This is a genomic window from Sporosarcina sp. P25, assembly GCF_002743235.1.
GTDB classification, from domain to species: Bacteria; Bacillota; Bacilli; order Bacillales_A; family Planococcaceae; genus Sporosarcina; species Sporosarcina ureae_B.
This window is the reverse complement of the sequence record NZ_PDYV01000004.1, coordinates 173,014-230,684: the sequence shown is the minus strand read 5'-3', so window position 1 is coordinate 230,684 and position 57,671 is coordinate 173,014. Positions and strand designations below refer to the sequence as shown.

Annotated in this window: 60 protein-coding genes and 1 other annotated feature (2 of these 61 only partly in view); of the genes, 3 read left to right on the top strand and 57 right to left on the bottom strand. The window is 40.2% G+C overall.

Translation table 11 applies throughout. From position 1 onward, the window contains the following. From minC to CSV70_RS05865, 21 genes are all read right to left on the bottom strand, one after another. Positions 1-400 carry the 5' portion of a septum site-determining protein MinC gene (minC, locus tag CSV70_RS05965; protein ID WP_085131026.1) on the bottom strand. Its footprint begins 272 nt before the window's first position, so 400 of the gene's 672 nt are visible here — the first part of the coding sequence; its start codon is at positions 398-400; the stop codon falls past the left edge of the window. A 19-nt stretch (positions 401-419) separates the two neighbouring features. Continuing rightward, positions 420-941: a rod shape-determining protein MreD gene (gene mreD / locus CSV70_RS05960; protein ID WP_085131027.1), complete on the bottom strand. Its 522-nt coding sequence runs from the start codon at positions 939-941 to the stop codon at positions 420-422. Continuing rightward, a complete protein-coding gene (gene mreC, locus CSV70_RS05955; RefSeq protein ID WP_085131028.1) occupies positions 938-1,831 on the bottom strand; it encodes a rod shape-determining protein MreC in 894 nt (297 codons plus the stop codon). The genes mreD and mreC overlap by 4 nt, the downstream gene beginning before the upstream one ends. Before the next feature lie 24 nt (positions 1,832-1,855). After that, positions 1,856-2,869: a rod shape-determining protein gene (locus tag CSV70_RS05950; RefSeq protein WP_085131029.1), complete on the bottom strand. Its 1,014-nt coding sequence runs from the start codon at positions 2,867-2,869 to the stop codon at positions 1,856-1,858. Positions 2,870-3,038: 169 nt separating this feature from the next. After that, entirely contained in the window at positions 3,039-3,737 is a 699-nt protein-coding gene (gene radC, locus CSV70_RS05945; RefSeq protein WP_085131030.1) for a RadC family protein, read from the bottom strand. Continuing rightward, positions 3,737-4,333: a Maf family protein gene (locus tag CSV70_RS05940; RefSeq protein WP_099628407.1), complete on the bottom strand. Its 597-nt coding sequence runs from the start codon at positions 4,331-4,333 to the stop codon at positions 3,737-3,739. The genes radC and CSV70_RS05940 overlap by 1 nt, the downstream gene beginning before the upstream one ends. A gap of 85 nt (positions 4,334-4,418) precedes the next feature. Continuing rightward, the gene (locus CSV70_RS05935; RefSeq protein WP_099626859.1) at positions 4,419-5,045 is read right to left on the bottom strand and encodes a hypothetical protein; all 627 of its coding nucleotides are present in this window, start codon (positions 5,043-5,045) and stop codon (positions 4,419-4,421) included. Positions 5,046-5,136: 91 nt separating this feature from the next. After that, positions 5,137-5,892: a prepilin peptidase gene (locus CSV70_RS05930; protein ID WP_099628406.1), complete on the bottom strand. Its 756-nt coding sequence runs from the start codon at positions 5,890-5,892 to the stop codon at positions 5,137-5,139. An 11-nt stretch (positions 5,893-5,903) separates the two neighbouring features. Then, positions 5,904-6,590: a pilus assembly protein PilO gene (locus CSV70_RS05925; RefSeq protein ID WP_099628405.1), complete on the bottom strand. Its 687-nt coding sequence runs from the start codon at positions 6,588-6,590 to the stop codon at positions 5,904-5,906. Next, positions 6,583-7,290 (bottom strand): PilN domain-containing protein, encoded by a 708-nt coding sequence (locus CSV70_RS05920; RefSeq protein WP_099628404.1) that lies wholly within the window; start codon positions 7,288-7,290, stop codon positions 6,583-6,585. Before CSV70_RS05920 ends, CSV70_RS05925 begins: the two co-directional genes overlap by 8 nt. A 1-nt stretch (position 7,291) precedes the next feature. Next, positions 7,292-8,284 carry a type IV pilus biogenesis protein PilM gene (gene pilM, locus CSV70_RS05915; RefSeq protein ID WP_099628403.1) on the bottom strand — a complete coding sequence of 331 codons (993 nt, stop codon included), beginning with the start codon at positions 8,282-8,284 and terminating at the stop codon, positions 7,292-7,294. A 188-nt stretch (positions 8,285-8,472) separates the two neighbouring features. Continuing rightward, positions 8,473-8,913: a prepilin-type N-terminal cleavage/methylation domain-containing protein gene (locus CSV70_RS05910; protein WP_233191759.1), complete on the bottom strand. Its 441-nt coding sequence runs from the start codon at positions 8,911-8,913 to the stop codon at positions 8,473-8,475. Positions 8,914-9,002: 89 nt separating this feature from the next. Next, positions 9,003-9,458 (bottom strand): type II secretion system protein, encoded by a 456-nt coding sequence (locus CSV70_RS05905; RefSeq protein ID WP_099628401.1) that lies wholly within the window; start codon positions 9,456-9,458, stop codon positions 9,003-9,005. A gap of 117 nt (positions 9,459-9,575) precedes the next feature. Beyond that, positions 9,576-10,787 carry a type II secretion system F family protein gene (locus CSV70_RS05900; protein WP_099628400.1) on the bottom strand — a complete coding sequence of 404 codons (1,212 nt, stop codon included), beginning with the start codon at positions 10,785-10,787 and terminating at the stop codon, positions 9,576-9,578. 2 nt (positions 10,788-10,789) lie between these two features. After that, a complete protein-coding gene (locus CSV70_RS05895; RefSeq protein ID WP_099628399.1) occupies positions 10,790-11,827 on the bottom strand; it encodes a type IV pilus twitching motility protein PilT in 1,038 nt (345 codons plus the stop codon). A gap of 11 nt (positions 11,828-11,838) precedes the next feature. Then, positions 11,839-13,506: a GspE/PulE family protein gene (locus tag CSV70_RS05890; protein ID WP_099628398.1), complete on the bottom strand. Its 1,668-nt coding sequence runs from the start codon at positions 13,504-13,506 to the stop codon at positions 11,839-11,841. Between the two features lie 15 nt (positions 13,507-13,521). Continuing rightward, the gene (locus CSV70_RS05885; RefSeq protein ID WP_099628397.1) at positions 13,522-14,973 is read right to left on the bottom strand and encodes a VanW family protein; all 1,452 of its coding nucleotides are present in this window, start codon (positions 14,971-14,973) and stop codon (positions 13,522-13,524) included. Between the two features lie 20 nt (positions 14,974-14,993). Further along, complete coding sequence (locus CSV70_RS05880) at positions 14,994-16,490, bottom strand: hypothetical protein (protein WP_099628396.1); 1,497 nt, start codon at positions 16,488-16,490, stop codon at positions 14,994-14,996. 17 nt (positions 16,491-16,507) lie between these two features. Continuing rightward, positions 16,508-16,987 carry a hypothetical protein gene (locus tag CSV70_RS05875; RefSeq protein WP_099628395.1) on the bottom strand — a complete coding sequence of 160 codons (480 nt, stop codon included), beginning with the start codon at positions 16,985-16,987 and terminating at the stop codon, positions 16,508-16,510. After that, entirely contained in the window at positions 16,984-17,424 is a 441-nt protein-coding gene (locus CSV70_RS05870; RefSeq protein ID WP_099628394.1) for a type IV pilus modification PilV family protein, read from the bottom strand. Before CSV70_RS05870 ends, CSV70_RS05875 begins: the two co-directional genes overlap by 4 nt. A gap of 98 nt (positions 17,425-17,522) precedes the next feature. Continuing rightward, positions 17,523-18,734: a bifunctional folylpolyglutamate synthase/dihydrofolate synthase gene (locus CSV70_RS05865; RefSeq protein ID WP_099628393.1), complete on the bottom strand. Its 1,212-nt coding sequence runs from the start codon at positions 18,732-18,734 to the stop codon at positions 17,523-17,525. A gap of 61 nt (positions 18,735-18,795) precedes the next feature. Here CSV70_RS05865 and CSV70_RS05860 point away from each other — a divergent pair, with 61 nt between their 5' ends. From CSV70_RS05860 to CSV70_RS05850, 3 genes are read left to right on the top strand one after another with little or no spacing between them, the layout of a single operon-like run. Further along, positions 18,796-19,662: an ATP-grasp domain-containing protein gene (locus tag CSV70_RS05860; protein ID WP_099628392.1), complete on the top strand. Its 867-nt coding sequence runs from the start codon at positions 18,796-18,798 to the stop codon at positions 19,660-19,662. Further along, positions 19,659-20,444, top strand: a complete 786-nt coding sequence (locus CSV70_RS05855; RefSeq protein WP_099626845.1) for an ATP-grasp domain-containing protein — start codon at positions 19,659-19,661, stop codon at positions 20,442-20,444. Before CSV70_RS05860 ends, CSV70_RS05855 begins: the two co-directional genes overlap by 4 nt. Beyond that, on the top strand, positions 20,444-21,358 hold the full coding sequence (locus CSV70_RS05850) for an MBL fold metallo-hydrolase (RefSeq protein ID WP_099628391.1): 915 nt from the start codon (positions 20,444-20,446) through the stop codon (positions 21,356-21,358). The genes CSV70_RS05855 and CSV70_RS05850 overlap by 1 nt, the downstream gene beginning before the upstream one ends. A gap of 79 nt (positions 21,359-21,437) precedes the next feature. Here CSV70_RS05850 and CSV70_RS16430 read toward each other — a convergent pair whose 3' ends face one another. The 36 genes from CSV70_RS16430 to dctP all read right to left on the bottom strand — a co-directional run. Then, positions 21,438-21,605 (bottom strand): hypothetical protein, encoded by a 168-nt coding sequence (locus CSV70_RS16430; protein ID WP_158232384.1) that lies wholly within the window; start codon positions 21,603-21,605, stop codon positions 21,438-21,440. 325 nt (positions 21,606-21,930) lie between these two features. Continuing rightward, the gene (locus tag CSV70_RS05845) at positions 21,931-22,527 is read right to left on the bottom strand and encodes a dienelactone hydrolase family protein (protein WP_099628390.1); all 597 of its coding nucleotides are present in this window, start codon (positions 22,525-22,527) and stop codon (positions 21,931-21,933) included. A gap of 150 nt (positions 22,528-22,677) precedes the next feature. Next, a complete protein-coding gene (locus tag CSV70_RS05840; RefSeq protein ID WP_099628389.1) occupies positions 22,678-22,989 on the bottom strand; it encodes a hypothetical protein in 312 nt (103 codons plus the stop codon). Between the two features lie 249 nt (positions 22,990-23,238). Next, the gene (locus tag CSV70_RS05835; protein ID WP_099628388.1) at positions 23,239-24,270 is read right to left on the bottom strand and encodes a S66 family peptidase; all 1,032 of its coding nucleotides are present in this window, start codon (positions 24,268-24,270) and stop codon (positions 23,239-23,241) included. Positions 24,271-24,328: 58 nt separating this feature from the next. After that, positions 24,329-24,925: a class I SAM-dependent DNA methyltransferase gene (locus CSV70_RS05830; protein WP_099628387.1), complete on the bottom strand. Its 597-nt coding sequence runs from the start codon at positions 24,923-24,925 to the stop codon at positions 24,329-24,331. A 74-nt stretch (positions 24,926-24,999) separates the two neighbouring features. After that, complete coding sequence (locus CSV70_RS05825; protein ID WP_099628386.1) at positions 25,000-25,350, bottom strand: hypothetical protein; 351 nt, start codon at positions 25,348-25,350, stop codon at positions 25,000-25,002. Between the two features lie 39 nt (positions 25,351-25,389). After that, on the bottom strand, positions 25,390-25,644 hold the full coding sequence (locus CSV70_RS05820; RefSeq protein WP_085131054.1) for a hypothetical protein: 255 nt from the start codon (positions 25,642-25,644) through the stop codon (positions 25,390-25,392). 21 nt (positions 25,645-25,665) lie between these two features. Further along, on the bottom strand, positions 25,666-26,151 hold the full coding sequence (locus tag CSV70_RS05815; protein WP_099628385.1) for a GNAT family N-acetyltransferase: 486 nt from the start codon (positions 26,149-26,151) through the stop codon (positions 25,666-25,668). Positions 26,152-26,374: 223 nt separating this feature from the next. Further along, entirely contained in the window at positions 26,375-29,020 is a 2,646-nt protein-coding gene (locus tag CSV70_RS05810) for a valine--tRNA ligase (protein ID WP_099628384.1), read from the bottom strand. 53 nt (positions 29,021-29,073) lie between these two features. Next, positions 29,074-29,293 (bottom strand) — a binding site (T-box leader). Between the two features lie 227 nt (positions 29,294-29,520). Then, positions 29,521-30,144: a hypothetical protein gene (locus CSV70_RS05800; RefSeq protein WP_099628383.1), complete on the bottom strand. Its 624-nt coding sequence runs from the start codon at positions 30,142-30,144 to the stop codon at positions 29,521-29,523. Between the two features lie 168 nt (positions 30,145-30,312). Next, entirely contained in the window at positions 30,313-31,608 is a 1,296-nt protein-coding gene (hemL, locus tag CSV70_RS05795; protein ID WP_085131059.1) for a glutamate-1-semialdehyde 2,1-aminomutase, read from the bottom strand. Position 31,609: 1 nt separating this feature from the next. Then, complete coding sequence (gene hemB / locus CSV70_RS05790; protein ID WP_085131060.1) at positions 31,610-32,590, bottom strand: porphobilinogen synthase; 981 nt, start codon at positions 32,588-32,590, stop codon at positions 31,610-31,612. Next, positions 32,587-33,351, bottom strand: coding sequence for a uroporphyrinogen-III synthase (locus tag CSV70_RS05785; protein ID WP_099628382.1), 765 nt, complete (start codon positions 33,349-33,351; stop codon positions 32,587-32,589). Before CSV70_RS05785 ends, hemB begins: the two co-directional genes overlap by 4 nt. Beyond that, entirely contained in the window at positions 33,344-34,273 is a 930-nt protein-coding gene (hemC, locus tag CSV70_RS05780) for a hydroxymethylbilane synthase (RefSeq protein WP_085131062.1), read from the bottom strand. The genes CSV70_RS05785 and hemC overlap by 8 nt, the downstream gene beginning before the upstream one ends. A 15-nt stretch (positions 34,274-34,288) precedes the next feature. Further along, a complete protein-coding gene (ccsA, locus tag CSV70_RS05775; RefSeq protein WP_099628381.1) occupies positions 34,289-35,119 on the bottom strand; it encodes a cytochrome c biogenesis protein CcsA in 831 nt (276 codons plus the stop codon). A gap of 221 nt (positions 35,120-35,340) precedes the next feature. Continuing rightward, entirely contained in the window at positions 35,341-36,717 is a 1,377-nt protein-coding gene (hemA, locus tag CSV70_RS05770; RefSeq protein WP_085131064.1) for a glutamyl-tRNA reductase, read from the bottom strand. A 129-nt stretch (positions 36,718-36,846) separates the two neighbouring features. Beyond that, positions 36,847-37,428 (bottom strand): ribosome biogenesis GTP-binding protein YihA/YsxC, encoded by a 582-nt coding sequence (gene yihA, locus CSV70_RS05765; protein ID WP_085131065.1) that lies wholly within the window; start codon positions 37,426-37,428, stop codon positions 36,847-36,849. Next, positions 37,425-39,746, bottom strand: a complete 2,322-nt coding sequence (gene lon, locus CSV70_RS05760; RefSeq protein WP_099628380.1) for an endopeptidase La — start codon at positions 39,744-39,746, stop codon at positions 37,425-37,427. The genes yihA and lon overlap by 4 nt, the downstream gene beginning before the upstream one ends. Positions 39,747-39,876: 130 nt before the next feature. Then, positions 39,877-41,145 (bottom strand): ATP-dependent protease ATP-binding subunit ClpX, encoded by a 1,269-nt coding sequence (clpX, locus tag CSV70_RS05755; protein WP_085131067.1) that lies wholly within the window; start codon positions 41,143-41,145, stop codon positions 39,877-39,879. A 210-nt stretch (positions 41,146-41,355) separates the two neighbouring features. Next, positions 41,356-42,642: a trigger factor gene (gene tig, locus CSV70_RS05750; RefSeq protein WP_099628379.1), complete on the bottom strand. Its 1,287-nt coding sequence runs from the start codon at positions 42,640-42,642 to the stop codon at positions 41,356-41,358. Between the two features lie 245 nt (positions 42,643-42,887). After that, positions 42,888-43,853, bottom strand: a complete 966-nt coding sequence (locus CSV70_RS05745) for a tetratricopeptide repeat protein (protein WP_085131069.1) — start codon at positions 43,851-43,853, stop codon at positions 42,888-42,890. Between the two features lie 148 nt (positions 43,854-44,001). After that, positions 44,002-44,838 (bottom strand): SDR family oxidoreductase, encoded by an 837-nt coding sequence (locus tag CSV70_RS05740; RefSeq protein ID WP_099626828.1) that lies wholly within the window; start codon positions 44,836-44,838, stop codon positions 44,002-44,004. 2 nt (positions 44,839-44,840) lie between these two features. Then, complete coding sequence (gene uxuA, locus CSV70_RS05735) at positions 44,841-45,911, bottom strand: mannonate dehydratase (RefSeq protein ID WP_099626827.1); 1,071 nt, start codon at positions 45,909-45,911, stop codon at positions 44,841-44,843. A gap of 2 nt (positions 45,912-45,913) precedes the next feature. Next, on the bottom strand, positions 45,914-46,543 hold the full coding sequence (locus CSV70_RS05730) for a bifunctional 2-keto-4-hydroxyglutarate aldolase/2-keto-3-deoxy-6-phosphogluconate aldolase (protein ID WP_099628378.1): 630 nt from the start codon (positions 46,541-46,543) through the stop codon (positions 45,914-45,916). Positions 46,544-46,555: 12 nt separating this feature from the next. Then, positions 46,556-47,575, bottom strand: a complete 1,020-nt coding sequence (locus tag CSV70_RS05725) for a zinc-binding alcohol dehydrogenase family protein (RefSeq protein WP_099626889.1) — start codon at positions 47,573-47,575, stop codon at positions 46,556-46,558. Positions 47,576-47,590: 15 nt separating this feature from the next. Continuing rightward, positions 47,591-48,865, bottom strand: a complete 1,275-nt coding sequence (locus CSV70_RS05720) for a TRAP transporter large permease (protein WP_099628377.1) — start codon at positions 48,863-48,865, stop codon at positions 47,591-47,593. Next, complete coding sequence (locus tag CSV70_RS05715; protein WP_099626824.1) at positions 48,862-49,344, bottom strand: TRAP transporter small permease; 483 nt, start codon at positions 49,342-49,344, stop codon at positions 48,862-48,864. Before CSV70_RS05715 ends, CSV70_RS05720 begins: the two co-directional genes overlap by 4 nt. A gap of 71 nt (positions 49,345-49,415) precedes the next feature. Then, positions 49,416-50,420, bottom strand: coding sequence for a TRAP transporter substrate-binding protein (locus tag CSV70_RS05710; RefSeq protein WP_099626823.1), 1,005 nt, complete (start codon positions 50,418-50,420; stop codon positions 49,416-49,418). A 78-nt stretch (positions 50,421-50,498) separates the two neighbouring features. Beyond that, entirely contained in the window at positions 50,499-51,455 is a 957-nt protein-coding gene (locus CSV70_RS05705; protein WP_099626822.1) for a sugar kinase, read from the bottom strand. 17 nt (positions 51,456-51,472) lie between these two features. Further along, entirely contained in the window at positions 51,473-52,474 is a 1,002-nt protein-coding gene (locus tag CSV70_RS05700; RefSeq protein WP_099626821.1) for a LacI family DNA-binding transcriptional regulator, read from the bottom strand. Positions 52,475-52,735: 261 nt separating this feature from the next. After that, positions 52,736-53,662, bottom strand: coding sequence for a diacylglycerol/lipid kinase family protein (locus CSV70_RS05695; RefSeq protein ID WP_158232290.1), 927 nt, complete (start codon positions 53,660-53,662; stop codon positions 52,736-52,738). 68 nt (positions 53,663-53,730) lie between these two features. Beyond that, complete coding sequence (locus CSV70_RS05690; protein WP_099626819.1) at positions 53,731-54,360, bottom strand: SIMPL domain-containing protein; 630 nt, start codon at positions 54,358-54,360, stop codon at positions 53,731-53,733. Positions 54,361-54,821: 461 nt separating this feature from the next. Continuing rightward, entirely contained in the window at positions 54,822-55,376 is a 555-nt protein-coding gene (locus CSV70_RS05685) for a helix-turn-helix domain-containing protein (RefSeq protein ID WP_085131072.1), read from the bottom strand. A gap of 123 nt (positions 55,377-55,499) precedes the next feature. Beyond that, on the bottom strand, positions 55,500-56,822 hold the full coding sequence (locus CSV70_RS05680; RefSeq protein ID WP_099660922.1) for a TRAP transporter large permease: 1,323 nt from the start codon (positions 56,820-56,822) through the stop codon (positions 55,500-55,502). Beyond that, a complete protein-coding gene (locus tag CSV70_RS05675; protein ID WP_099660921.1) occupies positions 56,806-57,315 on the bottom strand; it encodes a TRAP transporter small permease subunit in 510 nt (169 codons plus the stop codon). The genes CSV70_RS05680 and CSV70_RS05675 overlap by 17 nt, the downstream gene beginning before the upstream one ends. Before the next feature lie 11 nt (positions 57,316-57,326). Beyond that, positions 57,327-57,671 carry the 3' portion of a TRAP transporter substrate-binding protein DctP gene (dctP, locus tag CSV70_RS05670; RefSeq protein WP_158232383.1) on the bottom strand. Its footprint extends 741 nt past the window's final position, so 345 of the gene's 1,086 nt are visible here — the last part of the coding sequence; the start codon falls outside the window, past its right edge; it ends in the stop codon at positions 57,327-57,329.

Sequence of the window (57,671 nt, the reverse complement as noted above, 5' to 3'; positions counted from 1 at the left end):
CGCCTGCAATGACTTGCGCACTCTGATTCACATCACCGATAATGACCAAATCGCCATCAGCCTTTACGACCTGACCCGATCGAACGATTCCTATATAGGTTTCGGACTGCTTCTCGATCAACTTTCTCTCACACTCTTTTAACGAAATGACGTCACTATGTACCTTCGAAACTCGCAAATGAGGAGAAGTATGAATGACCGATTGAATCTTGTTCATGTCTTTCTCGTCACAATAACGATGCCCCAGATGCAACTGTACTTCAGACACACCTTCAAGTACGCTGCTCTGCACTTTTTCTTTCAACTCACTTAGCAATTCGGTAAATGCGCAATGGTCATCCAATCGTAAGACTAAGCCGTCTTTTGTTCCTTTTATCGTTATCAACTGTGATTTCGTCACCTACATCACCTCACAATACTTAAAAACCTGCTTGTTTTTGAAAAAATCTTTTCTCTGTAATCTGTTTGAATAGATAGCCGAACATCACGATAAATAATGAATTCGCAATCATTGTCGGAACGAGTCGACTCGTGAAGAATTCGCCAAAATCAATAGACGTTAACGCAATCACACTAGCAAAAAAGTACGACAACAATTCCAGTACCACAATCATTACTACTGATAATACCATAACCGTCACGGTATGACGCTCAATTTGTCGAATTATTAATGCCGCAACATAACAAATCAGCGGATACATGAATGTGTATAATCCAATAATATCAATATGATACATATCATACAACAGTCCGAGGACAAATCCGTAAATAATCGCTCGCTTGCTATTATAATACGTCGCAATAAAAATTAAATAGACAATTAAGAACCTAGGCACCATGACATATAGATCACCTTTTATTTCAATCGGTGAAAACAGACTGAAAATAGGTTCCAAGAAAAATAACAGAATAGCAATTAAAGGAATGATGAATCGGATCATGACTCATCGTCTCCTTTAGTATCTGCGGAGTTTCCCCCGTCAGTCCCATCGACAACCGTCATGGTACGCTTTGCAATCATCACATGATCTAGTCGTGAGAAAGTAGCTGCCGGTTTTATATAGGCCAGTTTCGTCAGACCATAATCATCCGTGGAAACTTCGGTTACTTCCCCTATTAAAATACCTTTAGGGAAGATTCCTCCGAGACCAGAAGATATTACTTGCATCCCTTTTTTTACATTGAAGCTCGAATCTAGCCGCTTCATGATCAACTGTCCCGCAGTCCGATCGTATCCTTCGATCAAACCGAACATTTCTTCTTCGCCAACTACCATAGCCGCCACACGGAAATCGCTGTTTTCAGTCGAAATCAATTCGACTGTGGACGTGAATGGAGTCGACAAAATGACTTTCCCGATCAGACCTTGCGCCGTCATGACCGCCATATTGACGTCTACTCCAGATGTCGTTCCTTTGTCGATGATGATCTTCTCTTCCCATTGATCGGGATTGCGTGAGATCACCGTGGATTGAATCGGCTCAAATGCGCGCAGATCTTCTTGCTTATCAATGATTCCCCGCAATTTCACATTATTTGCTTTGACATCCACTAACTCCGCTTGCATGGCGGCATACGTTTCCAGACGCTCTTTTAATCGTTTGTTTTCTTCGTATGTATTAAGCATCGTATCAATATTTTCAATCAGTCCCGTTACAAAGTGGGCTGGTTTCGTAACAAGCGACTGCCCGAAACCTACGACATCCTTCACTGCTTGTTCCGGTACATTTGCATGATCTCGGTCGCGAAGTGAAAATGCAATTAATGCCACAAGGACGATTACTCCTATTAATAAAATGATTAATCGTTTATTGGAAAAAAAACGCGGCATTGCCTACATCTCCTCCAATTTATATTATGATTGAATTCTCTTAATGAGCTCTAAATTATCCAACGCCTTGCCCGTTCCAATTACAACACAGTCAAGTGTGTTTTCTGCTACGAATGCAGGCATTTTTGTTTCTTCGGAAATTGCTTTATCGAGGTTACGAAGTAATGATCCGCCACCCGTTAAGACTATTCCACGCTCCATCACATCGGATGCCAATTCAGGTGGTGTCTGCTCAAGTGTCTTTCTCATACCTTCAATAATCAAATCCATCGGTTCACGCAATGCTTTCGTGATTTCCTGCGAATTAACTTCCATCGTTTTTGGCAACCCTGTCAATAAGTCGCGACCGTGGATGTCCATCTTTTCCGTCTTATCCAAATCAAACGCCGAACCAATTTGTATTTTGATATTTTCAGCAGTACGTTCACCGATCATCAATTTATATTCTTTACGGATATACGTTATGATAGCCGAATCCATGGAATCTCCACCTACACGGATCGAAGTACTCGTCACGATGCCGCCTAGAGAAATGATAGCCACTTCCGTCGTACCTCCACCTATATCGACGACCATACTGCCGGTTGGTTCCCACACTGGCAAATCCGCACCAATTGCAGCCGCAAAAGGTTCTTCGATCGTATACGCTGCTTTCGCTCCCGCTTGTTGCGCAGCATCAATCACCGCGCGTTGCTCAACGGATGTAATCCCATATGGCACACAAACCATGACAGTCGGCTTCGTCCAGGAAGTTCCTGTTGATTTTAACGCTTCTTTTAAATAATGACGAATCATGGCAGTTGTTGTTTCAAAATCTGCAATAACTCCTTCTCGCATCGGGCGAATAGCCACGACTGAACTCGGTGTCCGACCGATCATTGCATGGGCTTTACTGCCTACCTCTACGATTTCACCAGTCGTCGTATTTTTTGCTACGACGGAAGGTTCCCTTAGCACAATACCTTTATCCTTAATGAAAACTAGAGTATTGGCTGTCCCCAAGTCAATTCCTACGTTTCTTGATCTGAAACCAAACAAGTCAATTCTCCCTTTCTATAAAACCATCATCGGTATTCTTAAAAGCATACACCACATTATAACGGAAAGGTAACTTAATTTACAGTGTCACTACGCCGGTTTGCAAAAAACATCGAAAAAGAGACTGATTTCCCAGTCTCTCCACTTTCTTACGATAAATTTCATGCTTTTAGATATAGCCTTTGTCTTTTAAACTAATGAATTTCTGATCACCGATAATGATATGATCGAGCACATCCACGCCCATAATTTGACCTGCTTCCATCAGTCGTTTCGTTACTTCAATGTCTTCTCTTGAAGGTGTCGTGTCGCCACTCGGATGATTATGGGAAATAATCATCGATGCGGCCGACCGTTTAAACGCTTCACGGAACACTTCGCGCGGATGTACGATGGAAGAATTCAAACTACCAATGAAAATCGTCTGCTTATGTAACACTTCATTTTTTACATTCAAAAATAATACCACGAAATGTTCCTGGTTCAACGACGACATATCCGTCATTAAATAATTTGCGGCGTCTTCCGGTGAACGAATTTTATAACGTTCATGCGGGGCTGTCCGATACAAACGCTTGCCGAGTTCTGCTGCGGCTAATAACTGCACCGCCTTGGCTTCACCAATTCCTTTAATCTTCGTCATCTCATCCACTGTCAGCTCTTTCAAATCTTGCAAACGGTCAATCGTCGACAAGACACGGTTAGCAAGTACGAGAACAGACTCCGAGCGTGAGCCTGAGCGCAACAGAATGGCCATCAGCTCTTGATTGGATAAACTACTCGCCCCTTCCCGTATTAAACGCTCACGGGGTCTGTCAGCGATATGCACATCGCGGATCATCATTTGCGGGGCTAGATCAAGTGGCATTACGCATCACCTTCTAAAGTCAGCAACCCTTCTTGACGCATACGATTGACTAGTTCACTGATCGGCAACCCTACAATGTTTTGATAATCGCCTACCATATTTTCTACAAACAGCATCCCTTGTGTTTGAATGCCGTATGCACCTGCTTTATCTGAAGCATCGCCTGATTTCACATAAGCATGAACAAGCTCTTCATCCAGCTTCCTAAATTTCACTTGAGACAAACCAGCAAATTGTATCTTCTTCTCGTTAGCAAGAATTGTCACACCCGTAATCACTTCATGCAACTCTCCAGACAGCTCCATCAAGAAATCAATGGCTTGCGCGTCATCTTCAGGCTTCGGGAATACTCTGCCTTCTCTAACAACAATCGTATCTGCGGCAATGACAATCTCTTCTTCTGATTCAAATACCGCGCGCGCCTTTTGCTCAGACAGACGGACCGCATACTCATATGGCTCTTCTGGCGTAAACGGTAAATTCTCGTCTACTTCACTCGGTCTCACGGTGAAATCAATTCCTGCTAACTGCAATAGTTCTTTACGTCTCGGCGAAGAAGATGCGAGAACGATAGGTTTTAGACTGATAAATTTCATTGGAACAACCCCCTTTTTCATAGTGTACGCTATTCTACGCGATTTGAAAAAAAGGTAAAATTCAATTCTTCCCCCTTATAATGGGTCAAAATTGAATTTTGAAGCATGGGTCTTGGTTCGTATAATGTGCCAACAGATGTAGTCTCGCGACAGAGGAATCCTTCGTAAACGCAGTGATAGCAGTCACTTTCTTTGCAAAGTCTCCTTCGTTTTTCGCTTCTTTGCCATCCTTGGACAATTCAATTTTCGATAGATCCTCCGCGAACAAGGCATTTTTCACCGATCCGGCATCTGCAGACTTGCAAGTGCCAGGTACGACTGTGATTCTTTTCTTGAATGCGTCTTCGCCTTCCTTCAAAATCACATCACTTTCTTTTAGCCAGACCGCTCCCCAGACGTAGAACTGCTCTCCCGCTGGCACGATAGCCGTACTCGCGAGACTCGGATTCTCCGCTACGAAATCCGCTGCTGCCTGCTGACTGGAAAACACGCCATGCTGTTTGACAAACATTGTCTCCCCGCCCTCTGTCGCGCCTCCCTTCTCCTCTGATTTCGGCCCATTCGTCGCCACCGTTTCATTCGCCTTGTCCTTTTTCCCTCCCGTAGTCGATATCGTCAGCCCGATCACTAGTACTGCGACCAAACCGATCGCTACTCCTTGCACTAACGCCCGAATCACAATGTTCTTTGAATACGTCCTGCGGAAATTCATTCCATCACTCCACTAGTTTTCTTCCACCTTATCAAAATGAACGTAAAAAAAGACGAGACTGTTGTCGTCTCGTCCATAAACATTTACCGATTTAGTTCAACAAAGCTGTATACCAACTGACAAGCTGCGCGCCATAGAAATAAGCAATGAGTGCAGCGACCGCAATCGAAGGACCGAATGGCACAGGTGTTTTACGTCCTTGCTTCGTCTTTTTTAAGAAGATCAGTCCGACAATCGCACCTATTAGCGAAGCGAGAAACAGCGTGATTAACGTCTGCATCGTCCCGAGCACCAAGCCAATAACGAAAAATAACTTAATATCGCCACCGCCCATACCGCCATTCGACACGATCGCAATTAACAGCAACAAACCAAACCCTACTGCCGCTCCAAGCAAGCTATCCCACCAAGGCGACAGCGGACTGACAAAGCGCAAGATGAAAATCGCAATACCAAACGGCAACAAAATTTTATTCGGAATCAACATATACTTTAAATCCGATACCGTTAAAATAACCAACATTGAAATAAATAGCAATGCTATGACGAGTTCCCACTGAAATCCGAAGTGTAAGTACGCACAGACGAACAGCACACCCGTGATCAACTCCATAACGGGATAGAGAGCACTGATTTTTTCTTTACACCCTCGGCATCTCCCACGCAAAAAAACGTATGAGAAAACCGGTACCAGATCCACTGCCGTCAAATCACGATCGCACGTCGTACAGTGAGATGGTGGCGATACGACGGATTCCTTCAACGGCACACGCATGCCGACGACGTTAAAGAACGAGCCAAACGTAATACCGTAAAGGAAGAAAAAACTACTATAAAGCCATTCCATGAATTGCCTCCTTACTCCGCTTTCTCAGTACCTGTCATTTTATTAATCGTCGTTGGATCGAATTTCGATGCAGGTGGCGGCGCATCTACTTTAGGTGCCTCATTTTGCAAATTGACAAGATCCGGACGGAAGTACGCATGCAATGAAATGACGACTTTCATTTCACCGATATCCGACTCCTCTTCCGTTTTCTCTGCAGTTGCTTCAAATTGAATCGCCTCTACATTTATCAATCGAATCATTTCTTCCATCTCGTAAATGAACGTATCGACTTGCTTGTATGTATCTGCAGCGAGTGTCACTTCCATCAAAACGGTTTCAAGATTTTGTACATGTTCAGGCAGTAGTTCTATATCGAATACTTCTTTAGAAAAATTAATTTCTTCTATTCGACTATTGGACTTTACTTCCGCCTTCTCTAGACGAATCAGTAAAGCATCTTCTAACGGAATGACAGGAACGATTTTTTGAAGTGGTGCAGACGTTACGGTTTCATTTGAATCTCTATTTGCCAATTGTTTTTGTAATGAAAACAGCACATCACGTTCTGAAGCAAACTGGGTCGCCGTCTGATCCTTCTTTTCTTTCGCTGGCAAGTAGACGTTCGTCACCGTGTAATAGACAAGCGCAATAAGGAAAATGGAAGCCAATACGACTAAACCGATTTCCATCTGTCGTTTAGATAGATATTTATTCAACCATATCGCCTCCTTCCGTATTCGCATCTATAGGAGGTTGCGATTCTTCAGGTGTAGGTTGCTGTGGTTGTTCTTCAGCAGGTGAGGCTTCCTCTTGTGACTCTTCAATCGCATTTGGGTCTACTTCTGCATCTGTACTTGGTAGCGCACGGTCATCAACAAACTGAATGAAATAGGTAGCGAAATATCTAGGCAAGACATTCTCCCGCTCACCGACGTCCAGTTTTTCCGTCTCAATCCCTTCAAACGTCGCATCAATTACTAACGACGAAGCTTTCAATCGGGTTAAATAGAGCGCAGGCTCCATCAAGTCATCAAACTGTACTTTCAATGTCACTTCGTTAGGTGCAGTGAACGTTAGTTCTTGGAAAAACCCCCGATCAGGCAAGGCTTTCGCAAGATCCTCTAAAAGGGGTTGTGTTTTATATTGATACCCTTTCAAGAACTCTACCGTCGCTGCTAATTGTTCTTTTTCCTGACCGAATGCAGACAAACGCATCTGGGACGTTATACTTTCTTGTTGCTTCTGTATTTCGTACGTGGATTGTTGCAACTTTTGAGCGTCATCATCATATTTTTGAGCGATGAAATAAAGCACAACCCAGGTCAGGAAAGCGACTAAAAGAATCGCAATCGCTATCCAAAGAAAAGTAGCTTTCTCACGGATCTTTTCCGGCAGTAGATTTATATCAACTAACATATTACACCTCTTCCTTCAGCGCGAGACCAATCACTCGGTGGAAATCCGCAGTAACCTCGGTTCCGTCCACACAACTAATCGGCTCTTTCACTAAGGGAAGTGCTTCGATTGCTAAACGTTCTCGTACCATCTGCAATAATTGTTCTTGTTGTGTATATGTACCATTCCACACTAGATGAGTAATAGTGGAATCATTCTCCGCCAAATTAAAGCGATAGAAGTTCGCTAACTTCTCGAGTTCCATGACAATTGTAAGTGGCTCAACCTGCCGCTCCAACTCTTCGCCTGTTGCCATGCTGAGCGGTACTTCCAGTTCCATCGAGCGAATGAACAACGGATAATGAGAATAGAAAATAGACACAGTCAGACTACGACCGTGCAAATCAGCAAGGAGAATATGTTCCGATCCCTCAAAGTGGTGCACATGATGTGCCAGACGATACAGGGAAAGCGGTGCAATATCCGCCACAACAGGCTCCAATTTCACTGACTTCAGCACTTCCTCATAGGTCTGCATAATACTTTCTTTAGACGCAATCAAAATTGCTTCATTCTGCGATTTATTAGCTGCATAAGGAACGACATCAAATACCGGATCGTCAAACGGCAAATAAATCGTCGAACCAATCTCGATAAAGAAATGGCTTTTCAGCTCTTCATCCTCCACCGTGTCGGGATACGCAACACGTCGGATGATGACATATGTATCGGGCGCAAGAAACGCCACATCACGCTTTGCAAGACTCCAATCTTTCACAACCTCCGTCAGAACATCGCGAAGCTTGTCCTCTTCGGCTATTCGGCCGTCTTGGATAACGTGTTCGGGTAGCAGCATCTCTTTTGCAGTTTCTAGTACGATTGGATCTAGGGACTTTATTCGCACGTAACGAATCGCGTCATCGTCAAGAGTTAACGAATGTATACGCTTTTTCCTGCCAAGTGTTGGTATCGTAAGTTTGGAAAGCGGGCGTTTTAAATCGGATAATATAGACATGAACGAACTCCTTCCAGACGAGAAAACTCATGGTGTGTGGTGATTTTTTCCTAGTGAACTAGTTAAGGTTAGTATAGCAAATGTGGTGGGAGAAGAAAAGATTGAGAGTATAAGATCAGCATGTAAGCAATGATTTCTTCAAAAAAATGTTCCAACCTCTTTTTAATAAGAGATGGAACACAAACGGATCAGGAAGGCAAAGCCTGATTATCATCACCACACGTTTTGCCTCCTACATTAAGATCGTTTCCCGAATTCACAATTTGCTCGGCTGTCGCATCATAAAAAACTACTTTACTTTTTCCCATTGCGGAGGCGCAAATTCTAGCAGGTGTTACATTAGTGACGAACGAAGAACTATTTAAATATCCGCCGTCTTCCATATAACCTTCCTTAACCAAGTTAGGAATAGTCGCTGTCTCCCATGCATATTGAATATCATTTTCAAGAAAATATAATTGTGCTGCATTTAAAGCTATGATCGCTTCACTCTTTACGGCTTTATTGTGACTGTTTTGGACTATCTTACCGATTGCGGGTACTGCAATTGCTGCAATGATTCCTAAAATAAGGATTACTGTAAGAAGTTCGATTAACGTAAGTCCTCTTTGCGTATTTAAAAACTTCATAACACTCATCAGCTCCTTTCATTTGTAAAAAAGACGAAAGGCGATTGAATAAGCGCCTTTCGTCTTTTTAAAAAAATAAATATAGTATATTACGATGGATTTGCAGCTGCTCCGATAGTTTTACTACCACTTGCACTACCTTTTTGTTTGTCTGAGTTAATTGTTTCAACTGTTGCAGCATTAAACGTGACAATCTTTTCACCAGCGTACTTTTCAGAAGTTCCATCAATAGATAGCTTATTGTCTGTAGCTTTATTAACAGCAACACCTTTTGTCAATTTGCCATTATTGTCCAAATATCCACCTTCAACAAGTTTCTCTACTGTAATAGTTTTCGCTACCGGTTCCTCTGCATAATACAAATTAGCTGCACTCAAAGCATTCAACGCATCCGACTTAACCGCATTATACTTCGTGTTCTCAATAATATTCCCAATAGCCGGCACCGCAATCGCAGCAATAATCCCCAAAATAACGATAACTGCAAGCAGTTCGACAAGCGTCAAACCTTTTTGATTTAATTTCTTCTGCATAAACTTTTTCATGTCATTTCCCCCTCTTGTTTTTTCTTACTCTATGAGTATAGTATACCAGAGGAACTAGGAGATTAACACTAGTTTAATAGAAAAAAATTAAAATATAGTTAACTTTTGTTATTTCTGTTACAAATTATCTATCTGCTCAAACATGCTAAACATCGGCAACATGATTGCCAAAACTATAGTCCCGACTACCGCCGCTAAAAAAACAATCATTAAAGGCTCTATCAAAGCCTTTAAGCGGTCTGTAGCTGCTTCTACTTCTTTCTCATAAAAATCCGCAACTTTGGCTAACATGGAGTCTAAAGAACCAGTCTCTTCTCCAATTGCAATCATATGAGGAATTAACGGTGGGAATGCCCAGTGATTTAACATAGGTTCCGTCAAGGATCCGCCTCGTTCCATTGATACTCTAGACTCACCAATCACTTTTGAAATAACTTCATTTCCCACAACTCTTTCCGTCATAGACAATGCCTGTAAAATTGGTACAGAGCTTGAAAACATGGAGCTTAATGTGCGCGTCATCATAGCGAGTGAAGACTTTTGTGCAATGCTACCAAATATAGGTAGTCTTAACAAGATTGTATCTAAAATGTATTTTCCCTTCGGATTGCTTCTGAACAATACATACCCCACAACTAAAACTGAAACAATAAGAATTAACAAGTACCAGTAGTTTTCAATCCATTCACTCGCTGCCATTACAGCGCGAGTTAGCCAAGGTAATTGCCCCCCCACGCTATCAAACATATCAACAAACATTGGTACGACGAACCATAAAAGAAAAATAACTACTGCAATAGCTATTATTCCAACTACGACTGGATATGCCATAGCAGACGTAACTTTCTGTCTCGTACGATACGCTTTTTCGAAATGCTCCGCTAGTTGATCCAATGATTCATCAACTGTACCTGAAACCTCTCCTGCCGCCACCATGTTCAAAATCAATGGTTCGAACACTTTGGGATGTTTTCCAAAAGCTATGGATAACGCGGTTCCTGTACGTAGATCTTCCTGAACTGCAGTCAAAATCTTTCGAAAAGTCGCCTGCTCCACTTGCATCGATAAAATCCTCACCGCATCCACAATCGTAACCCCCGCTTGAAGAAGCGTAGAAAACTGTCGCAAGAACATAATCAATTGATCCCGCTTAACCGGACTACCAATCGTAATATCTTTCGTCAGCATCGTTTCTTTCTGTTCGACAAGACTGACCACACGAATCCCTTGCTCTTTAAGCTTAATCGCCGCATCTCGCTTATTCGTAGCGGTCACCGTACCACGGCGAATCGCTTTCGCATCTCGCCCTTCATATGTAAAACGAGCCACTCTTAATCATCCCCTTGCATAAACGGCAATGCAGCTTCATACGAAATGATTCTCTGTTCCATCAAATTCTTTACGGAGTGATCCATCATATGCATTCCAAGCGCACGGCTAGTCTGAATGACGTTCGGAATCTGGTGAATCTTCTCAGACCGTATTAAGTTAGACACAGCGGGATTATTAATCATAATCTCTGTCGCCGCTCGTCTTCCTTGTTTATCCATTGTCTGGAACAAACGCTGGGAAACGACTGCCTTTAAAACACCTGCCAACTGCACACGAATTTGCGCTTGTTGCCCATGAGGAAATACGTCTATAATTCTATCGATTGTCGAAGCGGCACTCCATGTATGTAAAGTCGCGAGGACTAAGTGGCCTGTTTCCGCAGCGGTAATAGCCGTAGAAATCGTCTCCAAATCACGCATCTCACCTACTAATATGACATCCGGATCTTGACGCAAAGCAGCACGTAAGCCATCCGCAAATGACAGCGTATCAAAACCGACTTCTCGTTGATCGATAATAGAAGTACCGTGCGCATGCATATACTCAATTGGATCTTCTAATGTAATAATATGCTTTCGCATCGTTTCATTCATATAACGGATCATTGCCGCGAGTGTCGTAGACTTACCTGAACCCGTTGGCCCCGTTACTAATATTAGGCCTTGGGCTGTGTCAGACAAGCTCTTCAATGTTCCCGGCATATTCAAATCATCGATCGTAGGGATCTTGGTAGGAATCGTCCGAAATGCTAATGAAATCGCACCGCGTTGTTGAAATGCGTTGACACGGAAGCGAGAAACACCAGCGATTTCATATGAATAATCAATCTGTCCAGCTTCTTTAAATGCTGGAATCATCTTTTCTGGAATCGTTTGATAGGCAATTTCTTTTGTATCTTCTTCAGTCATAACGGTTTCACCGAATCGTTTCAAGTCACCATGAACTCGGAAAACCGGGGGCACGCCAACAGTTAAATGAATATCCGATGCTTTGATCGTAAAGGCTTCAGTTAGTAATTGATCAATTCTTTCAGTCACCGCAAACACTCCTAATCTATCAAGGCCACTCTCAACACTTCTTCAGTAGTTGTAATGCCTTGCTTCACTTTTTCCAAACCATCATCTATCAGGAATATCGTTTTGCTTCTCTGTGCAATATCACGGAATACTGTAGGTGCTGCGTTACCATTAATCGCATCGCGCATTTCCGCGTTAATGACCAATACTTCATGTATCGCAATCCGCCCACGATATCCTGTCATATTACATGCAGGACAACCGGAACCGCGATGGATCGTCTCTATCGTTTTCCCACGTTTAGCAAAAATCTCTTTTTCACGATCAGTCGCTTGCTGTGTGGTACCACAGTCTCGACAAACACGACGAATTAATCGTTGAGCTACGATCGCATTGAGTGAGGCAGTCAAAAGGAAAGGCTCCACCCCCATATCCAGCAATCGTGATATCGATGCAACTGAGTCATTCGTGTGAATCGTGCTCAATACTAAGTGTCCCGTCAACGATGCACGGATCGCGATTTCCACTGTTTCTTTATCCCGGATTTCCCCGACCATGACAATATCAGGATCTTGTCGCAAAATAGAACGTAACCCTGTCGCAAACGTTAATCCCACATTAGCATTCACTTGAATCTGATTAATTCCTTCCAGCTGATACTCGACAGGATCTTCTATCGTAATAATATTTACTTCTTCACTATTCAATCGATTCAAAGCTGCGTATAACGTAGATGATTTACCCGAACCAGTTGGGCCCGAAATCAACACGATACCATTCGGCTTTTCAATTTCTTTAAGGAAACGCTCTAAATTCGTTGGACCAAAACCGAGCTTCGTCATATCATTCAATGAGCTGCTTAAGTCCAAAATACGCATTACGACTTTTTCACCAAAAACTGTCGGTAAAGTCGATAACCGTAAGTCGATCGGACGGAAATCAATCATTACTTTGATGCGCCCATCCTGTGGCATGCGTGATTCCGTAATGTTCAAATTTCCCATGATTTTGATTCGGGCTAGAAGCATTGACTGCATATGCTTCGGTATGACCCGTTCAGTCTGCAGTTTCCCATCAATTCTAAAGCGGATGATGACTTGATGTTCTTGAGGATCAATATGAATATCACTGGACTTCATAGAAACTGCACTAGAAATAATCTGGTTCACTAGACGCACAACTGGAGAATCATTATCAACGATATCCTCTTGTTGTTCTGTCTGACTTGCAGTGGTTTCCGGTTCTTCAAACAGCAAGTCATCAAATAATTCATCATCATAATATCTAGTAATCGTTCGATTAATATCATCTTTAGACGCAATCGCAGTTTCGATATGGAAACCTGTGGATAAGCGTAAGTCTTCAATCGTGTTGTAATCCATTGGGTCTGCCATCGCAACGAATAATTTATCTCCATCTTTTTTCAACGGAACAATCATCTTCTGCTTCGCTAAACCTTTAGGAACTATATTAAACAACTTCGGATCAAACGGATAACGGAACAAGTTGACGTGAGGAATTCCGAGCTGGAACTCCAACACTTCAATCAACTGTTGCTCCGTAATATACCCGCGCTGCAATAACGCATCACCAAGTCGCTCATCGCGCGATTTTTCTTTCAACGTATTCATTAACTGCTCGTCCGTCAGCAAGCCAGATTCTATTAATAAATCCCCAAGACGTTTTCTAGTTGTCGCCATCTGCACCCTCCTCTATCAATCAATCGGATTACCATTTTTGTCGACTTTAATAAGATTGCCACCTTTATCGTAATCATATTTCACATCATCTTTCCCATTAGAACCATTCGAGTTACTTGAACTATTTCCATTACCTGATCCACCGCTATTCGTACCATTACTTGAAGAAGAGCCGGTAGTACCCGATCCGCCACCATTTGAAGTAGACGATCCATTTCCGTTAGATGAATTAGACGGCTTATCTGTGGATCCATTACCTGAAGAGTTTCCGTCAGTATGGCTAGAATTACTATCTACATCACTAGTAGGAACTTTCTCCACTACTTTTTTTAGACTATGTCGTTCAATAATTGGTTTCGGTGCATAGAAATCAATCGACACGTCTTCAATTTCTTCCAATGAACCATTCAAAAGAATATTCCGTTTAACCGCAACTTCCATGCCTTTCTTGCCTGTATCCACTACTTCAACCGCACCTGCATTTACAAAGGCGCTATAACGAATAACCGTTTTAGGATCATACTTTGTGATTTTCTCTACTTCGGTATCGTAACGATGCACAAACGGTAGACCTTCAACCGACAGCGCCAATTGAGAGCCTGTCCAATCCGTACGAATCGTGAAGACTGTTTGATTAGGGTTCGTAAACAGGAAATCCAAATCGAGCTTACGATTGATCGCTGCTTCAAATCCTGGTTCAACGCCCACTGGTAATTCAGAAGAAATATTTCGTTCATCTATTACCCAATTCGTCTGCAATGCCGCTTTATACAAAAGGGAAGCCATAATAGTCATCTGTAAATCTGTCGCACTAGCCGACTCTTTACCACTCAAATATTCACGGAATGAAAACGTAGAATTCGGCTGAATCTCTAAACCATTCAAGTCTTCCATTACTAAACGCAAACCTTTTGCTAGTTCATCCACCTCGTATGTAGCAGAAGCAATGACTTGTTTCTGCTCGTATACTTCAGGTATAAAACTCGCTATATATACTTGCTGTGGCATAATACCACTCCGTAGCTGAACTTCTAGTTGTGCAGCTATTTTCTCCACGTCTTCTTCACTGAATGAAAGCGAATTAAAATTTTTTTTCATCACCGTACGTAGCCCTTCGCGGGAGACATTTGCGATTAATGAATTATCCACTCCACTTTTTGCTTCGTTTAGTGTTGCATCTGGATCGAAACTTACTACATCTGCTGGAACATCTACTTGAAGATCTTGCACAATCAATTGCACGGACAAGTTCTGTTCAAGCTCTAAAAAATTATTTACTAGCTTCTCTTTCGCATCTTTACGATTATGCTTTGATATGTCAAACGGCCCTGCATATGTGTGTTTACTAAACTTTTTAAAGTTTGAGAGAAAGCCGTCGCCTGCGTAAGCTTGTTGGGCGAAAATAGCGGAGATGACAAGTAGTAATACACCTAAAGATAGGCTGATTTTGTATTGCATTGGTTTCATACTAAAGCTCCTGACTTTGATTAATTATATGTGACATCGATTTTAGGAGGCACCCAATTAGGTTTATCTGAAATGTCCGGACCTTCGCTTCCATTTCCACCGCCAATACAGTTATCATATAAGGCTTTAGGATTGTTTTGGAATACAGATTCTTTCATCGGAATTAAGTTTGGATACTGACCAATAACATTTCGAGGTTTAGCTTTTTCTTCCACAAAATAAATTTTGCTATTTGAATCAATTGTTTTCAAATTTATTTTATTGAAGTCAATATTTCCACCAACACAAACTTTTGAATTATCTTTAATAATGAGAGACTTCTCAATAACTATGTTCCCTTTTACAACTAAGTTGGAATTTTGAATAGAACCCGCCTTCTCTATTTTTAATTCATTATCAACTATCATTATTGAATTGTTAGTAAGCGCAAACTTTTCTCCAGTGTAGTTACCTCCGACAAATATTTTCATTTTTTTAAACTCAGTATTTTTTCCATCTATACCTTTTTCTGCGTAAAGTATAGAATTTGAATAAACTGAACTAGCATTCTTAAATTCTATATTTCCGGTTGTATATAAATTAGCTTGATTTGCTCCATTTAAATTTTTCAATTCAATATTTCCATCAGCATACATCGTTATATTATTCATATTATTCATATTAGGGAGCTCAATGTTTGCGTTTGAATATATTTGTGTATTCTTAAAATCTATTCCGATATTACCATTTCCTTTTGTATAACCGACTGGAAAATAAACGATTGAACTTATCGCGGTGAAATGAGTATCATTAGATTTCTGTCCAAGGCATTTTTCATTGTAAGGATTAGTAGTACATGGTTTGGTTTGCTTATTATTTTCAATTAAACTTTTTATGTTCACAACAGGAATCGCTAAAGAATTCTCTCCATTATTCGGGGGATTTGAAATCCCTTCCCTAACTAACAGCGGAAAATCAAACATTAACTCAAAATCTAAATTCTTTGCTCGTTTGCTTCCTTTCCCATATTCCCCTAGTACTTTGCCTTTGACTATTAAACCCACGTCTCTATTCTCGGTGTCTGTTAATCTACTATATTTTATAGGTTCTAAAATACTATAATTTAAGGAATCTGTTGTATCTGGTTTCGTTTTTTCAAGATTATTGAAGTGAAGGTTGAGTAATTGATCAACCATTTGATTTTGTCGGTTTTTTGCCGCTTGCTTGAGCTCTTCTTCTTTTTTTTCATTTGTTATGCTTTTCTTATTTATAATTACTTTATCGCTCTCATAGGCCAGTTTCATATCATTCCAAATTTTATCTCTTTCCGCCTTAAATTTATTTATATAGAGCCATTTGTAATAATCTACACCCATTTCAGCAGCAGTATATGCCAGATTGTTATCATCCACTATATGTTGCTGTTTGGCATTGCTAATCGATCCTCTCATGAAAACAGCACTTAAAATCATAATAAATACGATGACAAGCAAGACAATCACTAATGCATAGCCTTTTTCATTTTTAGGTGATTGCACACTACCGCTTCCTTTCCTCATGGCGCTTCTTTATACCTGGATAATTCCAATGGGATAGACACTTTCAATTTTTCGTTTTTTGGATCGATAATCCAAAACTTCGGTATTTCCAAATTCCCCCTCTTTGTGTTTACATAGAATCTTTCTTCAGTAGTTTCTGAACTTTTTTGATCCGTATAATAAATAAAATTTGTACTAATAATGTGATCTTCTACAGTTTGAGATGGCATTCGGCAATTTTGAATGCTTACTTGTTGGGGCTTCACGACAAATTCGTAATTTAAACACTTACGATGTAAACGTTGTGCTTCTGTCGCAATATAATTTGCCTCTTGCTGTAGACGTAATTTTGCCGTCTCAGATGTATTCAGTCGTGTACTGATCGAGAATGTTGTCCAGATGATTACAAAAACTAGAGAGACAAGTAGTAGTGTTGCTAATAGTTCAACAACAGACATCCCTTGCTGATTTTTTCTTATTGTCCACTTTTCATTCATAGAGCTCCATCCTCCACATAACCAAACGTCTCACTAATTTCCTTGCCATTCTCATGAATAGAAATTTGTACCCGATGAAGTGCAACAGATGTTTCCGCGAAAGGTTTTAAGTCTGAATGTACACGGTATTTCACGCGGTATTCGTATTTGGGTTCATTTTGACGAGTGTATGTATAAAAAATAAATTCAGATGAAGAAGTATCATCTTTCTTGCGAATTGAAATCCCTTCATTATTTTCAAACGGCATCGGATTATCTTTCCAAAAGTTCAATTCTTTTTTAGCCAAATTGATAGTTTCAAGCTTAGATTCCGTACGCGTATTAAATAAATTCATTTGAGAAAAAAATGTCATGAAACTAACGAATACAATGCCCAAAATTGTCAGAGCCGCTAGAATCTCGACAAGTGTAAATCCCTTTTCTTTAGTAGTATTCATTACATGACACTCCTCTCATTAACATTCATCATTTTATCCTACTAAAACTAAATACCTTACTATAAACATAAAAGTCTATAAAACCAACTTTATTAAGCCTATTGTCTCATTAAACTACTTAATAAGTAAAGAGAGCCAACAACTACCTTTATGTATTTTTTCGAACATTTTACATCCACTTCTTCAAATGAAATCACACGACTTGCCTCTATAGGACAAACCGCTTGCAAATCCTCCGCTTTCGCAGCCTGTGCATGCGGAAAATCCACAAACGTAAAACTATTCGCAAGTGGTGCTAAAATCTCCAACGTAGCTTGATAGTCTTTCGTATTCAACATCCCCACAACCCAGTCCACTTTCTCTCCTGGAAATTGCTCCTTGATCGTACGTACTAACATACGCGCGGCCGCAGGATTGTGAGCTCCGTCAATATAAACGTGATCTGCAAGCTTTTGGAATCTAAACGGCAAGGCTACATTGGCTATAGCTTTAGCCACATGATCTTGTTTCAATGGCACTCCCGCCATTGATAAAGCTTCTAGAGCAACGGCAGAATTAATCGCTTGATGGGGTCCTTTCATATTACGCTCGGGAATCTCAAATGTAGATATACCACTGAAGATTTCAGTAGTCTCTTGTTTCATTGTGAATTCTTCGTCATATGCGCGCACCAAACTTTTATTCGTCTTCGCCTCTGCCAAGACAACCTCTTTCGCCTCTTGTAGCAATTCTCCTATAACGACTGGAATATACGGCTTAATAATGCCCGCTTTATGTGCGGCAATCTTTTCAACTGTATCTCCAAGAAATCCCGTATGATCTAGCGTAATCGATGTAATGACCGAGACTAAAGGTGTCACAACGTTCGTGCTGTCGTATTTACCACCCATCCCCGTCTCAAGTAAAACATAATCAGGTTCTGCGTTACGGAACGCCAAAAACGCCGCCACCGTCAGCAATTCAAAGTCCGTCAGCATCCCACTTAATCCTGCTGCTTTCATTTCTTCAAACACATACTCTAATTCCTCATGAGTAATCGGTTTCCCATTGATCCGAATTTGATCATGTACATCCAGTATGGCGGGTGAAGAAAATACGCCAGTCTTAAATCCATGCGCTTGTAAAACTGCTTCCATTACCGCAATCGTCGAACCTTTACCGTTCGTACCTGCCACATGAATAATTCGCAAATCTTTCTCCGGGTTCAAGACATTCGCCAAAGCCTCTTCTATCGCATCCAATCCCGGTTTAATCTCGTCATCACTCATTATGTCAAATTGTTTTTTATATTCATCAAGTTTTGGAATCAAAGAAATTCCTCCTGTGCTAAAATTAAGTTATAGATCTAGTATAGCAAAGGTGGCGATGGGATTGAAAAGTTGTTGGGTGATTTATAATGGTAGTTTAACGAGTGATAAATTCGCTGATCAAGCGCGGCTTGTGCAGGAGGCGGCAGAGCGAGCCGGAGTACAGGCGACGATCTTAAAAAATTATGAAGTGCTGATGGACGCGCAAAATCAGATAAAAGATGCTCCTGATTTTGTCGTTTTCCTCGATAAAGATACATTGCTTGCACAGTATTTAAAAAATGTGGGAATCCCTATCTTCAATGATCCTGAAGTTATTGAAACATGTGATAATAAAGCCAAGCAGTATCTTGAACTTGCAAAGCATGGTGTCGCGATGCCGAAGACAATCATCGCACCGAAGGTTTATCCAAATTTCACGATTACGGATAGCGGTTATTACGAGAATGTCCTTGAAACGCTTGGCTTGCCTATGATTATTAAAGAAGGTCATGGCTCATTTGGTATGAAAGTGTATTTGATCGAGACGAATCAAGCTTTCTACGAGAAAGTCGATGAGTTGCGTGGCATAGATTATGTCTTTCAAGAGTTCATTGAGACGAGTAGAGGGCGGGACTTACGCGTCAATATAGTCGGCGATCAAGTCATCGCGGCCATGTATCGCCATTCAGAGACAGATTTCCGAGCGAACATTACGAACGGTGGTGTAGCTGAAGTGGTGGAATTGACTTCCGCACAAAAAACACTCGCTATGGAAGCAGCAAAAGCAGTTGGTGCGGAATTCGCTGGAGTGGATTTATTATTCGGTGTGGATGAACAACCTCTCGTTTGTGAAGTTAACGGCGCAGCGCATATCCGGAACCTCTTGAACGTCACCGGTATCAACGTCGCGGATGCAATGATTGCGTACATATTGGAGAAGATTAAATGAAAGGCGCAGTCTACTATAACGTGAAGGAAGTAAAGAGGAATCAAGCATTTATCGACGATCTTTTGAAAGAAGCAAAATACTTAGATATCGAATTGAAGTTAATCACTGATTCACCTACCGAGCCACTAGATTTCATTTTATTCCGAGATCGTGACCCTAATTTAACTTTGAAACTGGAACAAGCAGGTTATCGCATGTTTAATCGGGCGGGTGTGCAGAAAATCGCTAATGATAAACTGCGCACATTTGAACTTGCTACTCTACTTGGCATTTCCGTCGTCCCCACATTCAGAGCGGACCAACTTCCTACGTTGCCTTTTGTACTGAAAACTCGCGGAGGCCATGGTGGTAGCGAAGTATTTCTATGTGAATCTGTACAACAAACTGAGGATATTCTAAATCAGTTCGATCACAATGAACTAATCGCGCAGCCCTTCATCGAATCGAATGCAACAGATGTTCGAGTATTCATGCTCGGCAATGAAGTATTAGGTGCTGTAAAACGATCTGGGGCGAAAGATTCGTTCAAATCCAACTTCACTTTAGGTGGCACTGTTGAAAAATATACGTTGAACGACACTGAAACCAATCAAGTTCAAACGATTTCCCGGGCAATTTCTAGTGACTATATTGGCATTGATTTCATACTTCCAATTACAGGCGGCTGGTTATTGAATGAAATCGAGGATCCCGTTGGCGCCCGTTCACTCTATCAAACACACGATTTTTCAGTTGCCAAGAAATTATTGGAATATGTCAAAAATCAATTGGGTGTTGAATGATGAGAAAACGCTATACTAATTTGGATGACGTAGATACGAGTAAATCAGTTAGAGAAATGATTCGTTGGCAGAAAGAACGTAATGAAAAAAAGAAAGATTTACGGATCGTAATCGAACAAGCGCCGATTAAAGAAATAGAAAAGCTCGTAGCCAATCGATCCGAAGCAACCATTACTTGGATTGGGCACTCCACATTTTTAATTCAAATTAGCGGCCTTAATGTGATTACTGATCCAGTTTGGGCAAAACGGATGGGATTTCAGAATCGATTAACGGAACCAGGAATTGCACTAGATGAATTGCCAGAGATTGACGTTGTGGTTATTTCACATGGACATTATGATCATTTGGACTTCGGCACGATCAAACACCTAAAAGGGAAACCTATATATTTTGTTCCTGTTGGCTTACGGAGAAAGTTCCAAATTAGAGGAATTAAAAAGGTCATCGAAGCAGAATGGTTTGATTCATTTGTGTTTGAAGGCCTGAAATTCTCGTTCGTTCCTGCGCAACATTGGACGAAACGGACATTGACGGATACGAATACTTCTCATTGGGGTGGCTGGATTATCGAAAGTGCTGAGCAATCGATTTATTTCGTTGGAGATACGGGATATTTCCGTGGATTTTCAGAGATAGCGAAGCAGTTCACTATTAACACGGTGATCATGCCGATCGGGGCATATGAGCCAGAATGGTTTATGAAGGAAAGTCACCTCACACCTGAGGATGCAGTGAAAGGTTTTTTGGAGGTAGCTGGTCAAACATTTATACCGATGCATTACGGAACTTATCATTTAGCTGACGATACTGGACCCGAAGCGCTTGAAAGACTGAATGCTGAGTGGAACAGATTGCAGTTAAATGAAGATCAATTAAAGAAGTTGCTTATTGGCGAGACGTTATGGTTATAAAAAATAGAGACTACCGCAGAAAGTCATTTCACAATGATTTTTTGTGACAGTCTCTTTTAAGCAAGGGGTTGAAATCCATTTAATCTCTAGCATTGGATTTAGCAAAGAAAGCCGTCATGAGTGATAAAAAGATTGGTACAATACTCCATAAAAGAAATTTCCAATTACTCGTTATCAATGATAAAACCAAGAAAAACATGAATGCTAGAATCGCAATAATAACAGCGTGCTTTTGAATTTCTTTCATTTTCTATCCTCTTTCTAATAGTGCTACTGCCACAACAAGGTCAAAAAGAAAGCCCAATACTTGAAGCACCTCCAAGAGGAAGTAAAACTTACGATTGAAGAAGTAGATAATGAACGTTTTATCTCAAGTGATCACCCGTTGACAAAAAACATTATATATCTTTTATTGCCTTCTCTACTGGTGATCAAGTTCAAATCATCAAACAGGATCCTGAGTGATGTTTCCAAACACGCCTCCCAAAACGAAAACACGGCACTTTATTTTGGTACAATACCCAGTTTTGTTTGTTATATCAATTTATTTAAAATGTAAAAAGTGCTTCTCTCTATCCATTATCTCTGAAGAAGTCTATCGTTTGGTTACAGGTGATATAAGCCGATTCTTCATTGTATGCAAAAGCGTAGGGATCACTAAATCCGTGTAGACCTTCATACATAAATACATCTACGTTCGGCTTCTCTAGTTTCAAAAGCATTTCATTGACATCAAATGACTTCTCAGCATTTGGAAAATACAATAACGTCGGACAAGTTGGATTAACACCAACATAATCCCGAATTCGCGATCCATAGTATCCAATGATCCCATCAACGCATTCTTCCTCACTGCATAGCCAAGCAATTGTCGCCCCCACACTAAATCCAAGGATAAATACTTTTACATACCGATTTTTCATATCCATTAGTAGCTCTTTAACCTTATGTGCGCTATTTTCAAAACCTGCACGGTCCATGAAGTTTCCATAAGCTAACTCTTCCTGCGAATAATCAAAAGGGATTTCCTGCGGTATCAGATTGGGACAGATCACATCGAAGCCTTTCTCAGACAACGATTCACAAATGTCTTTCATAAATTGATTTATTCCGTAGATTTCATGAAGAACTATGATACAAGTTTCAGAAGTAGATTTCTTTTCAATCATTCATTTCCTCCTCACGTAATTCATCCTCATATCCACTCACGAAACTGGTTTACTAAAAGTTACTGATTCCATTATGAATAAGGCTACAAGCGCTGATCCTACTTTTTTCATCATATCGAAACCCTCTTTTCTAGATCGTGCCCTGTACAATTATATTTCTTCTTTATTACCATAACTCTCATAAGCAAAATATCCACCTAATAAACCTAATGAAGCACCTAAACTAAAGGCAAATCCTAACGAAATAGGAGAAATCATACTGATTAGTAAACCCACTATACAACCGGCCAACATTCCAAGAGGTATCAAACTATCCAACAATGTCTGAGAACTCTTCGATTTTTTCTTAGGCATCGCACCTTGCTTCGTTTTCTGATCCAGTCTCTTAATGACAAATAACACAATAAAGCCCGCTATTATAATCGGTAATACTATGCCTAGAATTTCGATAATTGTTTGCATAACTATTCTCCTCTCTATCAGCACCTATAACTATATTATGTAAACTAGAATGAAAGATTTTTAATTTTTCTTAGTATAAAATTTATCCGAATCCCACTCGATATTCACCGTAGTCAATTCTTCTTTATCAGGTATTCCATATTATTTATTAGCGTAACAAGTGAAGACATGATCCCATTTCGCTTTGCAGAGCACATTGTGGATGCGATTGCTGATCTGTAAAAATTAAAAAATCATGTATCTACTTTTTCACATAACTCCATTCTCGAGAATCGAAAACGTCTTGTGTTCACAATCAATCTCCGCCATCGCCCCATACGGTAAAATAAACTTAGGTTCCGTATGACCGAAGTTCAAATTATATAAAATAGGCAGCTGCTCCAACTGATATTCTTTCATCACTTTAAGAATTTCCACTTTATACTCCGCATAATATTTCTCATCTTGCGGTTTCCCAAAAATAATTCCATTCGCTTTTTGCAAAATTCCTTGCGCAGCATAATTTCTCAACCAGTATCGAATCAAACTAGGGGCAGGTTTTTCTTCAGACGTTTCAAAGAACAGAATACTATCGTTCCAGTATTCTGTATCCGGCCACAGTTTCGTCCCTTTCGCAAACTCCAACACTTCCATACAGCCACCGATTAGTCTGCCTTTTACAGTACCGGAACCTTGAAGCAACTCATAACCCCTATTTTGATTCATCGTACGACGTGTATGTTTATTCAGTTCAATCCATTCTAACCTCTCACTTGTCCAACTTTCGGCAGGTTCAATCTCACCGATTATTTCATTGGAAAAGAGAGTCCGGTTTACCATTTCAACTGTATAAGGGTCCATCTCCACATTTTCGGCGAAGTCCGTTAAAATAGCCGGCCCGTAGAAAGAGGAAATACCTGCCTTATGGCAAAATAAATGAGATATCGTGACATCAGAGTATCCGATGAATATCTTCGGATTGTTTTGTATTACTGTAAAGTCCACATAAGGAAGCAAGCGAATACTGTCTTCTCCCCCGATATTCGCAAAAATCGCTTTAATGGAAGGGTCGCGAAATGCCGTCATCAGATCTTCAGCACGCGCTTTGGGGTTCTGATAAAGATAGTCGGCTCCCTTTAAACTGTTTGGCATCGGAACTACTGTCAATCCAAAGACTTCCTCTAGCCTTTTTACACCTTGTTCATAACGCCACTTAAGCTCCGGTTCACCCGCGCCTCCCCATGATGGACTTACCGTCGCGACTGTATCTCCCCGTTGAAGTGTAGTAGGTTTTGTCAGCATATTAAGCCTCCTTTTGATTGTCTTTCTTGACAATGTTAAACTTTCCTGTTTTCATACATCACTTGATACCGGTCGATATAAACATCGTGGCATCCTCGTTTACGAAAATATTCTTCCCGCTATAGAAGTTTCTAATTTCAATATGGATAAAACCTACTTCTGTTAACAACTGCTTCAACTCTTCATGTACAAAACCATTATGAACTTTAGGATGATTCACTTTATCATTTTTCTCAAAATCGATAATAATTAATTTACCGCCATCAGTGAGAGCATTATATAATTCTTGTACGATCTTTTTGGTATCCGGAACATGTAGAAGAACCAATGATACTAACACAATATCTGCCTGAAGTGTCGGACTTTCCTGAGTGAAATCAGTATAAAGAACTTTTGCATTTGTAATATCATTGCGAGAAATTTTAGCCTGTGCTACTTCCAACATCTGCTGTGATGAATCTACTAGCAAAATTGACTCCACCAAGTCCGATAATGCTAAACCAACGAGTCCTGTACCGCTTCCATAATCAATTAATGTTTTGGAACGACTGTGTTGTATTTCAGGCTTTACTTCTTTCACTACTATCTTGGCTAATTCCTGCCGTTCTGCAGTATCATACCTTTTTGCCATTTGCTCGAAAAGATTTTCCTCCATGCTTCACTCTCCAAATTCATTTCTCTATCCTCTTTAATATATGTGCGTTGCAACTTTCAGGGGAAAGCGCATCTTTATTCTCCTATTTGTAATAAATATCTTTTTTCCACTTGCATATAGTCCACAATTAACACATCATCGCGTTCATTTGTCGCATAGATCTCGGCTCCGTCAGGGACATGCTTCGCCATGCCTTCAGAAACCTCACCAAGCTTGTCCCCTTTAGTCAATTTTTCAAATTCAGTCCAGTCAATATTTGTTTTATACACCTTGCCGTCATACTCCAACAAATCAGCAGTCGGATCTTGTTTCAATACTTGTTTCTTCGTTAAATATCCACCCTCTTGCTCCCCTGGGCTGCTAGCACAAGCCGCAAATGCACCTGATAATATAAGCATCAATAAAATAACCGCGATACGCTTCATCATACACCTCCTGACTTTCAGTTCTGATTCAGTTTTGTATTACATCATAGAAGCTTTGAGATAAATATAAACAATGAACATTACAGGAATGAATGTGATAAGTAATCCGATAGCCCGTCCCTTTTTCTTCAATTGCAAGACGAGACCAATTGCCCAAATAGCTGCTAAACCAAGTATCATGAAATTATTGGTGGAACCTTCCCCCATACCGCTGATTCCAAAACCTACCACACTATTTATTATTACGAATACACCCGAAAGTAGATTCACTGCAATCCATATGATCCGTTTCAATAATATTCCACCCCATTTCAGTCATATCACTAGCACCATCTGAACTGTCTTCATTGGATGCCCAGCAAAATCCTCATCAAATTCTTTAACCACTTTAAATCCTTTCGCTTCATAAAACTGCAGTCCTATCCTATTTTCTTTCTCCACCCCTACTATAATTTCTGTTGAGTCCGCAAGCTCATCCATACCTCTCTTTAACAACGCTGTCCCCATACCTTTGCGCTGTTTGTCGGGATAAAAATATATCGCGCGCAGTTCCACTCTGCCTGTTTCATCTGCAGGGGAAAAATCCACAAATCCAGCTACTTCACCTTCAGTCTCCACAACCCACATATGTGAACTACTTAAACGCTTCTTCAGCATCTCGTCACTATACGCCACCCGGAGAAAATCATCCTGTATCTCCCGGGGAATAATCGCCGCATACGTAGCACGCCAACTTTCCACCGCGATATCACGCACTTTCACAATATCCTTTTCCCCCATCTCGCGAACAAAAAAATCCATATACACCCTCCCACTTATGTTCTAAATATTATGAATTCAATTATACCCATAACTATCCAGTAATACTATCCATAGGGTATTACTGGATGTTATTAAGATTATTTTTGGAGAGTAAATTTTGACTTCAGTTTGGGTTTAAACTATTTCTTCTTCCCACACAATGCAAAAAGCCCACTCAACAGCATCACGCTGTCGAATGGGCTTTAACTATCTATACACCAATTTAAATTTCCTTCAGTTCAGCAATACGACGCTCAACTGCCGCATACTTCTCCAAATAATCCTTCTCTTTGGCACGCTCTTCCTCAACAACCGATTCAGGCGCTTTGGCAGTAAATCGTTCATTCGACAACTTGCCCTGAACCCGCTTCACTTCACCTTGCCACTTGCCAAGCTCTTTCGTCAAACGAGCCAACTCTTCCTCAATATCAATCAATCCCTCAAGTGGTAAGTACAACTCTGCACCCGTCACGACGGCTGACATTGTCTTACCTGGCGCATTCACCTTCACACCAATTGTCAGCGTCTCTGGATTACAGAATCGCTCCAAATAGTTACGGTTCTCTTCAAGTACCGCCACTGTCTTCTCGTCTATCGCTGAAATATACAAATCGACTTTACGACTCATCGGTGTATTTACTTCTGCACGGATATTGCGTACTGATTTGATGATATCCATCAATAATTTCATATGTGAAGCACGAGACTTGTCCATGATTGCCGTATCTACTTCAGGCCACTTCGCCACTGTGATGGACTCCCCTTCATGCGGAAGGTTCTGCCAAATCTCTTCTGTAATGAAAGGCATCAATGGATGCAATAAACGCATCGTTTGATCCAGAACATGTGCAAGAACCGAACGTGTCATTTTTTTCGCCGCTTCGTCTTCACCGTATAGTGGCAATTTCGCCATTTCGATATACCAGTCACAGAAGTCATCCCAGATGAAGTTATATAACGCGCGGCCCATTTCACCGAATTCATACCGGTCAGCCAAGCTAGTTACCGATTCAATTGTTTCATTCAGACGAGTTAAAATCCATGCATCTGCAACAGATTTCTTTCCTGACAAATCAATTTCCTCATACTTCATACCATCCATATTCATTAATGCGAAACGGGAAGCGTTCCAAATTTTATTGGCAAAGTTCCAGATTGCTTCTACTTTTTCTGTAGAGTAACGTAGATCTTGTCCTGGTGAAGAACCAGTTGCCAAGAAGTAACGCAATGCATCTGCACCATACTGCTCAATTACGTCCATTGGATCTACACCGTTGCCGAGAGATTTAGACATTTTTCGCCCGTCTTCCGCGCGTACTAATCCGTGGATTAAGACATCCTTGAATGGACGCTCTTCCGTGAATTCGAGAGCTTGGAAGATCATGCGGGACACCCAAAAGAAGATAATATCATATCCTGTAACAAGGGCATCTGTTGGGTAATATTTTTTGAACGTTTCGCTGTCAACGTCTGGCCAGCCCATAGTTGAAAACGGCCATAAGGCAGATGAGAACCAAGTATCTAGTACATCATTGTCCTGAGTCCAGTTTTCTTCATCAGCCGGAGCTTCTTGACCCACATAAATTTCACCTGTCGTGTTATGATACCAAGCCGGAATTCGGTGGCCCCACCATAGTTGACGAGAAATACACCAGTCATGGACATTTTCCATCCATCCTAAGTAAGTTTTCTCGAAACGTTCAGGAACAAACATCACTTTTTCTTCTTCGTTTTTCTGCAGTTTGATTGCTTGCTCAGCAAGTGGCTGCATATTGACGAACCATTGTGTAGATAAATACGGCTCCACTACTGCGCCACTTCGTTCCGAGTGTCCGACAGAGTGCATATGATCTTCAATTTCAAATAGCACATTCATTTCTTGTAAGTCTTTGACGATTTGCTTACGGAATTCGAAACGATCCATGCCTTCATACTTGCCTGCTAATTTATTCATCGTACCGTCTTCATTCATGACGAGCACGCGTGGCAAGTTGTGACGGTTACCTATTTCAAAGTCATTCGGGTCATGTGCTGGTGTAATTTTCACTGCACCGCTTCCAAAGTCCATTTCGACGTAGTCATCCGCTACGATCGGAATCTCACGTCCTACGATTGGCAATTTGACCATCTTTCCGATTAAATGCTGGTAGCGTTCGTCATCGGGGTGAACTGCAACAGCTGTATCACCGAGCATCGTTTCGGGACGTGTTGTCGCTATTTCAATCGATCCTGTGCCATCTGCCAATGGGTAACGCATATGATAGAATGCACCTTGCACATCTTTATGAATAACTTCAATATCAGATATCGCTGTCTTCGTTGCAGGATCCCAGTTGATGATATACTCTCCGCGGTAGATAAGCTTTTTCTCATACAACTTAACGAATACTTCACGTACTGCTTTTGACAATCCTTCATCCAAAGTAAAGCGCTCTTGTGAGTAATCAAGAGCCAGACCAAGCTTCGCCCACTGAGCACGGATATGGCTCGCGTATTCTTCTTTCCACTTCCATGTTTCTTGCACGAAGTTTTCGCGTCCAAGATCATAACGCGTTTTGCCATCAGCGCGAAGTTTTTCCTCTACTCTCGCTTGTGTTGCAATTCCAGCGTGGTCCATTCCCGGCAACCACAGTGCGTCATAGCCTTGCATACGCTTCATGCGGATGAGCATATCCTGTAAAGTCGTATCCCATGCGTGTCCCAAATGAAGTTTCCCTGTGACGTTCGGTGGTGGGATAACAATTGTATACGGTTCTTTTTCGCTTTTTACATCCGATTCAAAATACTTACCTTCAAGCCACCATTCATAACGTCCTTTTTCAACTGCCTGCGGATCGTATTTGGTCGGCATCGTCAATTCGTCAGTCATTTCATTTCCTCCTTCAAATAAAAAGGGATACAAAAAAGCCCCACTCATCCCGGTAAAAGGACGAAGGAGCTCGTGGTACCACCTTTATTTATGAACGCTAAAAAAGCATTACATCTTCATGATTGGGTAACGGTCTACACCGGTTCCTGCTACTTACATTTCACAAAAACTGCTCATAGGGGACTTCCATATGCGGTTTCCAGGTACGTTCCACCAATCGCACCCTCTCTAAAGAAAACAGTTCACATGTACTTTCCTACTCTTCGCATTTATATTCATATACCCACTATTATAAGCGAAACATGTAGAGTCCGTCAACTGAATAGTAGTCTATAGAGAAAGGATGGTGAATTATGAGAAGAGGTTATAATCCCTACCTATTGCCGCCGTGGCTTCGGAAAACAAGATTTTACTGCAAAGGCTGTATCATTCCATTAACCGTGTTTCAGTTGATTCGATTACTAATTGTCCCGACCACTGGTGACTTTTTATTATTTTGCTTATTCGCTGCTTTGTCCTTCTGCTTCTACAAAAACATTATTTGAATGGAAGATCTTTCTCGTTATATCGTCATCCATCTCGGCGATGTATAAGAGAAAGTCTTCCATTTCATTATTTACTTGCTCAACTGCACGATCTGCATTGGCGAGAAACTCCAAATGGGATGTCGATGCAGCTACGAATTGTGGTGCTGCGGGCTCTTCTTCAATTGCAACCGGTTCTTGTACAGGCTCTTCCTTTTTCAATTGAACGGTCCACTCAAGTTTCAATCCTCCATCTTCCAGTGATGAAGATTTGATGTCTTGCACTTCAAGTTGCAAATCGCCATCGAGTTCTACTGGTAGATCAACATTCAAAGGCACAGCATATTCAAAATACCCTTTATTGCTTTCTACTTCTACGTCATTAATGACTAATACATCTTCGGGTGCCAATTCTACTTGTTTGTCTGCATCAAATACAACGTTTGCTGCAATATGATAGATCCCTTGCAAACGAATTGCTTCTTCTGTACGTTCTTCTGTAAACCCTGGTGTCACCTTTACCTCAGCCGATTCAGCAAATGCCCCGTACTCAACAGGGAAATAAAAAGACTCTTGCAATGTCCATTGATGCGTCGTCATTTTCGCTTCACTCCTTTTCTTAACTCAGGCTACTATATGAAGAAATGAAGCAGTTTAGAAGTGATGCATAGCGTAGAGTGTGAATAAAGTGATCGCAACAGCGCTATCTCCCGCAAAGTACATGCATAAAAAAGCGCCAAGCAATAAAATCTGCCTGACGCTTCAAAATTATCGTTTCAATTTCGCAAATACCGTATGGAATGCTTCCACAGTTTTCGCGATATGCTCTTCTGTGTGAGCTGCCGACAAGAACATACCTTCAAATTGGGAAGGTGGTAAGAAGATACCTTCTTCCGCCATCAGACGGTAATATTCTGCAAACAATTCCAAATCGGATGTTTTCGCTTTATCGTAGTTATTGACACGTTGATCTGTAAAGAAGAACCCGATCATTGAACCGGCACGGTTGACGGTATGTGGAATATTATTAGCTTTCGCTGCTGCGCGGAAACCTTCTTCCAACTGATCACCAAGCTTGATGAAGTGTTCGTATGTTTTCGGTGTCAACTTTCTCAACGTCGCAATACCTGCTGTCATCGCTAACGGGTTACCAGACAATGTACCCGCCTGATAAATAGTTCCCGCAGGCGCCACATGCTCCATAATTTCGCGAGAACCGCCATATGCTCCTACAGGCAGTCCGCCACCGATTACTTTACCAAGACATGTAAGGTCAGGTTTAATATTGAAATGACCTTGTGCACATTTATATCCTACACGGAACCCAGTCATTACTTCATCAAAAATCAGTAAAGAACCATTTTCTTCTGTCAACTCACGTAAGCCTTTAAGGAAGCCGTTATCTGGTCCCACAACACCCATATTTCCTGCAACCGGTTCTACAATAATTGCAGCTAAATCGTCTCCATACTCTTTAATAGCCAATTTAACACTTTCAAGATCGTTGTACGGCACCGTAATCGTGTTTTGTGCAATCGATTCAGGCACCCCCGGGCTATCAGGTAAACCTAATGTAGCGACACCCGATCCTGCTTTAATTAGCAAGGAATCCGCATGTCCGTGATAGCAACCTTCGAATTTAAGGATTTTATTACGCTTTGTATAGCCACGTGCTAAACGAAGAGCACTCATTGTTGCTTCCGTACCAGAAGACACCATACGCACCATCTCGATGGATGGTACACGGTCGATTACAAGCTCTGCCAATTCATTTTCCAGAAGAGTAGGTGCTCCAAAACTTGTGCCTGTTTCAGCTACTTTCTGTATTGCAGATACTACGTCAGGATGTGTGTGTCCAAGGATTAGAGGTCCCCAAGATAGTACGTAATCAATATATTCATTGCCATCGATATCTTTAATGATCGCACCTTTACCACTTTCCATGAAGATCGGATCCATATTAACTGATTTGAATGCACGTACTGGTGAGTTGACGCCACCTGGCATTAAATCAACTGCTATTTTGAACGCTTGTTCAGATTTCGTATATGTTTTTTGTCCCATATTACTTCTCCTCCAACCAGCGAGCAGCATCTTTTGCATGATATGTCATGATGATATCTGCGCCTGCACGCTTCATACTTGTTAACGTTTCTAATACAATTTTCTTCTCGTCTACCCAGCCGTTTAATGCAGCAGCTTTGACCATTGCATATTCTCCACTGACGTTATACGCCACGACAGGCAAGAGCACATGATTCTTTACGTCGCGAATGATATCGAGATAAGACAATGCGGGTTTAACAATTAAGAAATCCGCGCCTTCAAGAATATCAGACTCCGCTTCACGCATTGCTTCCATACGGTTTGCCGGGTCCATTTGATACGTTTTACGATCGCCAAATTGCGGTGTGGATTGTGCGGCTTCACGGAATGGACCGTAATAAGCAGATGCATATTTAACCGCATACGACATGATCGGAATGTTTTGGAATCCTGCATCATCTAGCGCTTGACGGATAACAGCGACAAAACCGTCCATCATATTCGACGGCGCAATAATATCAGCCCCCGCTTTCGCTTGACTAACCGCTGTCTTCGCAAGCAATACAAGACTGGCATCATTATCTACATCCTGGTCATGAATAACGCCACAGTGACCATGGTCTGTATACTCGCATAGACAAGTATCTGCCACTACAACTAATTCCGGGTGACGTTCTTTCACTGCGCGTGTTGCACGCTGAATGATTCCTTCGTCGTCATACGCTTCAGAACCGGTTGCGTCCTTTTCGGAAGGTATACCGAATAAAATAATAGATGAAATTCCCAATTCGACTACTTCATCTGTTTCTTTTAATAATAAATCAATAGAAAACTGATCTACTCCTGGCATAGAAGCGATTGGATTGCGTACATTCTCGCCTTCTGTAACAAAGATAGGATAAATGAAATCCGCTGCTTTAATTTCTGTCTCTCTTACCATCGCTCGAACGGTAGGATGTGTACGAAGTCTACGATGACGCTTAAATTCTATTGGATTCAATTGAATTCTCCCTTTCGTTTGGCCAGCTCATGGACTAGCTCGACTAATGTATACGTTTCCGGCTTGACGTGAACAGGTGCACCCACTTTTAACAGTGCACGTTCCGTAACATGTCCGATTGCACAAACCGTGAAACCAAACCACGTCGTTTTCGGTGCAATACGTGTAGAAAACACATCCACCGCCGACGGACTTGCGAACAACACGGACACCTGACTTTTTTGAAGTATAAAACGACTCAATTTATCTATTTCATTCGTTGCACTTTTAGTCTCATAAACTGTCCATTCTGAAACATGAAACGGCAACTCCTCACGAATCAAACTGCCAGCGAGAGTGCCTTTCAAAAAGACCACGTGTAATCGTTCTGACATTTCCGGATTAAACTGTTTGACAAAAACATCTGCACTAAACACGCTTGGAATGAAAGATACATCAAAACCGAGTCGATCTAATGCAGCTGCTGTCCGAGTTCCGACTGCGGCAACTTTTCCGTTAAACACATCAGCCGTTACATTGAACCGCAACATTTTTGAACGGAACGCTGCAACTGCTGATTGACTCGTAAAAATGAGCCAATCAGCTTTCATTGCTTGTTGCAACTTTTGCTGATCAGCCTTCTTCTGTATTTCTCCCACTTCAATTAGCGGAATTGAAACCGGAATGCCACCGTACTTTTTTACAAGTTCGGCAGCTTCCGCAGATTTTGGTGTTCCGGTGAAAATAACCGTTTCTCCTGCTAACGGTAATGCGTTACGCATCCATTTCCGCCTTCACTTTCTCGATTACTTCAGCAGCACCTTGGTCACGTAAAATTCTACTGACTTCCTTACCGACTGCAACAGGATCTGTTCCTTTCACCGTTTCACGGAACACTTGAATTGCATCAGGAGACGCAATGAAACCAGTCATTTCCACTTCATTACCATCAAACTTTGCAAATCCTCCGATTGGTACCTGGCAAGAACCATCCATTTCATTTAGGAACGTGCGCTCAGCCTGTAGCTCAATCCAGGTGCTCTCATCTGTTAATTTCGCTAGTTCATCCAGTAATTCTGTATCGTCTTCACGACACTCAATCGCTAATGCACCTTGTCCAACTGCTGGAATACAATCTTCAATCGATAGGTGTTCTGTGACGATGTTGTCATCCCAGCCCATACGCTTGAGTCCTGCAGCTGCTAAGAGGATTGCATCAAATTCACCATCTTGGAGCTTACGTAGACGTGTGTCAATATTGCCGCGTATCCACTTGATTTCTATATCTGGACGCAACATTAATAACTGTGAGCTACGACGAAGACTTGATGTTCCGACAACCGCTCCAACTGGTAAATCCATGAAGCGAACATGGTCGTTTGCGATGTATGCATCTCGTGGATCTACGCGTTTAGGGATACAGCCAACAGTCAAACCGTCTGGAATTACCGCTGGCATATCTTTCATGCTATGTACGGCAAAATCAATTTCTTTATCAAACAATGCTTGCTGGATTTCTTTTACGAATAACCCTTTACCGCCAACTTTTGACAACATGACGTCCAAGATTTGATCGCCTTTCGTCACAATCTCTTTCACTTCAAACTCAAATGGTGCACCTGCCTGCTTCATTTGTTCAATGAACCATTTCGTTTGAGTTAACGCCAGCTTACTTCTACGTGAACCTACAATAATTTTTCTCACAAAACTCTTCCTTTCTTATATCCATAAATGAAATTGTGACAGCGTACTGCCCAAAAAGAAATTAACGACCGTTAAGAGAAATGCAAATATCGTCATCCAGGCAAACTCCACTGATTGGAGCTTTCCCTTATAGTTGAAATAAATAACGGAAGAATAGATGAGTAATACTGCAAATGACCCCATAATTTTCACATCAAAAGGAGACCAATGTTCAAGCGCTACATACGCCCATTGAACACCGAATAATAAACTGACGAATAAAATCGGAATGCCGGTATAGATCGACATTTTCATTCCAACCATCGTCTGATGCAAATTAGGTAGACTGGAAAAGCGTTTTCCAAACTTCTTACTTTTTAAAACGTTATAAACAATCAAATATAATACCGCGAAAACAAATGCTAACGCGAACACCGCATAGGAGAGGATTGCTGATGTAATATGAACAAATAATACTTCTGAAATAAGTGAATCACCAACAGTGGAAGCTGTATATTTCAAATTGGAAAAGACATGAATCATTAAAAATACAAATCCAATAATATTCGTGAAAAATACCATGAAATTCACTTTGTAAATCAACTGGAACACGATAGATAATGTGACCAGCAACCATACATAAAAATAAATACCTTCAACTAGCGATAATACCGGAAAGCGCTTCATCTGAATAATGTAAAGGGATAAAATCGCAGTTTGTGTAACCCATACGGTAACGATCAGCCAAAAAGCAATCCGTTGAAAACTTTTTGACTTCTTCAAGTAATCAATTAAGTAAAAAACAAGACTGAGGGCATAAAGAACAATCATGACTTCCTGGAGCCTTGCGACGGTTAAATCAACCATATGCTATTCTCTGCCTTTCAAGCGAAAATCTCTCTTTTGCTAGTAAGGAGTGTTCGTCTATATTGTCTCAAATGAGAGGGTGTTACTGCAAATAATTGCATCCATAGTAAGTGTATTTCTACTAGTGTGCCGAATGTTTATACATATATTGCTTATTTACCTGCATTAAAAAAGTGGGCCTGTATCATTCTTGTGAAAGACAGATACAGAACCACCTGGGATTAGTGTTGATAATGTACGTTCGTCACATCCACACCATCTGTTTTTTGATCAGCGCGTTTTTGAAGACGTTCTTTTGCTTGGAATGCCAGCTGTTCCTTTTCTGTTACGACATCTTCGGAAATTCCAAAGATTTGTTCAAAAAGTGCGAGTTTCTCTGCTGCTTTTTTATCAGTAGATAATTCTTTAGCCTGTAAAATAGGTTCTTTTAATAATTGATTAATAATTGATTTTGTATGCTTATTTAGAACTTTCTTTTCACGTTCTGTTAAATCTGGCATTTTATTTTCGATACTAAGCATCGTTTCGCTCTGTATACGACTTGCCTTCTTGCGCAATGCAGAAATCATTGGCACAACACCAAGCGTTGTTAACCATTCTTTAAAAGCAACGACTTCTTGTTCAATCATCAGACCGATTTCATCAGCCGCACGCTTACGTTCAGCCAAATTCGCTTCGACGATGCCTTGCAGATCATCGATATCATACAAGAATACACTGCTTAGTTCACCGATTTTCGGATCAAGATCACGTGGCACAGCGATATCCACCATGAATAACGGCTTGCCTTTACGCAGTCTCTCTACAAAATCCATCAATTCATAATCGATGACATATTCAGTAGCGCCAGTGGAGCTGATTAAAATGTCTGCTTCAAGTAATAAACACTGCAACTCTTGCATAGATTTCGCTTCACCATTAAATTTCGCCGCCAGAATTTCTGCTTTAGAGAATGTTCGGTTGATTACAGTAATCTTCCCAACACCGCTCCCCTGCAAGTTCTTGACTGCTAATTCGCCCATTGTACCTGCACCAAGAATAGCAATATGCTTATCCTTAAGTGAACCGAAAATTTTTCTCCCCAGTTCTACTGCCGCATAGGAAACTGACACAGCATTTTCACCAATTGCTGTGTCGGTATGTGCTTTCTTCGCTGTCGTAATTGCTTGTTTAAATAATTCATTGAATACGGTACCCGTTGTACCAATGTTTTGCGCGGCGAAAAAACTACTGCGCACTTGTCCTAAAATTTGCGTTTCACCAAGTACCATGGAATCAATGCCTGCAGTTACACGTAATAAATGTTCCACTGCACCATCTTCTTCATGAATAATTAAGTGACTCGAAAATTCCTCGATGGGAATAGAAAACCAATCAGCAAGGAATTTTTTTATATAATATCGTCCTGTATGAATCTGATCAACTACCGCATAGATTTCAGTACGGTTACAAGTAGAAATAATGATGTTTTCCAAGATGCTCTTTTGCTGTTGCAATGTTTGCATCGCTTGTGGCAAATCAGCCTCGACGAATGATAGCTTCTCTCTAATTTCGACAGGGGCGGTTCGGTGATTAACACCGACAACGACTGTATACATTAGGTGCTCACACCTTTCGGAATCATTTTCGTACATTCATTATAACATACATAGCGCTTTAGTCGGAATGCAATTTGTGAACATCGTTTGAAGTCATAATGTAACAATTCGATCAAATCAACTCGTTGCTTACATGCGACTTTCAATTTCGCGCCATGCTTCATCCATACCCATGCCTTTTTCAGATGAAAACAGGATGAGCGGCTCGTGTATTTCCATGTTAAATGTTGTACGCACAACTTTCTTATGCTTCTCCCATTTACCTTTAGGTATTTTATCCGCCTTTGTCGCCACGACAATCGTCGGGATATTGTAATGGGAAAGAAAATCATGCATCATGCAATCGTCTTTTGTCGGTGGATGACGTAAATCAACAATCTGCACTACTGCACGTAATTCTTCTCGGGACGTAATATATTGTTCAATCATACCGCCCCATTTTTCTTTTTCTGTTTTTGACACTTTCGCATAGCCGTACCCTGGTACGTCGACGAAAAATAACTTTTCTTCAATTTTATAAAAATTGAGTGTTTGAGTCTTTCCTGGCTTTGAAGATGTACGTGCTAAACTTTTGCGCCCGATCATTTTATTAATGAAGGAAGATTTCCCTACATTCGAACGACCGGCTAACGCAAATTCAGGATAACCTTCTGTTGGATATTGTTCAGGACGAACGGCACTCATAATCATTTCAACGTTATGGACTTTCATTTCTTTTCCTCCAAAGCGATATCGAGTACTTCATGAGCATCCGACACGAGTTTAAATGTTAGTTCTTTTCTTACACTATCTGGAATATCATCCAAGTCGCGTTCATTATCTGACGGAATGATAATCGTCCGCAATCCTGCACGATGAGCACTAAGCGTTTTTTGTTTTAGTCCACCAATAGGTAGTACACGTCCACGCAACGTCACTTCTCCTGTCATACCGACTTCACGGCGTATCGGGCGTTCCGTCAATGCGGATACTAGTGCTGTTACGATGGTTATACCGGCGGAAGGTCCATCTTTTGGCGTGGCGCCTTCCGGAACGTGAATATGAATATCCCACTTTTCATGGAAATCAGGATCTATATGGAATGTCATGGCTTTGGAACGCACATAAGATAATGCGGTTTGTGCTGATTCCTTCATGACATCTCCAAGTTTACCTGTCAACAGTAATTTGCCTTTACCTGGTGATAATGATACTTCAATTTGCAGTGTATCTCCACCGACAGATGTATAGGCGAGTCCAGTGGCCATGCCTACCTGATTGACAGTTTCTGCCTGTCCAAAGCGAAAACGCTTTTTGCCAAGTAAAGCTTCTAATGATTTCGGACTAACTGTTAGACTTTTTTTATCACCTGCCAGAATTTGACGTGCGGCTTTACGACAAATGCTGGCAATTTCACGCTCAAGTGAACGTACACCAGCTTCACGTGTATAATATCGTACAATTTCTAGAACTGCTTCTTCCTGGAAACGAAGTTGTGCCTTCTTTAGACCATGTTCCTTCATCTGTTTAGGAATCAAATGATGGATTGCTATTGATTGTTTTTCCTGTTCTGTATAACCGGGGATCGAAATGATTTCCATACGGTCACGCAATGGACCCGGAATAGCCCCCAGATCATTCGAAGTCGCAATGAATAACACACTCGAAAGATCGTACGGCTCTTCTATATAATGATCACTAAAATTACTGTTTTGTTCAGGATCCAGCACTTCTAGCATAGCAGACGATGGATCTCCTCGGAAATCATTAGACATTTTATCAATTTCATCAAGTAAGAAGACCGGGTTGACAGTGCCTGCCTTTTTCATACTTTGGATAATACGCCCAGGCATCGCGCCTACGTAAGTTCGACGATGACCACGGATTTCAGATTCATCACGGACACCACCTAGTGATATGCGAACAAATTCACGTCCTAGTGACTCAGCGATAGAACGGGCTAATGAGGTTTTACCCACTCCTGGAGGACCATCCAGGCAAAGAATCGGTCCACGCAGTGAATTTGTCATCTGACGCACAGCGAGATACTCTAGAATTCGTTCTTTAACGTTTTCCAACCCTTCATGATCACGATTCAAAATCTCTTCTGACCGTGATAAATCGAGCTGATCTTCTGTCGCATGAGTCCATGGCAGCGTAATGAGCCACTCAATATAATTACGAATGATGCCACTTTCAGCCGAAACAGAGGGGATCTTCTCATACCGTTCCAACTCACGCTCTGCTGTATCCTTAACAGATTGTGGCATATTTGCTTTCTCAATTTTCAATTTCAGTTCGGACACTTCAAGACCTTTACCATCTTTATCGCCTAGCTCAGTTTGAATTGCCTTTAACTGTTCGCGTAAATAAAACTCTTTTTGCGTGCGTTCCATTGCATCTTTCACGCGTTCATTAATCTTTTGTTCAAGCTCCATGATTTCCTGTTCATTATACATTCGACTAATAAGCCATTCCAAACGTTCAGGCACGTCCAGTATTTCAAGCACTTCTTGTTTTGCTGTTAATTTCAACGGCAAATTTGATGCAATCATATCTGCTAACCTACCTGGTTCTTGAATGCTTTCCACCGTTTCTAGTGTTTCATCGGAAATTCTTTTGCTATTCTTCGCATATCGCTTGAACTGTGCAACAAGTGAACGCATCAGCGCTTCTGCTTCTGCATCTTTTTCTTCGCTTTCCTCATAACACGTGACATTGACAACTGGATACAGGTCAGCTTCTTGGTAACTGCTCCACTCTGCTCTATGTATACCTTCGATTAATACACGATACGTACCATTTGGTAATTGAGTCATTGATTTGATATTCGCTAGAGTACCAATTTCATGCAAATCATCGCTTTCTGGATTTTCCAAACTCAAATCTTTCTGAGTCGCAAGGAAAACTTCATGATTACCAGCTAATGAGTGTTCAATTGCAAAAATCGAGCGTTCACGGCCAACATCAATATGTAAAAGCATCGTTGGATAAACAATCACTCCGCGAAGTGGCAATAATGGGATGTTCTGTTTTTGAATCGTCGGCATGAAAAGCCACCTCCAAATATGTTATGTATATGTATGTGTAATGCGCATATAAAATCTTATGTAAGAAAAAGCCGACTGCCGAACGTATAAGATACGCATCGGTGGAGCCGGCCCTTTTGCCTTTTCGGCGTTATGCGGTATTTTTTTCGTTATCTGATTCGTATACAGATCCGTCTTCTCTATGTAAAATCGGAGTAGACTTTCCAAGAACAGAATCCCTCGTAATGATACATTTCTTCACTTCTTCGAGTGAAGGTAGATCGTACATTACATCCAACATGATGTTTTCAATAATGGAACGAAGCCCACGTGCACCTGTCTTACGAGCAATCGCTTCTTTTGCGATTTCGATCAAAGCATCATCTTCAAATTGAAGTTCTACATCATCTAGTTCAACCATCTTCTGGTATTGTTTGACGATCGCATTTTTCGGCTCAGTTAGAATTTGATACAGTGTATCTTCATCTAATGTATCGAGTGTTGCAATTACCGGCAAACGACCGATGAATTCTGGAATCAAACCGTATGATTGGAGATCTTCAGGAATCAATTTAGCCAATAGGCTATCTTCTTCATTGATTTCTTGCTTGGACTCAGAACCGAAACCGATGACTTTACGTCCGATACGGCGTTTAACGATATCTTCAATACCATCAAATGCTCCACCTACAACGAATAAGATATTCGTTGTATCGATTTGCAAGAATTCTTGATGAGGATGCTTACGGCCACCTTGTGGTGGTACGCTTGCAACTGTTCCTTCAAGAATCTTCAGCAACGCTTGTTGCACACCTTCACCAGATACGTCACGAGTAATCGACGCATTCTCAGATTTACGAGCTACCTTGTCGATTTCATCAATGTAGATAATACCTTTTTCAGCTTTATCAATATCGAAGTCTGCTGCTTGAATTAATTTCAAGAGAATATTCTCTACGTCTTCCCCAACGTAGCCTGCTTCAGTTAATGAAGTCGCATCTGCAATCGCAAATGGCACATCCAAAATACGAGCCAACGTTTGTGCTAGTAATGTTTTACCGCTACCAGTTGGTCCGATTAAGACGATGTTGGATTTAGCCAGCTCGACTTCATCAATTTTACTGCCTGAATTTACTCGTTTGTAATGATTGTATACCGCTACTGCGAGTGATTTCTTTGCGCGATCTTGCCCGATGATATAGTCATCGAGGATACCTTGGATTTCTCTTGGTTTCGGTACATCTTTTAGCTCGAAGCCTTCTTCAAGACCTACTTCCTCTTCCACGATTTCCGCACAAAGTTCAACGCATTCATCACAAATATAAACACCTTGACCTGCTACCAATTTGCGGACTTGCTCTTGAGATTTCCCACAAAAAGAACAGCTCAGGTTATCGTTTTCATCATTAAATTTGAACATTATGCTCACCCCTATTCAAGTGAATATACTACAAGATTACCATGACTTAATCAACTATTTAGAACTTATTGACCGATAACACCCAGCCAGATATGTATAGTTATTTATGTTCTAGCTTGTGGAGTTTCAGTAAGACTATACATGAAATTCTTTTATTTAAGAAAAACAAGGTACGGGCAAACCGTACCTTGTTGCATTCATATAGAAAGATTAGTTGATGATTTTTGCATTGTCAACAAGTAGTTGTACTGTTTTATTGAAACGAAGGTCGTTCTCAAGTACAGATGTGCCACCAAGAGTAGTCTTGATTTGCTCCACGTCCATACCGAATTGTTCAGACATCTTTTCAAGTTCAGCATGTACTTCTTCCTCAGGCACTTCTACTTTTTCAGCTGCGCCGATTGCTTCAAGTGTCAACGAAACGCGTACGCGGCTTAATGCGTCGTCTTTCATTTGATCGCGAAGTGTTTGCTCGTCTTGTCCAGAGAACTGGAAGTAAAGATCCAAGTTCATACCTTGCATTTGAAGACGTTGTTCGAAGTCCTGCATCATACGATCCGTTTCTGAATCGATCATCGCTTGTGGAATTTCCATTTCAGCGTTGCTTGCAGCTTGTTCTACTAGATCGTCACGAAGAGCTGTTTCAGAATCATTCTTCTTCACTTCTTCAGCTTCTTCTTTCAACTTCGTGCGTAGCTCTTCTACTGAAGAAACACTCTCGTCGATTTCTTTTGCTAACTCATCATCAAGTTCTGGAACTTCTTTAGACTTGATTTCGTTAACTTTCACTTTGAATGTAGCAGGCTTACCAGCTAATTCAGCAGCATGATATTCTTCAGGGAAAGTGATTTCGATTTCTTTTTCTTCTCCTGTTTTCATGCCTACTACTTGCTCTTCGAATCCTGGAATAAATGAACCAGAACCAACTTCAAGTTCGTAGTTTTCTGACTGTCCACCTTCGAAAGCTTCACCATCAGCGAATCCTTCGAAATCGATTGTAGCAGTATCGCCATCTTTCACAACGCCATCTTCTTTGACTACCATTTCTGCTAGTGCTTCAGTACGTTGTTGAAGCTGTGCGTCTACTTCTTCATCTGTTACTTCAACTGATTGACGAGTTACTTCAAGACCTTTGTATTCACCAAGCTTAACTTCGGGCTTAAGCGCTACGATTGCAGTGAAAACAACAGGTTCGCCTTTTTCTAGCTTTTCGATGTCGATTTCAGGAGCGGCGATTGGATCTACGTCTGCTTCGTCTACTGCAGCAGAGTATGCTCCAGGAAGTACGATATCGATAGCGTCATTGTAAAGTGATTCTTCACCGTACATTTTGTTGAACATTTTGCGTGGCATTTTCCCCTTACGGAAACCAGGTGCCTGTACTTTCTTTACTACTTTTTTGAACGCTTCATCCAGTGCTTCGTTGAAACGATCTACGGAAACTTCAAATGTAAGTTTCCCTTCACTGCCTTCTAATTTTTCCCATTTAACTGTCATATGTATGACCTCCAAATCATTTGCAATACTTTTATTTTTATTTTAATCAATTATACCTTCGCATGATTGTATCTGAATTTTTTCTGTACATCCTAAAAAAATCTTCGACACTCTTTGAAGGCTTTATCTGAATCAGCTCATTTTGTTCCGCTTGTAAGAAGCGACAACGTTACTGAGGACAGATAAGCAGTTGACAACCATTTTAGTATAACATAGTCTATTCATCTTTCAAGAATTAATCACTGTCAGCTTTCCATTTCTTCATCCACCGAACGTATGAACGATAGTAATGAAGACTCCGTCGTTTGCTGACCGTACAATAACTGCTTTGTATACGCGACATACTCGCCCGCCACCTCTTCTGCCGTGTAAGGACCCCAGTGGAATGGAAACAGCAAGACACTGTACTTGAGGATCAAATTGACTACTAATTCACTAGCTGTTGGATCTTTCTCAAATTGCGCTTTTGCGAGAAACTGCACTTCCCCAATAAATTGATCTTCCTCGGGTGAAACGAGTCTTGATGGATTAACTTCCGTTTCAAAGTGGTATTTACGAACAGCTAACGATTCTTGATATCCCACTTGTTGCAATAACATCAACGCATAGGTCTTAACAACCGGCAACATATCCTCTGCTTCAATCACCTCTACCAACAACGGAATGTATGGCTGTAATTTCTGATGTTGCAATGACAATAAGAATTCCTGTTGCTCCATCGAACCCATTTGGTGAAATTGCTCGCTTGTAATAGAAGGCTCCTCAATGGAAGGTTCTTCATAACGAGTAGATAATCGACTATTCAACTCTCGCAAATATTGAAACTTCTGTAAACTATGTTGTGGAATGATTTCTTTCTCTAACAGACCTTGTATCGTCAGCTCTACCTCATCGTATTGCTGTAGTTGGATTGAAATCGAAAGGTAAAGCTCAAGTATTTCTATGTAATCGCCTGCTTGGTTTTGCATAGCAAGAAGTGCGAATTCTTTTGCTCGTTCATACTCTTTCATTTCATATAAAGAAATAGCTAGACCATCAAAAACCGTGTAATCTTCGGGATCAATTTCCAATACAGATTCGAAATTCCGAACCGCTTCTTGATGAAGATCACGTTCCATTGCCAGTCTACCTTCTCGATGAAGACGTTCGAGTGTTCCAGGAAAGACGACTACATTTCCTTTTCTAATAACTTGTCTGCGCTTCTTTTGCATTGTAATCACCTGCCTGCTTTGTTACTTTCACTATAGCACAGCAACTGAAAAAAATTCTAGTTCAGGATGTTTCTATTGAAGACCTGATTATATTACAACACAAATAACGCAAAGATTATCTAATAACCTTTGCGCTATTCACAATAAATCACACACCTGAATAGGCCATAAAACCACCATCTACAGGAACAGTAATTCCAGTAACAAAACTAGAGTATGATTCATCAACAAGCCATAACATAGTACCAAGCAAATCTTCAGGTTTACCAAAGCGTTTCATAGGAGTACTATTTAAGATTTTATTAGAACGCTGTGTATGATTTCCATCAGCATCAATTAATAAGTCATGATTTTGCTTTGTCAAAAAGAAACCCGGCGCAATAGCGTTGACGCGTAGATTAGATTCAGCGAAATGAACCGCCATCCACATTGTGAAGTTATTGATAGCTGATTTCGCAGCACTATATGCAGGCACTTTCGTCATCGGCGAAAATGCACTCATGGAAGAGATATTTAAAATAACAGGAGATTCTTGTTCTAAAAGCACTTTTCCGAAAACTTGACTAGTTAGAAATGTTCCTGTGAAATTACTAGCAAACACTGTCGATAATCCCACTTCATTCATCTGGAAAAAGGATTGTTCCACTTCATTCCCACTGTATATCTCTTCTGAAGTAATTGCATCAGGATGATTACCCCCTGCACCATTTATGAGGATATCTACTTTTCCAAATTGTGAGACTACTAGATCTTTTGCTGTTTCTAGTGAGGATCTGTCTAGAACATCTCCTTCAACAGCTATTGCTTGTCCTCCAGCTTGTTGAATTTCAGCTGCTATTAGCTGTCCGTTTTTTAACGTGCGGTTGATAATAGCTATCCTGACGCCATGTCTGGCTAATTCCATTGCCATAGCCGAACATAGAACTCCACTACCGCCTGTTACTACAGCCACTTTATTCTGTAAGTTTTGGTGAATGGTCTGCAAAGTTATTTCACCTCGTTTTTCTTATGATATGCATCCCAAAGCCCGAGCATATACATAATACCCAACGCACGATCGTATAATCCGTAGCCTGGACGACAGTCTTCATTCCATAAATGTCTACCGTGATCAGGCCGTATATAACCCTCGTATTGTTGTTCAGCTAATGTTTTCACTACTCCAGCTATATCGATTGAACCGTCTTCCGTAAAATGAGAAGTCTCGATAAAATCACCATTGTCAAATATTTTAACATTACGTATATGAGAAAACGGAGCATACTGCGCATACTTTTCAGCGAGATACACCATATCATTTTTTGGGTTTGCGCCTAATGAGCCTGTACAAAACGTAATTCGATTCGAAGGTGAATTTGAGATAGATAATAATCTCTTTAGACTTTCTTCACCAGTAATAATTCTTGGCAAACCAAAAATAGACCATGGCGGATCATCGGGATGTATGCCCATTTGGATATCGCATTCTTCCGCAATCGGTAAAATAGCATTTAAGAAATAGGAAAGATTATCCCATAATCTTTCTTCATTAACTTCTTTATAGGCCTCTAATAAATTCGTAATCTTAGCTAATCGTTCAGGTTCCCATCCAGGCATCGTTAACGTAGATGATTCTGAAACTGATTTGATAAGTTCCACAGGATCGATACCTTCTACTTTTGCTTTTTCATAAAATAATGCAGTCGATCCGTCTGGAAGCGGGTGATGCAAATCAGAGCGCGTCCAATCAAATACAGGCATGAAATTATAGCATATTACTTTAACACCTGCTTTTGCTAAATTGCGTATCGTTTGCTTATAGTTTTCTATTAATTCATCACGTTCAGGTAACCCTAGTTTAATGGATTCATGAACATTAACGCTTTCCACAACATCCGCGTGAAAGCCATGAGATTGAATATATGAAACCTCATCTTGAATTTCTTCTTCCGTCCATAACTCACCAGCTTGTTTATGGTGAAGGGCCCAAACTATTCCCTTTGTTCCTGGGATTTGTTTGATTTGTTCCAACGAAACTGTATCGTTGTTTCTACCATACCATCTAAAAGTAATATTCATTGTTATTTTACCCCCTTAACTATTTCCATATACGTTTCTGCCAGTTTACTAACTGCTTCTTCACCTCCAGCTTTATATGCTTTGGTGAGATCACTACCAATACCAACAGCCACGGCCCCCGCTAGTAACCAATCGCTTATATTATCTAAAGAAACGCCACCCGTAGGCATGAAACGAGTATGTGGTAACGGGCCTTTAAACGCGGAAATTATAGAAGGCTTAAATTGATTGGCTGGAAATAGCTTTAAGATATCACAGCCACCTTCCATAGCTTTATTCATTTCTGTAATGGTCATGCAGCCAGGAAGATAAGGAATAGCATAGCGATTGCACATTTTTGCTATTTCCTTATCATAATGTGGACTAACAATGAATTTAGCGTTTGCCAGAATTGCAATACGCGCTGTCTCTGGATCTAAAACTGTTCCCGCACCTATCACAGCATCTTCATCTACTAAACCTTTAAAGGCATCTTCAATAAAAGGTGTTGTAAATGTTAGCTCAATCACTGAAATACCACCTGAAATAGCGGCCTTCGAAATAGCAATTGCTTCTTTTGCATTGGCAGCACGAATAACCGCCACAACTTTTTGTTTCATAATATGATGAATTACTTGGTGTTTTGGAAGCATATTCAGATCTCCTTAGTCAAAAGTAATACAAGCCTTACGTACTTGATCAGGACTATTCTCGATAAAGTCAAATGCTTTTTGAACATCCTTCAGAGCGAATTTATGTGTTATTAAACCATCATGAGTTAACTTACCTTCATTTAATAGAGTAATTACTTTTTCGAATTGATTGGTCTGCAAACGAGAACCTACGATTTCTAACTCTTTTTTTGTTATAGGAAGCTGAGAGATGGAAGCGGGACGTTCATCAAAGCCAAGTACTACTACGGTACCAGCAGGAGAAGCAACTTGTACACCTAGTTCAAATGTTGACGGAAGGCACACAGCGTCTATTACAACATTAACACCTTCACTTTCAGTAATCTTCATTACTTCAGTTTCTACAGAAACTTTTCCTGCGTTTATGATATAGTCTGCTCCATTCTGTTCTGCAAACTGTAAACGTTTTTCATCTAAATCCGTCATGATTACAATAGCACCTGCTAATTTAGCCATCTTCAAAATACAAACTCCAATAGGACCACAACCTTGAATCAAAACGGTGTCACCCGCTTCAACATTACCTCTAAACACAGCTTGCGCGCCAATTGTATAGGGTTCCGCCAAAACAAGTTCATCCCATTCAAGATTCTTATTAACGCGATGAACTTGTCTCTCAGGAAGAACAATTTTTTCTTGCATACCACCATCTTCATGTACACCAAAAACTGAAAGATGCTTACAAACATTTTGACGACCTTTTCTACATGCGTAACATTTCCCACAAAATGAAATTGGTTCGATTACAACATGATCCCCTAATTTGAGTGTACTAACAGATTCACCTATTGCAGTAACTTCTCCCGCGACTTCATGTCCCACCACGCGGGGATATGTTGCTAAAGGGTTAGTACCATGATAGATATGCATATCAGAGCCACAAATACCTACACGCTTAACCTTTACTTGTACGTCAAATTCATTTTTTATCTCTGGACATTTTTTTTCAATAATCATTAATTTATGTGCTTCTGGTACTTGAACTGCCTTAATTTTCATCTTCTACACCTACTTAAATAGACTTGGTAAATATAATGTGATTTGTGGCACGAACGATACTAATAACAATATGACTAAACTAACACCTAGGAACGGAAGCAACTCTTTTGTTGTCTTGCCTATTGATACCTTCCCTATTTGCGAAGCAACGAACAGACAAACACCAACTGGTGGAGTTGTTAATCCGATAACAAGATTCAAGACCATCATGACGCCAAATTGCACTGGATCCATGCCAACTTCCATAGCTACTGGGAGTAACACTGGGAAAAGGATAACAAGTGCTGCAATGGTTTCCATAAAGGTACCAACAAATAGCAATAAGATATTGATTAAGATAATAACTATGATGGGATTGCTTGAAATACCTAAAATTGTACTCGCAACTAATTGCGGAATTTGTTCACTAACCATAATCCAACCGAACAAGTTAGCAAATCCTACTAATAACATGATAGACGCTGTACTCGTCATGGAATCCAGCATGATTTCCGGTATTTTTCTGATTGGTAATTCTTTATAAACAAAAATTCCAATGACCAATGCATATAAAACCGCGATAACAGAAGCTTCTGTTGGTGTGAATATACCACCTAAAATACCAACTAGTATAATGACTGTCATGAAGAGCGCCCAAAATGCCCCTAAGAAACTACTGCTTATTTCTTTGAATGATTTCCGCTCACCCTTAGGGTAATTTCTCTTAACAGAAATCAAGTACGTAGGAATCATCAAGCCTAGACCTAAAAGTATACCCGGCACTGCACCAGCTAAGAATAGATCTCCAATAGATACTGAAGCTAGTGTACCCACAATAATCATCGGCAAAGATGGTGGAATAATTGGTCCTACTGTAGATGATGAAGCTGTAACAGCGGCAGAAAACCCTGCTCCATATCCTTCTTTTTTCATTGCAGGTATCATGACTGCTCCGATACTTGCCGTATCAGCAAGTGCTGTTCCTGAAATACCTGCAAAACCCATAGATGATCCTACGTTTGCCAATCCTAAACCACCTCTAATATGGCCAAAGCAGTTATTCGCAAACTGAATAATACGATCAGTAATTCCACCGGCGTTCATTAGATTCCCCGCTAAAATAAACCCGGGAATACATAGTAAGACGAAGGAGTTTAGTCCGCCAAACATCCTTTGTGGAATAATTGAGAACGACATATCGTTAATAAACAAATATAAGAGTGAAGATAATCCTAAACTAAATGCAACTGGCACTCCAATAAATATTAAAACGAGAAAAGATAGGAACAGAACTAACGCCATCATTCTTCTTCACTCCCATCTAAATAAGGTTCTTTATTCTGTAGTAATAGTATAATTTTCACAACAGCAAATATTGAAAGGAATAATCCCATTAAGAAAATAGATGCATGCACAACAGACATCTGGATAGGTAATGTCGCTGCGCGTTGATTATGTCCTAGCAACATAAACTTATATCCTTCTTTGGCAATTACTAATGTTAAAACTAAAATAGTGATATAAATAGCCACATCATAAAATCTTCTAACGCTACTTTTCATTTTATTAACTAATAGATCAACATTAATAAATTCATTTCGCATCAGTGCTAATGGTGTACCAAAACTAATAGCGAATAAGAATAAGTAACGTGTTATTTCTTCTGTCCATATGTATGAGAAAGGTAGGAACCTAGATAAAATCTGTATAGTTACTACAATGATAACTCCAGCAAAACTTAAAATAGAAAGTATGCCCAGAATGCGTTCTACTAATTTTAACATGATTGCGTCAACTTCCTTTCTTAAGGAAAGACACAACCAAGTGTTAATTAGTTGTGCCTATTGTTTATAAATTACTTAACTTCAAGAATTTTTTCTAGTACTTCATTTTGTTCTTCAGACAATGCTTTTTTAACTGCTGGTAACATCGCTTTACTAAACTCTTCACGATCTACATCAACAAACTCCATACCTTTTTCTTCTAAGTCTTTTTCGATTGAGGTAATAGTTTCATCATATAATGAATCTCCGTATGCTTGCGCTTCAGCAGCGGCTTCTTTTACTGCTGTTTTCTGATCTTCAGTTAAGGCATTGTACTGATCATTTCCGACTAATACATAAATCCATGAATATACATGCTCCGTTCGATTCACATACTTCTGAACTTCATACAGACCACCACTTTGAATTAAATCTACTGGATTTTCTTGTCCCATAATAACTCCTTGCTGTAGTCCAGTAAAAACTTCGTTAAAGTCAATAACTTGTGGTTTCGCTCCAGCTACTTCCCAAACCTTCAAGAATAAAGGAACATTCGGTACGCGCATACTGAAACCTTTTAAATCAGCTAGTGATTGAATCTTCTTATCAGATGTTAAATTTCTAGGCGCTCTCGTATGATAATAAAGTGGAGTCAATTTACCCTTTTCAATAATTTGTTCTTCAACTTCTTTACCTACGTCCCCTTCAACCACTTTTTTCACGTGATCAATTCCATCGAATGCATAGGGTACAGCCATAAGGGCAGCTTTCGGAGCCCAGTTCTGTAACGTTTCGCCCGAAACAACCATATCAGCTGATCCAGCTTGAATAGAGTTAATCGTATCTGTCTCTGAACCTAAAGAGTTATTTGGATAAATTACAATTTCTATCTGGCCATCTGTCTTTTCTTTAACTGAGTCGGCAAATTCCAAAGCGGTTTTATGCCAAATATGGTTTTCATCAGCTAAATGCCCTAACTTCCATTTAATCACTTTATCGCTTTTTGTATCTGTTGAATCTCCTGTTTCATCTGCTCCACAAGCTGCTAGCATCAAAATCGCAATCAATAAACCTGCCATCCACTTAATTTTTCTCATGTTATTCGCCCCTTTTATAGTTGTCTGTAGAAAATGAATTATTGAATATAACCTTTTAATCACCCCTTCCATTACTTTTCATCTTTCAATCTCTTTAGTACCTGATGTAAACGATTGCACTTCACTTAAATATGGAAGTCCTTCATTATCTCCTAAAACGCTTACAACAAGTGCCCCAACACCATTGGCAAACCGCAAAGCTTCCTTTGGTTCCAAATCATTTAAATAACTATAAACATAACCAGCATCAAAACCGTCACCAGCACCTACTGTATCAATTACGGGAACTTCAAATGCCGGTGAAGTAAACCACTGCCCTTTTTTATAGAGCCTAGAACCTGCAGAACTATCTTTAATGACCAGATCCGTTATATTATAATCATTTGCAAATTTGATCAGTGCCGTTTCCGAACTATCTTCTAAAATTAAATGAATTTCATCTAAACCTGTCAATAGAATATCTATTTGTTGAAAGATTTCAAAATAAGCTTTTCTTGCATCCTCAATCGTCCATAATTTCAAACGTATATTCGGATCAAATGATACAGGAATATTCTTTTCGTTCGCTAATGTGATCAAACGTTTAGCTATTGCAAGATTTTGTGGATCGATTGCCAAGAATACTCCTGTAATATGCAATAGATCAATAGAATCCAATAAATGTTCATTAATATCTTCTACTCTCAGCGTTAGAATAGGTGATTGTTGACGGTAATAAAATGTCTTGCCTTCGCCACTTTCTCTAACCTCTTTAAAATTTACAGATGTAGTGTATCCATCTACAAAATCAACATCTTTTACATCGATTCCTTCACCGCGTGCAAAATTATAGATCACTTTACCAAATTCATCCTGTCCTAACCGGCTAATCCACTTACTATTTAATCCCAGTCGCGAACATCCTATAGCAAAATTTAATTCTGCACCACCCATTTTTCTTTCGAAATGAGTAACAAATCTCATAGGACCTTTAGTTATAGGGTCCATTGTAATCATTGCGTCACCAATTGTTAATACATTAAAATTCGTAGACATTTTCATAACTCCCTATCTTATACAGACTCCCTTTTCAATAAATGTGGCATATATCTTTGCACTTCTAAATCATCCGGTATCTCTTTATCATGAATGATTTTTAATAGTAGCTGAGCTGCTTCCATACCCATTTGAAAAGTTGGTTGTTTAATCACAGTTATAGCTGGCGTGAAAACTTCCAAAAAGGGAGAGTCATCCAGTCCTATTACGGCAACATCCTGAGGAATCAATAAATTATTTATTTTTATGAATTTCATTAATTCCATTAGTGCTAAATCATTAATTGCGTAGAATGCATTGGGTTTTTCTTCTTTATCCCATAAAACTTGAAGAGCGTCCATAATGTTTTCTCTTTCAGTCGCCACAAGCCAAGAGTCTTCAACAGGCAAAGAACACGCTTTCATTTTAAGCTGATAACCTTCAATTCTTTCAATCCGGGGTATTACTTTTCTCTCAATAGAAGTCGATACAATTGCTATTTTATTCTTTCCTACTTCAATAAATTGATCAATCGCCATCTCGGAGGCTTTATGATTATCTAGCATAATCGTAGGGTAATATGAGTTTTCTGTTCTCCTATCTACGAATACAATAGGGAAATTATTTTTTCGCAGATCAGCATAAAGATCTTCATTACCTACTGTAGGGAAAATAATAAGTCCATCTACTTGTTTAGCACGCAACATATCGATGTAAGAACGTTCTTTTTGAGGGTTATCGTCAGCGTTGCATACAAAAACATGCACTCCTTTTTCTTCACAAACATCTTCTATGGCCCTAATAACTTCAGTGGAAAAAGTATGTAATATATTTGCTACAATAATACCTATCGTGTTCGATTCTTTTCTCTTTAAACTTCTTGCCATGTTGTTTGGAATATATCCAAGCTCTTCAATGGACTGTTGTATTTTCACTTTTGTTTTTTCAGCCATGAACTCATATCTCTCGTTTATAAATTGTGAAACAGTACTTTTAGAGACGCCTGCTTTTTTTGCTACGTCAGCCATCGTCACTTTCATTTATTTCACCTTTTCCCACTTACTAAACCGGTTTAGTAAACCGGTTTAGTAAAAGTATAAATGCAACCGCTTCCAAAATCAATAACTTTCTTGTGATTTGTTTGAATATTTTTATTTATCTCAAATTCAATTCGAATACAAAGTAGCTAAAATAAAAGGATTGTAGTATTTTTATAACTACGTAATATTCCCTCTACAGAATTAATATCCCTGTTATGTGAGCCGTCAATAAGTTCAGTTTAAACTATATAATATGTTAATTTATTTTTCTCTTTTGTCCGCGACATACCACTTCCGTTCATCCACTTCACAAATGACTGGCTGATCTGTAGTGGTCCCAATATATTCCCCATCGGTGTGGCAACCTACTACTCGATCCGTCTCAATAATGAATTGGTCATTCTTATAAGTAGAAACTCCTTTTAACTTCGTATGACTTCCATTGAATACAGTTAAAAACACTGCTAAAAATTTCAGCACAGAAATAGAGTGGATGACTGTCAGCTCAAACTCTCCATCATCATAAATAGAATAAGGAGAAATTTTCATGCCGCCACCGTAGTATTTTTGATTACTGACGGTGATCATCCAGACATTCTCAAATATGCGAGTGTCTGAATCAATTTGAATTTTCGCGTTAAATGGTTTGAAGGCTAGTAAACTACGCGCTACGGTCAGAGCATACACTATGCTGCCAAGCTTCCATTTATTTAACGTCTTTTTAATAGTAGATTGTCCAACTGCCAATGAAATATCCGCATCTAAGCCGAAACCACAGTTGCTTGCAAAATAACGTTGATGCACGTCGCTCAATTTCACGGAGCCAAAGTCCACGGTTTTTCTATTAGCCGGTTCTATTGCGATATAAGATTCCACTTCCTGCAAATTATTGAATGCTGGAAACGTCCTTGCGAAATCATTACCGGACCCCGCTTTCATGACCCCGACAGTTACATGAGGATAACCTGCAACACCATTTAGCACTTCATGGATTGTCCCATCCCCACCTATTACGATGATCAATAACGAAACGGTGGTTTGTTTAGCAAGTTGCTGTGCAAGTTCTTCCGCATGATTATGTCGCTCGGTCAGATGAAATGGATAGCTGATATTCTTTCGCAAGCTTGCCCATAACTTGGCCCCTTTACCATCTCCAGCTTGTTCATTTATGATGAAATGTACATCCATACGGACCGCCTCTTTCAAAAGCCTTTTCATCATAGTAGCAGACTACCAATTAACATACTAGACCATTGTCAGACTATTTGATACTTCACTTGCAGACTTGCACTGATCGTAATCATACCCGACTCGATTGGTGTTCTACCGGTATCCGCCATAGTCATTGCACGGAAAGCTACTGGTTGAGATATATGCTGCTCTTCAACCTTTAATGGAATTGGCCGGTTCTGTAATTTCAATGAAGTCCCAATCGTAATCATTTTAGTCTCTGCATCTTGTAAGGCTAGCACCAGCGCTTGCTGATATTGTTCGTCTTGATTGGGCATCGTGAATTCGATCGATCCAATTTGATTCGCACCATTTTTGACCGCAAGATCGACGAGTTCGCCTGTTCGTGAAAGTTCGTTATTTGTAATGCGGATAGAATTAATCACTTCATACCCTTGAAAGCGCTGTTCTCCATTCACGTATTCATAGACTGGGCGAATTTGAAAATCAATCGTTTGCATGGATGTTTCTGCAATTCCCACTTTTTGTAGCGACTGGATTACTTGATTCATACGCTTAGCGTTTTCTTGCTGGATTTCTCCAAGTTCGGTTCCTCTTGACACTACAGATAATACAATATGAACCGTACTAGGAGAGACTTTCACTGTCCCTTCACCAAATACAGTAATCATCCGTGTTTCCTGTTCTTTATACATACATAACACTCTCCTTTTACAGTATTGTCATTTCTATGCAACATACGAGCCAATTTATACGTCTTTTTTGTTTACTCACGCACTGGAATGAGTATAAACATTTTGTTCAAATTTAAATGGCTAAGTAGAATTTGTTATTCTGTAGAGTAACTATTGAAGTAACTGGACATCTCTTATAGCTATCGAGTTTGTAGTTTAAAGAAAATTTAATTGCTGTTCAGTCTCATTTAAACAAAAAAGCTCTCGATCTATTAAGACCGATGAGCTTTGAATATTCGTTTTAATTTTAAAATGTGATGAATCCTTTTTGTACTGCGAACCCACCTAATGTACACAAGGCGATGACAACGAGTGTAATAATGAATAATCGATTGTTTCTGTCCAAGACGTCACCTTTTTCTCTATTGAATAGATTATTACTAGTTACCTCATTCTATCCTATCGAGTTTAGGAGAAGCAATCTATTTTTTATTTGAAGATCCATCTGCATTGGCACTAACCACAAGCAGTGTCACAGGTTGGCTAGTCTCGTTGAACCAGACGTGTTCCTGCATCGAATCTATATGGAACGATTCATTCGTATAGAATGTATCGGAGTAATCCTCCAAAATCACTTTAAGTTCACCTTCTAATATGTAGACAAATTCCTGCCCTTGATGCGCGTAGGGATGTGTATGGGATTCTCCAGGTCTCAATTCAATACGCGCGGGGAAAAATAACGGATTTTCCATATCACCTACAAGGTTTGTAAAAGTGAAATTTGGCTGGTCAGCAGTTTTTTTAATAGTCCGTTTCTTGGTCGGCGATTTTTCCGTTGGTTCCTCAAAGAATAAATTTATATGAACACCTAACGCCTCCGCAATTCTACGCAATGAAGTAAAAGTTACCGAACTAATTCCACGTTCTACTTGAGACAAAAAGCTGACGGATAATCCGCTTTTGACACTAACATCTTTTAACGTCAATTTATTCATCTTTCGAATCCGATGAATTTCTTTTCCTAATTCTGCATCCATTCCCATCCATCCCTTACTTAAAAATAATCTACTATTATTCTAGCATCAATATCAAAATGATTTCTTGTAATAATGAAAAGACTCCTGATTAAATCAAGAGTCTTCACTATTATATAGTAACTTTTATTTCGAACTTAATAAAGTAGGAAGCCAGGTAGCCAACGTTGGGAGCAAAACGAAAATAATCGTTGCCACAAGTTGGATGATGATAAACGGGAAAGTTGCACGATAAATCTTCTCAATACTAACCTTATCTCCCACCGCACTTTTTAGATAGAAGATCGCAAATCCGAATGGCGGCGTCAAATATGCTAATTGAAGAACAACCATGAAGACAACACCCCACCATAAGGGATCAAAACCAGCATCTGCAATAATAGGTGAAATTATCGGAGCTGCAAGCATAATCAATGCCATTGTCTCCAGAAACATTCCTAGTAAAATTATGAAAGCTAGAGAGAAAGCTAAAATCCCCCATTTACCTCCAGGGGCCAATTGAGCCATTTCAGAAACAAAACGATTTCCGCCTACTCCAGAGAACACAGCTGAAAATGCTGCTGCACCAATCAATATCCAGCCTACCATTCCCATCATTTTAGTAGATTCTTTAAGCGCCAGATTGATCTTCTCCAAGTTCAAACGCTTGGTGAATAGGCCAATAAGTAAAGTACCGAGAACCCCAACTGCCGCTCCTTCAGTAGGAGTCGCAATACCTGTAAAAATTGAACCAAGTACTATTACGATTAAAATCATCGGTAAGATGACAGACTTCGTAGCCAGCAGTTTCTCGCGAGTTGTTGCACGATCCTCTTTTTCCAACGAGGGAGCCATATCCTTGTTTTTATAAGCACGGAATAAAATATACGCTATAAACAATCCAATTAAAATGAATCCAGCACCTAAACCTCCAGCAAATAAGCTAGATACCGATACACCAGTAATAGCACCATAGACGACCATGTTTAAACTTGGTGGAATAAGTTGTCCTAGTGTACCTCCTGCCATGATCGATCCTAAGCTCAATGATTCATTATATTTATACTTCATCATCTGCGGTAACGCAATTAATCCTAGACCGATTACTCCTGCTGCAACTACCCCTGAAATCGCACCGATAATTGCACCTACTAAAATGGTCGCAATCGCAAGTCCACCACGCAATGCACCAGACCACTTGTAAACAGCATCATATAAATCGGTGATAATATTGGACTTTTCCAATAAAACGGACATCAGAATGAATAACGGAATTGCAATAAGTGTGAAATTGTTCATCACACCCCAAACAGCACTAGTTAACAGACTAGTACTATCAATCCCCCACATCATTAGCGCAAATACTACACCAACTGTAGATAATGCAAATGCTATTGGTACCCCTAAAAACAGAAGCAGCATCAATAAAACGAACATCGCAATCGGAGCATACTCAAATAATAGAATCATCTGCGCTACCCCCAATTGCGATTTTATAGATTTCGACCCAAGCTTGTAACCAAACTAGCAAGCCACTGATTGGAATAAACCACTTGAACCACCATATCTGTGGATTAAACGAACTCTGATGAGAAGAATGCTCCATTATCAATGTCGATTCAACAGCCATGAGGGACCCACGGTAGATCAGAAACGAAGCCACTAATATCACAAGTAACATAGCGATAATGCCAAAGAATTTATTCCATCTAGGAGACAATAAACGCGGAATGATATCCACTGCGATGTGTCCTTTCACTCTAAGCACTTCAGCTCCCGCTAGTAATATGGACACGCCAAATATGAAAATCGGCACTTCAAAACCCCAATCTGGTGCATTATGCAAAAAGCGTCTCATGATGATGGTATAGATGACTATTAGCGTTAGTGGAATCATCAGATAGCCCGCGATTTTTCCAGCGATAGACGACATGTTTTCTATTATAGTTGTTAAGAGAATCATGCAGCCACCGCCTATTCTTTATAGCCTATTTTTTTTGCTTGTTCGATATAACCAAGTTCAGCTAATAGATCAGCATATTGTTCTACATACTCTTTACTCGCTTCACTTTTTTCTTTATAATCATTTAACAATTCAAATCCTTTTTCACGCATTTCCTCAATATCATCTTCAGGCAACTGAATGAATTCAATGTCTGGATTATTCATCCATTCATTCTTCGCTTTTGAACTTTCTACGCCATATGCAATGGCAGATTGATAACGAACTTTATCTCTTGCCACCTGCACAATTGCCTTCAAATCTTCCGGTAACTCTTCCCAAGATTTCGGATTCGCAATCAGCTCTTTATCGGAACT

Bases quoted from the DNA above. Each gene is read 5' to 3' on its own strand.
- radC (WP_085131030.1), bottom strand. From the start codon at position 3,737: ATGCCACTTGATCTAGCCCCGCAAATGATGATCCGCGATGTGCATATC.
- CSV70_RS05885 (WP_099628397.1), bottom strand. From the start codon at position 14,973: ATGAAACCAATGCAATACAAAATCAGCCTATCTTTAGGTGTATTACTA.
- CSV70_RS05845 (WP_099628390.1), bottom strand. From the start codon at position 22,527: ATGATTGAAAAGAAATCTACTTCTGAAACTTGTATCATAGTTCTTCAT.
- CSV70_RS05935 (WP_099626859.1), bottom strand. From the start codon at position 5,045: ATGAATTTCCGCAGGACGTATTCAAAGAACATTGTGATTCGGGCGTTA.
- CSV70_RS05745 (WP_085131069.1), bottom strand. From the start codon at position 43,853: ATGCAAAAGAAGCGCAGACAAGTTATTAGAAAAGGAAATGTAGTCGTC.
- CSV70_RS05700 (WP_099626821.1), bottom strand. From the start codon at position 52,474: ATGAAAGTGACGATGGCTGACGTAGCAAAAAAAGCAGGCGTCTCTAAA.
- CSV70_RS05785 (WP_099628382.1), bottom strand. From the start codon at position 33,351: ATGCGTAACGCATTACCGTTAGCAGGAGAAACGGTTATTTTCACCGGA.
- uxuA (WP_099626827.1), bottom strand. From the start codon at position 45,911: ATGAATATTACTTTTAGATGGTATGGTAGAAACAACGATACAGTTTCG.
- CSV70_RS05830 (WP_099628387.1), bottom strand. From the start codon at position 24,925: ATGGAGGAAAATCTTTTCGAGCAAATGGCAAAAAGGTATGATACTGCA.
- CSV70_RS05695 (WP_158232290.1), bottom strand. From the start codon at position 53,662: ATGGATGTACATTTCATCATAAATGAACAAGCTGGAGATGGTAAAGGG.
- tig (WP_099628379.1), bottom strand. From the start codon at position 42,642: ATGACAGTTAAATGGGAAAAATTAGAAGGCAGTGAAGGGAAACTTACA.
- CSV70_RS05890 (WP_099628398.1), bottom strand. From the start codon at position 13,506: ATGGCGACAACTAGAAAACGTCTTGGGGATTTATTAATAGAATCTGGC.
- CSV70_RS05680 (WP_099660922.1), bottom strand. From the start codon at position 56,822: ATGATTCTATTATTTGAGTATGCTCCGATTGCGATGTTCGTTTTATTG.
- CSV70_RS05835 (WP_099628388.1), bottom strand. From the start codon at position 24,270: ATGCTGACAAAACCTACTACACTTCAACGGGGAGATACAGTCGCGACG.
- clpX (WP_085131067.1), bottom strand. From the start codon at position 41,145: ATGTTCAAATTTAATGATGAAAACGATAACCTGAGCTGTTCTTTTTGT.
- CSV70_RS05930 (WP_099628406.1), bottom strand. From the start codon at position 5,892: ATGGAATGGCTTTATAGTAGTTTTTTCTTCCTTTACGGTATTACGTTT.
- CSV70_RS05870 (WP_099628394.1), bottom strand. From the start codon at position 17,424: ATGAATACTACTAAAGAAAAGGGATTTACACTTGTCGAGATTCTAGCG.
- CSV70_RS05730 (WP_099628378.1), bottom strand. From the start codon at position 46,543: ATGCTTCCAAAACACCAAGTAATTCATCATATTATGAAACAAAAAGTT.
- CSV70_RS05875 (WP_099628395.1), bottom strand. From the start codon at position 16,987: ATGAATGAAAAGTGGACAATAAGAAAAAATCAGCAAGGGATGTCTGTT.
- CSV70_RS05840 (WP_099628389.1), bottom strand. From the start codon at position 22,989: ATGCAAACAATTATCGAAATTCTAGGCATAGTATTACCGATTATAATA.
- CSV70_RS16430 (WP_158232384.1), bottom strand. From the start codon at position 21,605: ATGAAAGAAATTCAAAAGCACGCTGTTATTATTGCGATTCTAGCATTC.
- CSV70_RS05920 (WP_099628404.1), bottom strand. From the start codon at position 7,290: ATGTTAGTTGATATAAATCTACTGCCGGAAAAGATCCGTGAGAAAGCT.
- CSV70_RS05855 (WP_099626845.1), top strand. From the start codon at position 19,659: ATGAAAGGCGCAGTCTACTATAACGTGAAGGAAGTAAAGAGGAATCAA.
- CSV70_RS05815 (WP_099628385.1), bottom strand. From the start codon at position 26,151: ATGGATTTTTTTGTTCGCGAGATGGGGGAAAAGGATATTGTGAAAGTG.
- CSV70_RS05675 (WP_099660921.1), bottom strand. From the start codon at position 57,315: ATGATTCTCTTAACAACTATAATAGAAAACATGTCGTCTATCGCTGGA.
- hemA (WP_085131064.1), bottom strand. From the start codon at position 36,717: ATGTATACAGTCGTTGTCGGTGTTAATCACCGAACCGCCCCTGTCGAA.
- CSV70_RS05850 (WP_099628391.1), top strand. From the start codon at position 20,444: ATGAGAAAACGCTATACTAATTTGGATGACGTAGATACGAGTAAATCA.
- CSV70_RS05905 (WP_099628401.1), bottom strand. From the start codon at position 9,458: ATGAAAAAGTTTATGCAGAAGAAATTAAATCAAAAAGGTTTGACGCTT.
- CSV70_RS05685 (WP_085131072.1), bottom strand. From the start codon at position 55,376: ATGGATGCAGAATTAGGAAAAGAAATTCATCGGATTCGAAAGATGAAT.
- CSV70_RS05940 (WP_099628407.1), bottom strand. From the start codon at position 4,333: ATGAAATTTATCAGTCTAAAACCTATCGTTCTCGCATCTTCTTCGCCG.
- CSV70_RS05705 (WP_099626822.1), bottom strand. From the start codon at position 51,455: ATGTCTACGAATTTTAATGTATTAACAATTGGTGACGCAATGATTACA.
- lon (WP_099628380.1), bottom strand. From the start codon at position 39,746: ATGCCGACGATTCAAAAACAGAACATCCCATTATTGCCACTTCGCGGA.
- CSV70_RS05810 (WP_099628384.1), bottom strand. From the start codon at position 29,020: ATGACTGACGAATTGACGATGCCGACCAAATACGATCCGCAGGCAGTT.
- mreD (WP_085131027.1), bottom strand. From the start codon at position 941: ATGATCCGATTCATCATTCCTTTAATTGCTATTCTGTTATTTTTCTTG.
- CSV70_RS05825 (WP_099628386.1), bottom strand. From the start codon at position 25,350: ATGAAGCGTATCGCGGTTATTTTATTGATGCTTATATTATCAGGTGCA.
- CSV70_RS05910 (WP_233191759.1), bottom strand. From the start codon at position 8,913: ATGAAGTTTTTAAATACGCAAAGAGGACTTACGTTAATCGAACTTCTT.
- hemL (WP_085131059.1), bottom strand. From the start codon at position 31,608: ATGGGACAAAAAACATATACGAAATCTGAACAAGCGTTCAAAATAGCA.
- CSV70_RS05710 (WP_099626823.1), bottom strand. From the start codon at position 50,420: ATGAGAAAAATTAAGTGGATGGCAGGTTTATTGATTGCGATTTTGATG.
- yihA (WP_085131065.1), bottom strand. From the start codon at position 37,428: ATGAAAGTCCATAACGTTGAAATGATTATGAGTGCCGTTCGTCCTGAA.
- mreC (WP_085131028.1), bottom strand. From the start codon at position 1,831: ATGCCGCGTTTTTTTTCCAATAAACGATTAATCATTTTATTAATAGGA.
- CSV70_RS05720 (WP_099628377.1), bottom strand. From the start codon at position 48,865: ATGATGGCGTTAGTTCTGTTCCTATCTTTTCTCGTTTTAATATTTATT.
- ccsA (WP_099628381.1), bottom strand. From the start codon at position 35,119: ATGGTTGATTTAACCGTCGCAAGGCTCCAGGAAGTCATGATTGTTCTT.
- CSV70_RS05715 (WP_099626824.1), bottom strand. From the start codon at position 49,344: ATGTTAAAATTAGTAGAACGCATTCTGGGCATACTTTCTATTTTAAGT.
- CSV70_RS05690 (WP_099626819.1), bottom strand. From the start codon at position 54,360: ATGTATAAAGAACAGGAAACACGGATGATTACTGTATTTGGTGAAGGG.
- pilM (WP_099628403.1), bottom strand. From the start codon at position 8,284: ATGTCTATATTATCCGATTTAAAACGCCCGCTTTCCAAACTTACGATA.
- CSV70_RS05800 (WP_099628383.1), bottom strand. From the start codon at position 30,144: ATGACGACGCATCAATGGACATTGCAAGAGTCTTTTTATTTCCCTGTT.